The 57,671-nt window shown below is 43.2% G+C and carries 39 protein-coding genes (2 of these 39 cut by a window edge); 9 read left to right on the forward strand and 30 right to left on the reverse strand.

Going from position 1 to position 57,671, the window contains the following annotated elements:
• Positions 1 to 18, reverse strand: the beginning of a protein-coding gene (locus tag AHMF7616_RS19355) for a hypothetical protein (protein ID WP_115374375.1). It extends 1,296 nt beyond the left edge of the window; the window shows 18 of its 1,314 coding nt (coding positions 1-18); the start codon lies at positions 16 to 18; its stop codon lies off the left edge, out of view.
• A 173-nt stretch (positions 19 to 191) separates the two neighbouring features.
• Between AHMF7616_RS19355 and proS the strand changes: the two genes are divergently transcribed.
• Both proS and AHMF7616_RS19365 read left to right on the forward strand, forming a co-directional pair.
• Positions 192 to 1,667 carry a proline--tRNA ligase gene (proS, locus tag AHMF7616_RS19360; protein ID WP_115374376.1) on the forward strand — a complete coding sequence of 492 codons (1,476 nt, stop codon included), beginning with the start codon at positions 192 to 194 and terminating at the stop codon, positions 1,665 to 1,667.
• 451 nt (positions 1,668 to 2,118) lie between these two features.
• A complete protein-coding gene (locus AHMF7616_RS19365) occupies positions 2,119 to 3,180 on the forward strand; it encodes an oxidoreductase (protein ID WP_115374377.1) in 1,062 nt (353 codons plus the stop codon).
• A 300-nt stretch (positions 3,181 to 3,480) separates the two neighbouring features.
• Here AHMF7616_RS19365 and AHMF7616_RS19370 read toward each other — a convergent pair whose 3' ends face one another.
• The 4 genes from AHMF7616_RS19370 to AHMF7616_RS19385 form a co-directional block, all read right to left on the reverse strand.
• Positions 3,481 to 4,503, reverse strand: a complete 1,023-nt coding sequence (locus AHMF7616_RS19370; RefSeq protein WP_115374378.1) for a UDP-glucose--hexose-1-phosphate uridylyltransferase — start codon at positions 4,501 to 4,503, stop codon at positions 3,481 to 3,483.
• 600 nt (positions 4,504 to 5,103) lie between these two features.
• The gene (locus AHMF7616_RS19375; RefSeq protein WP_115374379.1) at positions 5,104 to 6,264 is read right to left on the reverse strand and encodes a galactokinase; all 1,161 of its coding nucleotides are present in this window, start codon (positions 6,262 to 6,264) and stop codon (positions 5,104 to 5,106) included.
• Between the two features lie 82 nt (positions 6,265 to 6,346).
• Positions 6,347 to 7,387 carry an aldose epimerase family protein gene (locus AHMF7616_RS19380; protein WP_115374380.1) on the reverse strand — a complete coding sequence of 347 codons (1,041 nt, stop codon included), beginning with the start codon at positions 7,385 to 7,387 and terminating at the stop codon, positions 6,347 to 6,349.
• A 462-nt stretch (positions 7,388 to 7,849) separates the two neighbouring features.
• Positions 7,850 to 8,245, reverse strand: a complete 396-nt coding sequence (locus AHMF7616_RS19385) for a c-type cytochrome (RefSeq protein ID WP_115374381.1) — start codon at positions 8,243 to 8,245, stop codon at positions 7,850 to 7,852.
• A 538-nt stretch (positions 8,246 to 8,783) separates the two neighbouring features.
• On the opposite strand from AHMF7616_RS19385, the gene AHMF7616_RS26480 reads away from it, so the two are divergent.
• Positions 8,784 to 11,075: an InlB B-repeat-containing protein gene (locus AHMF7616_RS26480; RefSeq protein WP_158546207.1), complete on the forward strand. Its 2,292-nt coding sequence runs from the start codon at positions 8,784 to 8,786 to the stop codon at positions 11,073 to 11,075.
• A 139-nt stretch (positions 11,076 to 11,214) separates the two neighbouring features.
• Here AHMF7616_RS26480 and AHMF7616_RS19395 read toward each other — a convergent pair whose 3' ends face one another.
• The 14 genes from AHMF7616_RS19395 to AHMF7616_RS26485 all read right to left on the reverse strand — a co-directional run bounded on the left by AHMF7616_RS19395 (position 11,215) and on the right by AHMF7616_RS26485 (position 29,290).
• Positions 11,215 to 12,270, reverse strand: a complete 1,056-nt coding sequence (locus AHMF7616_RS19395) for a family 43 glycosylhydrolase (protein ID WP_115374382.1) — start codon at positions 12,268 to 12,270, stop codon at positions 11,215 to 11,217.
• A gap of 65 nt (positions 12,271 to 12,335) precedes the next feature.
• Positions 12,336 to 12,791, reverse strand: a complete 456-nt coding sequence (locus AHMF7616_RS19400; protein WP_115374383.1) for a hypothetical protein — start codon at positions 12,789 to 12,791, stop codon at positions 12,336 to 12,338.
• A gap of 31 nt (positions 12,792 to 12,822) precedes the next feature.
• On the reverse strand, positions 12,823 to 13,845 hold the full coding sequence (locus tag AHMF7616_RS19405; RefSeq protein ID WP_115374384.1) for a glycoside hydrolase family 43 protein: 1,023 nt from the start codon (positions 13,843 to 13,845) through the stop codon (positions 12,823 to 12,825).
• A 311-nt stretch (positions 13,846 to 14,156) separates the two neighbouring features.
• The gene (locus AHMF7616_RS19410; protein WP_115374385.1) at positions 14,157 to 15,248 is read right to left on the reverse strand and encodes a DUF6807 domain-containing protein; all 1,092 of its coding nucleotides are present in this window, start codon (positions 15,246 to 15,248) and stop codon (positions 14,157 to 14,159) included.
• A 214-nt stretch (positions 15,249 to 15,462) separates the two neighbouring features.
• On the reverse strand, positions 15,463 to 16,803 hold the full coding sequence (locus AHMF7616_RS19415; RefSeq protein ID WP_115374386.1) for a Gfo/Idh/MocA family protein: 1,341 nt from the start codon (positions 16,801 to 16,803) through the stop codon (positions 15,463 to 15,465).
• 39 nt (positions 16,804 to 16,842) lie between these two features.
• Positions 16,843 to 17,613: a 3-keto-disaccharide hydrolase gene (locus AHMF7616_RS19420; protein WP_115374387.1), complete on the reverse strand. Its 771-nt coding sequence runs from the start codon at positions 17,611 to 17,613 to the stop codon at positions 16,843 to 16,845.
• 26 nt (positions 17,614 to 17,639) lie between these two features.
• Entirely contained in the window at positions 17,640 to 18,566 is a 927-nt protein-coding gene (locus AHMF7616_RS19425; protein ID WP_115374388.1) for a sugar phosphate isomerase/epimerase family protein, read from the reverse strand.
• A gap of 236 nt (positions 18,567 to 18,802) precedes the next feature.
• Complete coding sequence (locus AHMF7616_RS19430) at positions 18,803 to 20,422, reverse strand: RagB/SusD family nutrient uptake outer membrane protein (RefSeq protein WP_115374389.1); 1,620 nt, start codon at positions 20,420 to 20,422, stop codon at positions 18,803 to 18,805.
• 21 nt (positions 20,423 to 20,443) lie between these two features.
• Positions 20,444 to 23,563 carry a SusC/RagA family TonB-linked outer membrane protein gene (locus AHMF7616_RS19435; protein ID WP_115374390.1) on the reverse strand — a complete coding sequence of 1,040 codons (3,120 nt, stop codon included), beginning with the start codon at positions 23,561 to 23,563 and terminating at the stop codon, positions 20,444 to 20,446.
• A gap of 643 nt (positions 23,564 to 24,206) precedes the next feature.
• Complete coding sequence (locus tag AHMF7616_RS19440; protein WP_115374391.1) at positions 24,207 to 24,440, reverse strand: hypothetical protein; 234 nt, start codon at positions 24,438 to 24,440, stop codon at positions 24,207 to 24,209.
• 301 nt (positions 24,441 to 24,741) lie between these two features.
• A complete protein-coding gene (locus AHMF7616_RS19445) occupies positions 24,742 to 25,851 on the reverse strand; it encodes an ABC transporter permease (protein WP_115374392.1) in 1,110 nt (369 codons plus the stop codon).
• An 8-nt stretch (positions 25,852 to 25,859) separates the two neighbouring features.
• Positions 25,860 to 27,248, reverse strand: a complete 1,389-nt coding sequence (locus AHMF7616_RS19450) for an ABC transporter permease (protein WP_115374393.1) — start codon at positions 27,246 to 27,248, stop codon at positions 25,860 to 25,862.
• Positions 27,249 to 27,251: 3 nt separating this feature from the next.
• Positions 27,252 to 28,976: an ABC transporter substrate-binding protein gene (locus tag AHMF7616_RS19455; protein WP_115374394.1), complete on the reverse strand. Its 1,725-nt coding sequence runs from the start codon at positions 28,974 to 28,976 to the stop codon at positions 27,252 to 27,254.
• Between the two features lie 149 nt (positions 28,977 to 29,125).
• A complete protein-coding gene (locus tag AHMF7616_RS26485) occupies positions 29,126 to 29,290 on the reverse strand; it encodes a hypothetical protein (protein ID WP_158546208.1) in 165 nt (54 codons plus the stop codon).
• 373 nt (positions 29,291 to 29,663) lie between these two features.
• On the opposite strand from AHMF7616_RS26485, the gene AHMF7616_RS19460 reads away from it, so the two are divergent.
• Positions 29,664 to 31,088 carry a hypothetical protein gene (locus AHMF7616_RS19460; protein WP_115374395.1) on the forward strand — a complete coding sequence of 475 codons (1,425 nt, stop codon included), beginning with the start codon at positions 29,664 to 29,666 and terminating at the stop codon, positions 31,086 to 31,088.
• A gap of 80 nt (positions 31,089 to 31,168) precedes the next feature.
• On the opposite strand, the gene AHMF7616_RS19465 is transcribed toward AHMF7616_RS19460, so the two are convergent.
• The 4 genes from AHMF7616_RS19465 to AHMF7616_RS19480 form a co-directional block, all read right to left on the reverse strand.
• On the reverse strand, positions 31,169 to 32,911 hold the full coding sequence (locus tag AHMF7616_RS19465) for a S41 family peptidase (RefSeq protein ID WP_115374396.1): 1,743 nt from the start codon (positions 32,909 to 32,911) through the stop codon (positions 31,169 to 31,171).
• 317 nt (positions 32,912 to 33,228) lie between these two features.
• The gene (locus AHMF7616_RS19470) at positions 33,229 to 33,927 is read right to left on the reverse strand and encodes a response regulator transcription factor (protein WP_115374397.1); all 699 of its coding nucleotides are present in this window, start codon (positions 33,925 to 33,927) and stop codon (positions 33,229 to 33,231) included.
• A gap of 34 nt (positions 33,928 to 33,961) precedes the next feature.
• Positions 33,962 to 35,236, reverse strand: a complete 1,275-nt coding sequence (locus AHMF7616_RS19475; RefSeq protein ID WP_115374398.1) for a sensor histidine kinase — start codon at positions 35,234 to 35,236, stop codon at positions 33,962 to 33,964.
• Positions 35,237 to 35,348: 112 nt separating this feature from the next.
• Entirely contained in the window at positions 35,349 to 36,065 is a 717-nt protein-coding gene (locus AHMF7616_RS19480) for a DUF1028 domain-containing protein (RefSeq protein WP_115374399.1), read from the reverse strand.
• 164 nt (positions 36,066 to 36,229) lie between these two features.
• Between AHMF7616_RS19480 and AHMF7616_RS19485 the strand changes: the two genes are divergently transcribed.
• A complete protein-coding gene (locus AHMF7616_RS19485) occupies positions 36,230 to 39,412 on the forward strand; it encodes a protein O-mannosyl-transferase family (RefSeq protein ID WP_233507663.1) in 3,183 nt (1,060 codons plus the stop codon).
• Positions 39,413 to 39,546: 134 nt separating this feature from the next.
• Here the strand turns inward: AHMF7616_RS19485 and AHMF7616_RS19490 are convergent, their stop codons facing one another.
• The 5 genes from AHMF7616_RS19490 to AHMF7616_RS19510 form a co-directional block, all read right to left on the reverse strand.
• Entirely contained in the window at positions 39,547 to 41,535 is a 1,989-nt protein-coding gene (locus AHMF7616_RS19490; RefSeq protein ID WP_115374400.1) for an OmpA family protein, read from the reverse strand.
• Positions 41,536 to 41,567: 32 nt separating this feature from the next.
• On the reverse strand, positions 41,568 to 42,509 hold the full coding sequence (locus AHMF7616_RS19495; RefSeq protein ID WP_115374401.1) for a PorP/SprF family type IX secretion system membrane protein: 942 nt from the start codon (positions 42,507 to 42,509) through the stop codon (positions 41,568 to 41,570).
• 129 nt (positions 42,510 to 42,638) lie between these two features.
• Positions 42,639 to 47,765, reverse strand: coding sequence for an ice-binding family protein (locus tag AHMF7616_RS19500; protein ID WP_115374402.1), 5,127 nt, complete (start codon positions 47,763 to 47,765; stop codon positions 42,639 to 42,641).
• A gap of 584 nt (positions 47,766 to 48,349) precedes the next feature.
• Complete coding sequence (locus tag AHMF7616_RS19505; RefSeq protein ID WP_115374403.1) at positions 48,350 to 49,498, reverse strand: ribonuclease D; 1,149 nt, start codon at positions 49,496 to 49,498, stop codon at positions 48,350 to 48,352.
• Between the two features lie 70 nt (positions 49,499 to 49,568).
• Positions 49,569 to 50,117 (reverse strand): arylesterase, encoded by a 549-nt coding sequence (locus tag AHMF7616_RS19510; RefSeq protein WP_115375699.1) that lies wholly within the window; start codon positions 50,115 to 50,117, stop codon positions 49,569 to 49,571.
• A 369-nt stretch (positions 50,118 to 50,486) separates the two neighbouring features.
• Here AHMF7616_RS19510 and AHMF7616_RS19515 point away from each other — a divergent pair, with 369 nt between their 5' ends.
• The 3 genes from AHMF7616_RS19515 to AHMF7616_RS19525 all read left to right on the forward strand — a co-directional run bounded on the left by AHMF7616_RS19515 (position 50,487) and on the right by AHMF7616_RS19525 (position 54,153).
• Positions 50,487 to 51,185, forward strand: coding sequence for an ABC transporter ATP-binding protein (locus AHMF7616_RS19515; RefSeq protein WP_115374404.1), 699 nt, complete (start codon positions 50,487 to 50,489; stop codon positions 51,183 to 51,185).
• A gap of 38 nt (positions 51,186 to 51,223) precedes the next feature.
• The gene (locus AHMF7616_RS19520; protein WP_115374405.1) at positions 51,224 to 51,529 is read left to right on the forward strand and encodes a hypothetical protein; all 306 of its coding nucleotides are present in this window, start codon (positions 51,224 to 51,226) and stop codon (positions 51,527 to 51,529) included.
• 65 nt (positions 51,530 to 51,594) lie between these two features.
• A complete protein-coding gene (locus tag AHMF7616_RS19525) occupies positions 51,595 to 54,153 on the forward strand; it encodes an ABC transporter permease (RefSeq protein WP_233507664.1) in 2,559 nt (852 codons plus the stop codon).
• Positions 54,154 to 54,167: 14 nt separating this feature from the next.
• Here the strand turns inward: AHMF7616_RS19525 and AHMF7616_RS19530 are convergent, their stop codons facing one another.
• On the reverse strand, positions 54,168 to 54,557 hold the full coding sequence (locus AHMF7616_RS19530) for a response regulator (RefSeq protein ID WP_115374407.1): 390 nt from the start codon (positions 54,555 to 54,557) through the stop codon (positions 54,168 to 54,170).
• 303 nt (positions 54,558 to 54,860) lie between these two features.
• Between AHMF7616_RS19530 and AHMF7616_RS19535 the strand changes: the two genes are divergently transcribed.
• Positions 54,861 to 55,703, forward strand: coding sequence for a sugar phosphate isomerase/epimerase family protein (locus AHMF7616_RS19535; RefSeq protein ID WP_115374408.1), 843 nt, complete (start codon positions 54,861 to 54,863; stop codon positions 55,701 to 55,703).
• A gap of 911 nt (positions 55,704 to 56,614) precedes the next feature.
• Here the strand turns inward: AHMF7616_RS19535 and ilvA are convergent.
• Positions 56,615 to 57,671: the 3' portion of a threonine ammonia-lyase IlvA gene (ilvA, locus tag AHMF7616_RS19545; protein WP_115374410.1), read on the reverse strand. 218 nt of this gene lie beyond the right edge of the window; only the last 1,057 of its 1,275 coding nucleotides appear in the window; its start codon lies beyond the right edge, outside the window; its stop codon occupies positions 56,615 to 56,617.

The following is a 57,671-nucleotide window of genomic DNA, read 5'->3' on the forward strand; positions in this document are numbered from 1 at the left end:
TTTATGTAAGTATTTCATGGTGTATGGGCTATAACGCTACGAGATAAAATTTAAGCAGCCTTCCGGTAAAGGTTGGCTTTATTATAATTTAACGTAATTTTGAACAGATTTGATATATTATTTTAATAGTCAAATCTTGTACCAAATAACTACGAATTTTCCAATACAAATATACAAAAAATAATAAAAAAATGAGCAAAAGCTTACCGAAAAGAAGCGAAGATTACTCCCTGTGGTACAATGAGTTAGTAAAGCGGGCCGGACTGGCCGAGAACTCGCCCGTGCGGGGCTGCATGGTAATTAAACCATACGGTTATGCCATTTGGGAAAAGATGCAACGTATCCTGGACGATATGTTTAAAAAAACCGGTCATAGCAATGCTTATTTTCCTTTGTTTATTCCTAAATCTTTCTTTAGCAAGGAAGCCAGCCACGTAGAAGGTTTTGCCAAAGAATGCGCCGTAGTAACGCACTACCGCCTTAAAAATGCCGAAGATGGCAGCGGCATTGTGGTGGATCCGGATGCTAAACTGGAAGAAGAACTGATCGTACGGCCTACTTCTGAAACGGTAATCTGGAATACGTACAAAAACTGGATTCAATCGTACCGCGATTTACCGCTGCTGCTCAACCAATGGGCGAACGTAGTGCGCTGGGAGATGCGCACCCGCTTATTTTTACGGACATCGGAGTTTTTGTGGCAGGAAGGCCATACGGCCCACGCTACGGCTCAGGAAGCTATTGCCGAAACGGAGCAAATGTTGGGCGTATACGCCGAGTTTGCGGAGAAATTTATGGCTGTGCCCGTAGTACGCGGCGTTAAGAGCCCGAACGAACGTTTTGCCGGGGCCCTGGAAACGTATTGCATTGAGGCCATGATGCAAGATGGTAAAGCCTTGCAAGCTGGTACTTCGCATTTTTTGGGTCAGAATTTTGCGAAAGCTTTTGATGTAAAATTTGCTACCCGGGAAGGTGGTTTAGAGTACGTTTGGGGAACTTCGTGGGGCGTGAGCACCCGTTTAATGGGTGCTTTAATCATGGCCCACTCCGATGACGATGGTTTGGTATTGCCTCCCATGCTGGCTCCTACGCAGGTGGTTATTATTCCGGTATTTTTCAACGAAACGCAATTGGCGCAAATCTCGGAAAAAGCCAAACAGATAAAACAAGCTTTAGAAGCCCGCAACATTTCGGTGAAGTTCGATGACCGCGATACCCAGAAGCCCGGCTGGAAATTTGCCGAGTACGAGTTGCAGGGCGTACCCGTCCGGATTGCTATTGGCATGCGCGATTTAGAAAATGGCACTGCCGAAGTAGCTCGCCGCGATACCAAAGCAAAAACTACTTACCCCTTCGAAAACCTGGAAACGCAAGTAGTAAATCTCTTAACCGAAATCCAGGAAAATATTTATCAGAAAGCTTACCAGTTCCGGGAAGTGCATATTACCAAAGTAGATTCGTACGACGAATTTAAAAATGTGCTGGATACGAAAGGTGGTTTTGTTTTAGCCCATTGGGACGGCACGCCCGAAACGGAAGAACGCATAAAAGAAGAAACCAAAGCTACTATCCGGTGCATTGCCCTGGACGCGGAGGCGGAAGAAGGCACTTGTATTTTAACCGGAAAACCATCGACTCGGCGCGTACATTTTGCCCGGGCTTATTAGACACTAATATCAAGACGCTAGTAGTAAGATTTTTTAAATTTTTAACTAGACCCGGTAAGTTGTAAAACTTATCGGGTTTCTTTTTTATGTTCCTATAAGCGACTCGTTATTGCTTGCTCGTGCCAGATTTTTTGAAATTTAAAAAAGATGATTAAAAAGCTGAACAGGATGTGCGATATCATTTTATGAAATTTTAGAATTTGTAAACCGGATGGTTTCTACAAATCAGAATGAACAAGTTAGATTGAACTAGTAATGGTTCATAAGGGATTATTACAAATTATCAAAAATTTAAAAATTCTTACTTCCACCATCCTTACTCTCTCTTCTGCGAATTTACCGGATTTAATAAATTTAAAAACACAACCTTCAAGAAACTAATACAAATGATTGCTTCCTCTGGCATTGCTTGTATATTTGGATTTTCCGGTAAAACAATTTGCAGCAAAATATGACTTCTTCTCAAAATGCGCCGATTACGGTAGGGTTAGCTTCTTACGGCATGTCTGGTCTGGTTTTTCACGCTCCTTTGCTGGCCGCCAATCCGCAATTCAAGATCACCAAAGTACTGGAACGAAGCAGCGAAAAGTCAAAATTGCGCTACCCGGAAGTGGAAGTAGTTAAAGATTTTCAGGCGTTGATTCAGGACGATGCCTTGGAACTAATAGTGATTAATACGCCTAACGCGCTGCATTTCGAGATGGGCCAACAAGCTTTGCGCGCCGGTAAACACGTAGTAATGGAAAAACCATTTACCGTTACCGCCCAGGAAGCAAACGAATTAATTACCCTGGCCAAAGAACAGCACCGCATTTTAACTGTTTTTCAGAACCGGCGCTGGGATGGCGATTTCCGGACCATTCAGCAGGTGGTAGCGCAAAAGCTTTTGGGCAAACTGGTGTATTACGAAGCCCATTATGATCGTTTCCGGAACTACGTAGAAGCTAACACCTGGAAAGAAGAAACCGGCCCTGGTTCGGGCTTATTATACAACTTAGGCTCCCACATGCTTGATCAGGCCCTGGTATTATTTGGAAAACCCCAAGCCATTACCGCCCACTTGGGTACGCAGCGCCCCGGCGGTAGAATTGATGATTACTACGCTATTACTCTGCATTACCCGGAATTAATGGCGAGTATAAAATCCAGTTACCTGGTGCGTGAACCCGGTCCGCGTTACATATTAAATGGGACCGAAGGCTCATTTCATAAATATGGCATCGATCCGCAGGAAGAAGCCTTAAAAGTGGGCCAAATACCTACCGGACCAAACTGGGGACAAGAACCTACTGCGGATTGGGGCAAACTAAATACCCAACTAAACGGCCTGCACTTTACCGGCACCATCGAAACATTGCCCGGCGACTACCCTGCTTTTTACCAAAACGTATACGAGGCCATTCGCTTAGGCAAAGAACTGCAAGTGAAACCCGAAGAAGCAGCCTTAGGCATTCAACTCATCCAACTAGCCCAGCTAAGTAGCACCGAAAAGCGGACAATTTTAGTTGATTAGAGTTGAAAGGTTGGAAGGTTAGAAAGTTGCAGGTTACAGGTTGCAAGTTACTAATTGGTAGATGGTACTTGGTAAATGGTACTTGGTAGATGTAAAAAGCTCCCCGCCTTGGATAAGGAGGGGTTGGGGGTGGTTGATTGTTGAGAGTGGTAAATTTTTAAAATTATAACTACTAATCAGGAGACCTTATGCCTCTTCTTTTAAATGCTGTAACAACTTATTTTCTAAAAAAGAACAGCCGGAAGATACACGAAATAGCTTTGTATCTCCCGGCTGTTCTTTTTTGATAATTTATACTAACTACACCAAACTGCGTAAGCGATCGGCAGCAGTTTCGGGGGTAATATCGCGTTGCGGATTGCCCAGCATTTCGTAGCCCACCATAAACTTTTTAACGGTAGCGGAGCGAAGCAGCGGCGGATAAAAATGCATGTGAAAATGCCAAGCCGGATGCTCTTGTCCATCGGTTGGCGTTTGGTGAATACCAGCTGAGTACGGAAACGACACGTTAAAAACTTTATCGTAAACTACAGTCAATCTTTTTATACAATCAGCATAAGCATCTTTTTCTTCCTCGCTCATCTGGCTCAAATTACCAAAGTGGCGCTTGCTCACAATCATGGTCTCAAAAGGCCACACGGCCCAGAAAGGTACCAACGCCACAAAATGCTCGTTTTCTACTACAATACGTTTTTTTTCTTCGAGTTCAATGGCCAGGTAATCGTTGAGTAAACTGCGGTTATTCGCCTCAAAGTAGTTTTGCTGCTGCATTAATTCTTTGGCGGGCTCTACCGGAATAGAGCTTTGCGCCCAGATCTGGCCGTGCGGGTGCGGGTTGCTGCAACCCATAATAATGCCTTTATTTTCAAAAATCTGGACGTAGTTGATAAAGTCGAGCTTACCCAATTCTTCGTATTCGTGCTGCCATAGATCTACTACTTTGCGAATATCAGCTACTTCCATGTCGGGTAAAGTAAGATCGTGCCGGGGCGAGAAACAGATTACTTTGCAGACTCCCCGTTCACTTTCAGCTTTCAGCAAACCACTTTTCTCAAAGCTGCCGGTGGGTGTACTCTCCTGTAGAGCGCCAAAGTCGTTATTAAAAACAAAGGTTTGGGAATACGGTGGGTTCTTTTCGCCACCAGCGCGTTCGTTGCCGGGGCATAAATAGCAGGTTGGGTCGTAAGCCGGCCGCGTTTCTTTTTCTACTTCTTCCTGCTGGCCTTGCCATGGGCGTTTAGCCCGGTGCGGCGATACCAATACCCACTCGCCAGTAAGCGCATTGTATCTGCGGTGCGGATGTTCTGCTAAATCAAGTGCCATATTTTTTAGTCAATAGTCCATGGTCCGCAGTCGATGGCCTACGGAGTTTTAGTTGTTAGTTATTCGTTGCTCGTTGTATACTTCAATTGTATGAGATATAGAAAGCTCCCCGCCTGATTTAGGAGGGGTTGGGGGTGGTAAATTTCACTTTAATTTTCTCCAATCCCCTTTCAAATACATCCTTATTCTCAAACCTTGGCGTTTTAATATTAGTTTTTTAAATTTTATGTCTTATTCTTTGCTAAACTATTATCAGCGAAGGGGTTATTTTCTATCTAACTCAATCCCAAGCTTCTCCCGGGGCAATTGCAATCCAAAATATTCGTCTCCACAATGGGTTGCTTTCTTAATTTTCTTCTTGGTTGATTATTCTTTAAATGTTTCCATAATGCAGCTTCAGGAGGAGTTAAGTTGCTGCAATTTTGTTGTTGCAGATTTTTAAATTTTGTTATTTGTGAATACGTTCTGGCATCTTCCAGTGTCGTGGTCAACCACCCCTTACCCCTCCTTAGCCAAGGAGAGGAGCTTTAATTCCTGTTAACTTGCAACCTTGCAACTTTCCAACCTTTCAACCTTGCAACTTTTTAAACCTGTAACCTTCTAACCTTCCAACTGTCCAACCAACCCGGTTCCGTCTACAATCTCGGCTACGTAGGTTTTCAGAGTAACAGCAAATTCTTGCTGGTAGGCAGTAGTCATTTTTTGGGTAAAAGCATCTAAGCCGCTTAGTTTTACCAAGTTAATGGTACAACCGCCAAATCCGCCCCCCATCATGCGGGCACCCAGAACAGAATCATCTTGTCGGGCTAAATCTGCTAGAAAATCGAGTTCCCGGCAGCTTACTTCGTAATCGTGTTGCAAGCCTTGGTGCGAGGCAAACATTTTTTGCCCGAAAGCGGCTAAGTCGTTGTTTTCTAAATCCTGGCAGGCGGCTTCTACCCGGTTGTTTTCCTGCACCACGTAGCGGCAACGCTTGTAAATGACGGGCTCAAATTCGCTTTCATGGGCGGTCAGCATGGCTTCGGTAACATCGCGTAAGCTTTGTACTTGGGCATTATGCTTTTGCAGCAGCGCAACGCCGGCTTCGCATTCTTTGCGGCGAGTATTATACTCCGAAGAAGCCAGCGAGTGTTTTACCTGCGTATCGCAAAGCACAATACGGTAATCGGTAATATCAAAAGGATAATACTGGTATTCCAGAGAGCGGCAATCGAGCTTTACCACGTGGTTTTTCTGCCCGAAGGTATTGGCAAATTGGTCCATGATGCCGCTCATAACGCCCGCAAATTCGTGTTCGGCTTTTTGCCCCATTTTAACTAAATCAAACTTTTCGATATGAAGCTGAAAAATATAATTCAGGGCAAAGCCTAGCCCACACTCAATGGCCGCCGACGAAGATAAGCCCGCCCCAAGCGGAATATTGCCGCCAAAAACCACATCAAACCCGGGTAATTGGTACCCGGCTTTTTGCATTTGGGCTATAACGCCTAGTAAGTAATTAGCCCAGGAAATATCTGATTTTTTAACCTCCGATAAACGAAACTCCGCCTGTTCGTGCAAATCAAAAGCATAGGCCCGAAAACTGTTCGTGTTGTTAGGCGCTACGGCAAAGTAAACTTCTTTATTAATGGCAGCCGGCAACACAAAGCCATTGTTGTAATCGGTATGTTCGCCGATCAGGTTTACCCGGCCCGGTGAGCGCACTAACACGGGTTCTTGCTCGTAGAGTTCTTTAAATTTAGAAACAATATCGTTAATCATAGTGTATAGGTTTAGCAGCCTAAATACCAGGCCAATAGTAGCTTATATTTATGAAGCAACAGCAATTCTGCCTTTGGCGATTTTACGCCTCATTCCGTACCGCAAAGCGATACACCGTTGACTCTTTATACGTGTTGCCGGGGTTAAGGATGGTAGATGGAAAGCTGGGCTGGTTTGGAGAATCCGGGAAATGTTGGGTCTCGAGGCAAAAACCGTAATGTTTTTTAAAAATTTTGTTATCCGATCCTGTTAAGGTTCCATCGAGGAAATTACCGGAGTAAAACTGCATGCCGGGTTGGGTAGTATAGGTTTCGAGTACCCGGCCGGTAAGCGGTTCATAAACGCGGGCCGCTAACTTTAGCTGCTTGTCCTGTCCGTTAATAAGCACATAATTATGATCGTAACCACCTTCTACCTGCGTTAAGCGCGAACCAATGGTATGCGGCGTGGCAAAATCCATCGGCGTACCAGCCACGGGCCGTAGCTCCCCGGTAGGAATTAAATTTTCGTCAATCACGGTGTACCGGTCCGCCTGAACCATGACTTCGTGGTTCAGAGCATCTTCGGCTTGGCCGGCGGCCAGGTTAAAATAACTATGGTTGGTTAAATTAATGGGGGTAGCTTTATCGGTCGTAGCTTCGTAGTCTATTTTTAATTCATTGGCCTCCGTAAGGGTATAAATAACCGTAGAGGTTAAAGTACCCGGGTATCCCTCTTCGCCATCTTTACTGATATAGGTTAATTTTAACGCATTTTGCTCCGGCAGCATTTCCGGGGTCCAGACTTGCTTGTCGAAGCCTTGCAAGCCACCGTGTAAATGGTTAGGACCGTTATTGATTGCTAAGGTATATTCCTGGCCGTTCAGCGTAAATTTACCTTTGGCAATCCGGTTGGCGCAACGGCCGGCAATGGCCCCAAAGTAAGGATGACCGGCTAAATACGTATCCAGATTATCAAAACCTAACACGATATTACCTGCTTCACCATTTTTATCTGGAGTAATAATGTGGGTAATAATGCCGCCGTAATTCGTAATTTTTATAGAAGTACCTTGCTGGTTGATGAGGGTATACCGTTTTACTGCGGTACCATCCGGGGTTTTACCAAAATTTTCTTCTTGCATATAATGGTTATGGGTAGAACTATTTTTCTGCTTTGGTAGCCGCTGCAGTATTCGATTTTATTTCTTTAACAGAATTGATTCTTAAAAGCCCTTACGCTAGAACAGGAACACTAAGCCCGAAACTACCTGTAATTTTTTTAAATTTTTCCTTTTCCTTAAGAGCTATCCGCATTAGCAATATAAAATCGGCATAACCTACTAAAAAAACAGCAATTAAACCAAGTTCCTCTTTATTGTTTAGGCTAATAGCCGTAACTAAAACAGCATGATCAGGCTAATTTATTTAAGTAGCATAAAATTAAATAAATACTGTAGCTACTGAAGAATCTTTAAAGAAAACTGGTTACTGCGGAAATAGTTTGTTTGATTTTCTGGTACTTACACGCTGAAATTTAAAAATATAAAAACAAAAAGGCCGGTAACTAGCAGTTACCGGCCTTTGCGTATAAGAATTTAAATCTCTTAGCTTTTCTTGGCGGCAGGCTTAGCACCACCAGCCGGAGCTAACGATAAAATGTATTTTACCATTTCAGAAGCATCGGCTTTAGAAACTTGCGGGTGCGGCGCCATCGGGATATCACCCCAGCTACCAGCTCCACCTTTAATAATTTTATCAGAAAGCTTATTAACAGCGGTTTTATCGGCACTATATTTTTTAGCAATATCTTTAAAAGCCGGACCTACCACTTTTACTTCCAACTGGTGGCAAGCACTACAATCGCTTTTATCCATCAGCGCCTTCCCTTTTAAATTTGCCGATCCTTGCACCGGTACACCAGTAGTGGCATAAGCCGCCGACGAAGCCAAGAGTACCGCAGCTAGAGCGGCAGTTTTAAAATAATTAATTACTTTTTTCATTTTTAAATTTACGTGTATGGAGCTATTAAGTTAAATTCTATTTCTGCTGGTTTATTCTGGCTTAATAGTTATGAGTCATCACCATTAATCTGAACCCTGGCAAACACAATAAACCCGCTATTTATATTAAAAAAATTGTAACCGTTTATTAGGTGTATACCGCTTAAGCTGTATGTGGTTACATTAAATACTAAGCAAAGCTCTAAGTAACAATTTTTATACCTTTTTTTCAAATTTTGTTCTTATTGCTTTTTTGTTGCTGCTATATTGTACCCACTATCGCATATAAATACGGCTTAACCGCTGCCGGTAACAACAGCATTCTAAAAAGTATTTATAAATGCCCTTAAACGTTGAAATTATAAAGAGTAAGGATGGAACCCTGGCCTAAGCTACCCTCAAATAAATGTATCTTTGCAGCTGCCATATATTTTTAAATTTTTTTAATTATATAGCTGAAAAATGCCTAAAAACGTATGTTCCGTTAAGCTGACAAAATCAAACCTACTCGCCTCTATTCCAGAATTCTATAACACCTATGAAAGCTAAATTTATTCTGTTTCTGGCGAGTAGTTTATCGTGGGCAACCAGCTGGGCGCAAGTAGAGGTAGATCATGCCTTTAGCCACGCCCAAACCCAAACTGCGCGCTTGCTTCAGGAAATAGACGCGGCAAAAACAACTGACCGGCCAGATTTACTTTTACCGCACTCTCTAACCCCCACTGGCTTGGTAAAGCTTATTTCTTCGAAAGAATGGACGAGTGGCTTTTTCCCGGGTACTTTGTGGTTCTTATACGAACATACCAAGGATACTTATTGGCTCACGCAAGCCCAGGCTTATACCGCCAAACTAAACACAGAACAGTTTGATACCAGCACGCACGATGTGGGTTTTAAAATTTACGGCAGCTTTGGTACTGGTTACCGGCTCGCCCCCACGGCAGCTTACCGCCAGGCAATCATTCAGGCCGCTCAATCGCTGGTAACCCGATTTAATGCTAAAACTGGTTGTATTCGCTCCTGGGACCATAGCACCAATTTGTATAGCTACCCGGTTATTATTGATAATATGATGAATTTGGAATTGCTCTTTGCCGCTACCCGGTTAACCGGCGATTTCTCTTATTATAATATTGCGGTGTCACATGCCAATACTACCTTAAAAAACCATTTCCGAACGGATTACAGCTCCTGGCACGTGGTTGATTACGATGCAACTACCGGAGCCGTAATTAAAAAAGTAACCGCGCAAGGTTACAGCAATGCGTCGGCTTGGGCCCGGGGGCAAGCCTGGGGTTTGTACGGCTATACCATGTGTTACCGCGAAACCAAAAACCCGGTGTACTTGCAGCATGCCGAAAACATTGCGTCCTTCTTGTTCAATCATCCGAACTTACCGGCAGATGGGGTTCCTTACTGGGATTATAATGCTCCGCTTATTCCCAATGAGCCCCGCGATGCTTCGGCGGCCGCCATTATGGCTTCGGCCTTGTACGAATTAAGCACTTACAGTACGCAGGCCAGTAATTACCGGACTATGGCCGATAAAATAATGACCAGCCTTGCTACCCAGTACATTTCTCCGGTGGGCGAGAACCGGGGCTTTATTTTATTACACAGCACGGGTAATAAACCCCGGAATGCAGAAGTAGATGTTCCCTTAAATTACGCGGATTATTACTACCTGGAAGCATTGATTCGCCGGAAACAAACTAACCTCGCTCCTGTACTTAACACTATTGAAAATAAAACCCTAACGCTGGGTCAAACTTTAAACTTTACTGCTTCGGCCACGGATGTTAATGCGAATCAAACCAAAACTTATTCTTTGGTAAAAGCCCCGGCCGGAGCCTCCATCCATAACACTACCGGCACCTTTAGCTGGAAACCGACTCAAGCAGGTACGTTTACCTTTTCTGTGCAAGTAACTGATAATGGTTCTCCGGTATTAACCGGCCAAAAACCAGTAACTGTTACTGTAAATCCGACTCCAACTTATACTTTACAGGTAGCTATTACGGGCAGCGGCTCCGTAACTAAAAACCCGAACCAAACCAACTACACGGATGGTACTACGGTTAAATTAACCGCAACTCCCGCAGCTGGTTACCGCTTTAGTAGTTGGAGTGGGGCAGCCACGGGCACCACTAATCCCCTGTCGGTAAGTATGACGGCAAATAAAAGCATTACCGCTAATTTTACGCCAGCCGGGCCGCAGGTGGTAAGTTTTACCTTAATAAATGCCTCTACCGATCAGCCTATCCGGAATTTAGTACCGAACGACGTTATTAACCTGGCAACTGTAAAAAATTTAAATATTCGGGCTAATACCAACCCGGCTACTACCGGCCGGGTAGTATTTAACTTAAGCGGAACCCAAACCAGAAACATTACGGAAAGTACTGCTCCTTATGCTTTATTTGGTGATACTAACAGCAACTATACTGGCTGGACACCGGCTACGGGCAGTTATAGTTTAAAAGCTACGGCTTACTCTTCGGCCAGTGGGGGCACGGCTGGTCCGCCCTTAACTTTGAATTTCAGAGTAGAGAATCGCGCTACTACTGCGCCTGTTTCTTTGGTGGTTTATCCTACTCCTACCTTCTCGGGGTACATACAGGTAAAATCAGAAATTGCTTGGCACGGGAAAATTACTTATAAGTTGCTGTCGGAGATGGGAACAACTATAGCAACCGGTGAACTTCGTATAGCCGAGCCAACCAGTTTGTTAGAATTTAACTTTGCCCCACAAATGCTTACCGGCGGCATTTATTATCTACACCTAAATACTAAGGAACAACAGGAAGTGCTAAAATTATTGCGGCAATAAAAGAACAGTACTACTAAATAATTGGTGTTATACAGAGTTTACATTGATTTCTTAAGCCAAAACGGTTCTCCAGCAGGAAACTACAACCTGATATTTTTTATTTTGACGTAACAACAGTAAATAGCTTGCCGCTGTGTTTTTAAAAAACCGGGCCTTCCTGTGGAGTAATGGACGGTTGCGCGGTTTCGATTACCGGCCATTTACGCTTCCAGCTAATTTTGTCGAGCAACATTACCCTGCCGGTTCCCGGACTATCTTTCCGGAAACCATGATAGAGCATCCAGGTTTGGCCGGCTTTGTCTTGGATCAGGTCGCCGTTGTGCCCGGGGCCGACAAAGCCCGCAGGGCCCGTATTTTTACTTAGTAATGGGGTACCGCCATTGTCGAGTAAAGGTTTGCCGTCTTTATCCAGGTAAGGGCCTTTAAACTTTTTAGAACGGCCTACTTTTACTTCATACGTACTTTTTTCACCTTCGCAGCAAGTACCGGTAGAACCCAGGTAGTAGTAGTATTTTCCTTTTTTGTGAATGTACGAACCTTCGTAAGCTGTGCCAGCTAACCTAAATTTTTCGCCTTTTAGCTGCATACCGTTTTCGGAAAGTTCTACGCCATAAATACCATGAAAGCTGCCCCAGATTAAATACGGAACGCCTTTATCCTCGAAGAAGAAAGCATCAATCGAATTATCTACGCCAATTTCTTTGCTTAAAAACAGCTTGCCATGGTCGGTAAAAGGGCCTTCGGGTTTATCGGATGTAGCTACGCCAATACCCGGGTTTGGGTCGCCCCAGGTAGAAAAAGAATAATAGAGAAAGTATTTACCTTTATAGAAAACCGCATCAGGAGCCCAAATGCCGCCATCTTGCTTCCAGTCGGGTTTTTTACTTAGCGCGTCGCCTACTTTTTCCCAGTTTACCAGATCTTTCGAGCGCAGAATGGGCGTAACAAACGGTCCGCCGAAATTATCCTTTGCCCAATTAACTTGAGTAGAATAACTGTAAAAATAACCATCGGGCGCCTGTACCAGGTTCGGGTCCGGGAAATCGTGATTGAACACCGGGTTTTGGTAAGTTAGTTTTTGCTGGTCGTTAAGGGTTGTACCGGATTGCGCATCAGCTATTTCGGGCTTTGCCAAAAAGCTAAAAACCAGAACAAGCTGTAAAATCAGAAACTTAGAAGCGGAAGAATGCTGCATCGGATTAAGAATTTTTAAAATTTTTGTTTTGCCAATATGTTAAAGTAGCTGCTGTATATGTGTGACTATCTACCATCATATTTAAAAACAAACTCATTGATAACTTTATCAAACTCGTTTTTTCTTTGTTCAGGTATGTTCTGGTAACCTATCCAATACGATCCCTTTACTTCTTCTTTTCTCCAATAGCCATTTGCTTCTTTGCCTGAATTCGAATTGATTTCATCCCTTTTTGGCCCACCAATTAAAAACTTTCCAGATTTTGCAATTTCTTCGTAGTTCCAACCAAAGTCTTCCATAGAAAAGTAAAACAACCCACCGTTTTCATATATAAATTGATATGACCTACCATGCGCTTCTAATAAAAGTTGCTCTAAGTACCCATCGGGTGGATTCAATTTGTAAGTGACACGTTTATTATCCTTTGTTAAGTAGCCTTTTTGTTTAATAATGTAAGACTGGCAAGAGGTAAATGAAATAACTATGATCAAACTCATATAAGCTACTAAAACCCTTTTCATTAATCCTTAAGGAACATCATTATTATATTTACTACTCACCCGAAGGTTTTACAATAGCGGTTTCAATGGCTAAAGGTTTCCCGAAATCCGGGGTGCCATTGGGGTTCCAGGTAAATTTCTGAATGCGGGTGCTACGGCCACTGCATTCGCCGTTGGCTTCGGATTTGGCATGGTACACAATCCAATCTTCTTGGCCGTCCGGCGATTTGGTAAAACTGTTATGCCCCGGGCCGTACACGTTGTTTTCTTTAGAAGCTTTAAAAACTGGATTAGGTGATTTTTGCCAAGAGGCGGGGTGGAGTATATCGCTTTTGGCCGAAGCCGTAAGCATGCCCAAAGCGTAGTTATCATCCCAGCAAGCACTGGCCGAGTAGATGATGTGCAACGTACCTTTCTTCCCTTCCAAAAATTGGGGTCCCTCCAGGATTTCGCGGTCTTTAAACTTTTCCCAGTCATAAGTTGGCTTGGCAATTTCTACCTGCTTTTCGCTGATGGTCCAGGGGTTTTTCATTTCCGCGATAAACAAGCGGCTTTGCGGACCAACGTACGCCGAATACACAAAATAACGTTTCTTCTGGTGCTCAAATACCGACCCATCCAGCCCGGAATAATTGGTGTTTACTTTACCTTTATCCACCCAGTTACCGGTTAACGGGTCTTGGCTGGCGTTCTCTAACACAAACACGTAGCGGGTTTTATCGCCGGGGTTGGCTTTGTCGGTGGCGGTGTAGTAGATGTACCATTTGCCGTCCAGAAAGTGAATTTCGGGGGCCCAGATATCTTTGCTGTTTGGGCCGGAAGCGGGGGGCGTCCAAACCACTTGAGGTTTGGCTTGTTTAATGCCGCTTAAAGTTTTTGATTTATAAATGGCTAGTTTGTTACCGCTCGTCGACATAAAGTAATAATTGCCGTCGGTATGCCGGTAAGCCCAGGGGTCCGGGCCGTTGGGCACCAGCGGGTTGGTAAAGGTTTTATCCTGCGCCTGCGCGGTTAGCATGCTCCAAAATATCACCAGCAAGAAGAAAGAAAATCCTGTTTTTTTAAATTTTTTCATTTTGGAACGCTACAAACCTTCTGATAGCCGCTGTTTACGACTGGTTGTCGCAGTAAAAACGCGTTAGTCTAATGCAAATAACAGCCGTTTTTACAACAGGCATTAAGTTTATTCATTTTAGGAAAGGCTACCAAATCTTCCATTCGATTTCCGGTTAACTTTTGCAAAAGAATCTATTAACTCAGAACTGAATTTTTAAAAAACTACTTCAGCCAAAATTTTTACCTGGCCGAAAAGAAGAAACCCGGCAGCTAGCAACCACCGGATTTAACCCACTTTATGAAGCAATGAAAAATATTTTGATCAGCGGTTTACAGCTTGCTGTTTTTACCGGCAAACTTCTGGTATTCGGCGTTTACCTGGTCGTCGGTTAAACTGCTGCCGGAGTGCACAATCAGGCGGTGCCGGAACGTTACGGATTTACCGGGAGCCAGTTTAAAGTTTAATTCTTCTTTGCCATCGCTCAGGGCTTTTTGACCCAGCGGGTTAGCCGCAAATAAACCGTATCCGCGCGCGTGCCAGTAAGTAGGGTAACCCACGTTCTGCGGATTATCGAGCATTACCAGCGAAATTGGTTCGGCTTTAATGGTACCGGTTAAGTTTACCCATTTGCCGCGGGTTCCCCAAACGGCATCGCCTTCTTTGCCTTCGGAACTCCGATATTTACCGGTAACGCCTTCGTTATTTAATTTAGCAACCGGGGTAGCTTTGCCACTAGCATCGGTAAATACTTCGGGCTTATCCGAAGGGTGTTCCAGTTCCCGGGCCAGCCGGAGGCCAATAACGCCTTCTTTGTTGTCTTTAAAGACTACTTCTTCTTTTAAGGCAGTGAGGGTGGTAATCCGGTCGATGTAGCGGTTGTCGCCGGAGCCACTAAAAACAAAGCGGGTGTCTTCGCGAAGTAAGTTGGTACCGTCGGGTTTTTGCCAATCCATGGTAACGGCAAGTTCGGCCTGGTTATCGCCGTTCGTCATTTTTAAAATTTTATTGTGTTTAATGGTTCCGTAGCCGCTTTTCTTGCTGGCTTCAATGGCCGTAGAGTTATTCCAGAAATCGAGGCCATTTACATCGCCGTAGTTAAACCATAAACCCACGTGGTGCGGATGATCGACGCGTTCGCCCGGCCGCGGATCGTAAGGCCAGCCCCGGGTGATGAGGGTACCTTTACTGGTGCGAATGGGATATAAAACCGGTTTCATTAAATCGTTGGGGTAGAAGTACGAAGTAAAGGGCTGGCCATCTACCAATACATCTACCCGCTTGTTTTTGGCATCGGCTACCAGCGTAAATTTTTGAGTTTTCGTTTGAACCGGACTTGGTTTTTTTAAAATAAATCCGGCGCTGATTAGTAAGGTTGTCACCAGCAAAGCTGTTACCCAGAAAATGTGTTTATGCCTTTTCATAGTTATTCCAATAGACTGTTATATTCCTGGTCATTCAGGAGGAACCTATTTAGCTACGTAGCCGAATAGGTTCCTCCTGAATGACGAAAAATTTTAAAAAATTTTAAATTTTTGATGCAAGTGACGTAGCGTGCGGCTGCACTTGAAGTAAAGAGGGGTGATAAACTTGCGTGTTATCACCCCCCTTTCTTTTCATGGATGTACTAAGCAAAAACTAGCTAACTATTAAATCCTGCTTGGTATCGTCGAAGGTAATTTTTTTGCCGGTAGTTAAAGCCGCGTAGGTCATTTGGTTGGCTACGGAGTGGTTGTAACCAGCTCTTACGGAAGCATTCGGCGTTTTGCGACTCCGTACGCATTCCATCCAGTTGCGCATGTGCAAGGAGGTCATCGGGTCGCCGCCGGTGTTGGCAGCGGTTTCCATTTTGGTAGCGTTAGGCAAAGTAAACTCTTGCAGCAAGTTGGCTTTCAGGCCCATTTCGTCGGCCATTTTCTGGGTTAAACCGCCTTCCGAAGTTATTTTGTTGGTGTCCAGGTTCATCATACCGCCGTTGGAGTAATACAACTCTTTGGTACCGCCCGCGCCGTTGTGGAACCGCGATGAGAATACAACCTGAAAGCCTTTGCTCATGTCGTCTTTCGGACCGTAATCAAACACGGCCGTCATGGTGTCGGCGTTTTTACGACCGTCTTTCCACATGTAGACTCCGCCGTTGGCCGAAACGCTGCGCGGATGCTCCAGACCGGTAAACCAATGCACGGTATCAATCTGGTGCGACATCCATTGGCCCGGTATACCGGTGGAGTATGGATAAAACAAGCGGAATTCTAAATATTTACGCGGGTCCCAAGCTTCTTTGGGCCGGTTCATTAAAAAGCGATCCCAGTCGGTATCTTCTTTGCGGATTTCTTTGGTAAGCGGCACCCGCCAGCGGCCCGGTTGGTTTACGTTCCAGCACATTTCCACCATGGTAATATCGCCGAATTTACCCGACCGGATAAACTCATTGGCGGCAATATAATTCGGGGCACTGCGGCGCTGCGAACCAATCTGCACAATCCGATCAGATTCTTCTACCGCTTTTAAAATAGCCCGGGCATCGTCCATGCTTTCGGCCATGGGTTTTTCAATGTAGGCATCCCGGCCCGCTTTTACGGCTTCTACGCCCATTAAAGCATGCTGAAAATCAGCGGTAGAAATTATAACGGCATCAATATCTTTGTTTCCGTAGAGCTCATCGTTGTTCCGGTATTTTTTAATTTTCATGCCGGCTTTTTCTTTAATATAGGCTTCTGCTTCGTCGCGGCGGCGGTTCCAAATGTCGGATACCCCCACAAAAGCAAAATTCAACTCTTTCTGGTGGTCCAAGAAAGAAGGCACCAGGGAGCTTTTAAACCGATTGGAGAAACCAATGATGCCCACATTCACGCGATCGTTGGCGCCTAGAATGCGGCCGTAGCTTTTCGCGCTTATACCCATGGCGGCTACCCCAATAGTGCCTAAAGTAGCTTTTTTGATAAATTCTCTCCGGGAGTTTTCTTTAGAATTTTCCATTATTAATTAAGTTTAAAAGCGTTGCTTGTTTGCTGCCAATTAAATTTTTCTGATTTTAATGTTCCGGTAATACACGGTATTTCCGTGGTCCTGCAAGAGGATGTGCCCCGTGGCGGCCTCGCCAAAGTTGGGGTAGTTTTTATATTTACTTTCGGCCACCAAGGCCCGGTATTCCGGACTGGCGCGGGTAAATTCTACTACTTTGGTGCCGTTCAGCCAATGTTCCACATGGTTGTTTTTCGATACAATACGCACCTGGTTCCACTCGCCAATGGGTTTAGCTTTTTTGTTTTTAGCCGGAATTAAGTCGTATAACGAGCTAATGGTGCGGTTGCCGTTTTTACCCATTTTAGCATCGGGGTGGCGATCGTCGTCGAGGATCTGATATTCCAGGCCAATAGCCGAGCCGGGATGCGGGGGTTCTTTTTCGGTAACAAAATATTTTACGCCGCTGTTGGCGCCTTTGGTCAATTTAGCTTCGAGGGTTAATTCAAAGTTGCCGTATTCTGCTTGGGTTACAATATCGCCGCCGTTCTGCGATTCTGCACCGTCGGCCGGCAGCACCATTAACTCGTTGTTTTTTACCTGCCAGCCTTGCGTCGGGAAAGTTTCGCGATGCGCGCCGCGCCAGCCGTTGGTAGTTTTACCATCGAAGAGTAACTGCCAGCCTTGCTTTTTTTCGGTGGCAGATAAGGTATTTACGGTGCCGGCAGTGGCTGCACTTTTACTTGCGCTTGGCTGGGCGAAACCAGTACCCCATAAGCTGAAAACAACTGAACCAGTAAGAATACATAATTTTAAATTTATCATAATTAGTTATACTATACTTCTGAAAATCAGATACTAAACTTTAAATTATTTTTTAAATAATCGCGCCCGATCTGGCCGCTTTCCAAAGGCGTACGGCCTTTTTCGGGTACGGCGTCCAGTTCCACAATGGCGTAACCGTTAAATTTAACTTCTTTTAAGGCGGCAAAAACCTGCGGCAGGTTTACTTTTCCTTGCCCTAGCTCCACGAACTGGTACGACCGGCTGGGATCCATGGCGTTTTTATCGCGCACGTCTTTTATGTGCAAGGCTTTGAGTTGGCTTTTGTACTGCCGGATCGCTTTGGCCGGATCGCCCCCACCTTGCTGGTAATGGCCAATATCCAACAATAAACGCACGTATTTGGGATCGGCGGTTTGCATAATCACGTCCACTTCCTCGGGCGTTTCGCCGAGCTGGTGCATGTGGTTGTGGTAAGTGGTTTGTACCCCTAAAGGTTGGGTACGCTTGCCTACTTCGGTGAGTAGTTTACCGTATTTTATTAAGTCTTCTTTGGCGGGAGTACCGGATTTGGGCCGCGAAGAATTAGTTACCTGAATGTATTTACCACCCAGGGCTTTCACGAACTTAGCGTGCGCTACGTGCCTGCTGATTTCGGCTTCGTCGTTACCGGTATTAATATTGGCGTTGCCGCTCGAAAGCATGGCTAATTCCAACTTTGCGTCGTCCAGAATCTTTTTAAGTATTTCTGGCTTTTGGCCGTACTCCTGGTAAGCATTGGCCCGCAACTGGATACCCGTAAAACCCAGCGACGAAATTTCTTTAATAGCTTGCAGATCGTTACCGCCCCAGGTAATGGCCGAGTAGCCTAGCTTGATGCCACTTTGGGCTAAAGCAGTTGCTAAAGCGTGGGACGAGAAAGCCGCCAATGGCAAAGCCGCAGCGGCAAGACCCATTTGCGTGAGAAAGTTTCGGCGGGATATTTCTTTAGACATTATTTTGAATTTTACTTCTGGTATTTATTTAAAACAAACCGGTAAAATACAGCGCAAACCAGTTTTAATGAGTAAAACGAGTTTTTCAGCTCCATAAATTTATATTTATTTACCGTTCTATCATAGTAAAAAACCAAGATATTTTCCGGTAACGTTATCGTGAACGTTCTCAAACGAAAAATACCGTTGCTTAAAAAGATTAAACAACGGTATTTTTTAAATTTTTTATCATAAACCTAGTAACCGGGATTTTGCGGGAAAGAAGCGACGCCGCCTTCGGTCCGGTCAATCTGGTCGTTGGGTATTGGGCGTAGCACATGGAACGGTTGAATATTAGGCGCTCCATCTGGGTTATACTTTTTAACCCGCTCTACCAGGGTACCGGTTCTTACCAAATCAAACCAACGGTCCATCTCGCCTAGTAACTCGCGCGCCCGCTCATCCAGGATAAAGTCCATGTTTAACTGATCAGCGGTTATTTCCATTTCTAGTTCTTTGCCCGGCATGGCGGCCCGGCGCCGCACCGCATTAATGTGTTGCACGGCTTCGTCTATGTTACCTACTTTGTACAACGCTTCGGCGGCAATCAGGTAAGTTTCCGCTAAACGGGCTACCATAAAGTCGCGGGAGCCGGGTTCGTGCTGCACGGAAGGCCGCAATGGATCCAGAAATTTACTTAAAGAAGGAAAATACCGGTAATTCCCCGGAGTTAATACGGCCGCTCGGTCAATAATCTCATAATTTTTAGTGGCTTTAAATTCCGCCGAAATATTAGTGGGGGCTACCCAAATGGCGGTATCGCCTAGCTTCATGCCCGGGGCTAAAGTAGCCGGATTGTTGGCGTAAAATACTTGCTTAAAAGAACCATTGTAGCGGGAGTCTTTGGTACGATCAAACAAATCGAGGGTGTACAAGGTAGGTTTGAAACGTTTAAACGGACGACCATTAGCAATATCGCGCTGCGTTCCTTTGTGGCCGGCATCGTACTCCATTAAAAAATAAAGGTGGCCGCTGTTACCGGTTCCATTCGTTATTAAATCCTGGGTGTATTGTACAGCCCATACTACTTCGGAGTGCTGCTGGTTTCCCTGATCAAATACGGCGGCAAAATTGGGCAACAAAGCTAAACCATAATTGGCAATTACGCCTTTGGCTAAATCGGCGGTCCGTTGGTTATCGTCGGGCTTGGCGGCTTCTGGTATACTGGCTCGGGTTAAAAGCACTTTGGCCAGTAAGTGTTCCGCGGCTGGCTTGCTAGCGCGGCCGTAATCATTTGGTTTTACCGGTAATACTGCAATGGCACTTTCCAGATCCGATACAATTACATCGTACACATCTTTTACCGGCGACCGGCTGGCCGTTGTTTGTACTTCGGTGGTTTCTTTCAGAGCCAGGTGCAAGGGTCCGTACGTTTGCACGAGCACAAAATAATAATGTGCCCGCAAGAACCGAGCTTCTCCTACCCGAATTGCTTTCAGAGCCTCATCTAATGGAATGCTGGGTGCCCGATCGATTACCGTGTTGGTGGTATTAATGGCCCGGTAAAAATCATTCCAGAGGTCGCGGATATAATCTACCTGCGAATTTAAATTGGGAGTATAATCGTTTACGTACTTATAGTCGCCATCGGCACCTTTGGTATACGTATCAGTACCAAAAACGGTGAGGGTAAAACCGCGTTGCGTGCCGTACCAGGTACGCAAGGGCTCGTACGATGCTTTTACCGCATCCTCAAAACCGGTAGTGGTTTGATAATATTCCGGGGTAACACTAGATACTACTTCTTCGTCCAGAACACCATTACAGGCTTGACTAAAAATAGCCAGGCTGCAGGCGAATAATATTATTTTTTTCATAAAGTAAATGCTTTCTAAAATTTAAAATTTAGCGTTTAACCCAAACATAATCAATCGGGCAGATGGCGTACCAATGCTGATCAGGTTGGATTGTTCCCGGTCGTTGCTGCGCCCCCGGGCTTGTTCCGGATCCAGGTTATTGCCGTAATTAGAGAAAATAAAAGGGTTTTGTGCACTGGCATACACCCGCAGTGAAGACATTTTTAATTTTTCACTGATCGCGGCAGGAATATTATAGCCCAAACTTATGTTCCGTATTTTGGTGAAAGAACCATCATAGTAAGACATAGTGGTATTATATAAAGGGCGTTCCTGGTTCTGATTAGGCCGTGGGAAGGCATTAGTTGGGTTGTTCGGCGTCCAGTAGTCTACGTCCATGTTATTGTAACGACCCGCTAAAAAGTTCAGGTTATTGTATAAATCGCTCTGAATCAAACTACCCTGGCGGGTAAAAATAAAGAAAGAGAAATCAATGCCTTTGTAACTAAACCGGTTGGTAATACCGCCGGACCAATCCGGAATATCGGAGCCTAGTATTACCCGGTCTAAAGCATTAATAGCACCATCGTTATTTTGGTCTTTTACTTTTATTTCCCCGGGTGCTTGCTTATACAGTAAAGCCTGATCTTTTTCACTGGTTTGCCAGATGCCTAATTTTTCATAATCATAGTAAACGGTTAAGGGTTGGCCAATAAAGTACAAGCTGCCTACATCGTCTTTTTTCCCGTTATAAATTTCGACAATTTGTTCTTTGTTGGAGTTGAAATTAATATCAGTAGTCCATTTAAAACCATTTCCGCCCATATCCACGTTTACAGTAGAAACTGCTATTTCTAAACCAGAATTTTTGCTTTTACCTACGTTCTGCAAAACGCTGCCGTAACCACTGGTAAAGGGCAGGTTACGCGGCATCAGCAAATCAAAGGTATTTTGCTGGTACACTTCTACGGAACCCGACACCCGGTTATTGATAAAGCCAAAATCTAAGCCCACGTTGGTGGTAGCGGTAGTTTCCCAGCGTAAATCCGGATTTACTAAGGCTCGAGGAGAGTAACCAAACGCGCCAGAAGTGCCAAAAGCATAGGTGGTGCGGTTTAACGCGCCTTGGGTAGCATAAGCGCCTATCCCCTGGTTCCCGGTTAAGCCGTAGCTCGCTCTTAATTTTAAATTATCGATAAACGAGATATTTTTTATAAATGATTCCTCGCTAATCCGCCAGCCAATAGCTGCGGAAGGGAAGAAACCGTATTTCTTCGTATCCCCAAATAAGCCCGTTTCGCCGGCAAATTTAGAAGAACCATCAATCCGGGTAGTTAACGTTAACAGGTATTTATCCCGGAAGCCGTAGTTTACCCGGCCCATGTAAGATAATAAACCACTTTCGTTCAGGTCGCTGTCAATGCCTTCAATATTAGGGGCATGCGATAGTTTGTAAAATAACTGTCGGGCGGAAGTTAAACCACTGGCCCGGATCTGGTAAAACTCGCGGCGCTCTTTCTGAACGGAAAATAATCCGGTAACATTTAAATCATGAACCTCATTAAACTTTCTAGAGTAATTCAGGATATTTTCCAGAGTATAAGAGAACAAATAATTATTATCGTTCTGAGCAAACGGGGTACCGCCGGACCGCGCATTAGTAAGACTGGCTTGAAACTGACCACTTCTGCGAGCGGAATAATCCGGACCAAAGTTTAAGCGATAAGACAGGCCTTTTGCAATTTGGTATTCGGCGAATAAACTGGCAAAAATACGGCCCCGGCGGTTTTCGTTGATAACGGCATTGGGCACTACTTCCAACAAAGGATTAGTCTGAGCGCCATCCGACGTATTCCGGAAAAGCAAGTTACCATTAATATCATAAGGCGAACCCAATGGATTTTCGCGCAACGAAACACCAAATGGGTTAGGCCCAATGTTTAACTTACCTAAACTGCCCATCATGGTTACCCCAAACTTAAGCTTATCGCTGATTTGCTGATCCAGAGAAATTCGGATATTGTCGCGGGTAAAATCCTGCCCGATGGTTACGCCTTTTTCAAAAAAATGATTAAAAGAAACAGAATACCGCGTTTTTTCGGAACCACCCGAAATGCCTAACTGGTGACTTTGCTGGGTACCCGTACGGGTAATATAATCTTGGTAGTTAGTAGAACGGCCCTGCGCAATGCCTTGTAACTCCACCGCATCAAAAATAGCTTTATCGGAGGCTACCGGATCGGCATCGTTGTATTTACCAGTTGTCCGGCGCGATTCCCGTTTGTATTCGGCAAATTCCGCCCCGTTCATAACATCATACTGGTTGATGATTTTATTGATACCAAAATAGCCATCGTAAGAAATACTCACTTTGCCGGGCACACCTCTTTTGGTAGTTATAATTACTACCCCATTCGCCCCTCTGGACCCGTAAATAGCCGTAGAAGAAGCATCTTTTAATACTTCCATGGATTCAATATCCTGGGGATTAATGTCGTTAATGTCGCCAGAAAGCGGAATACCGTCTACTACATACAGCGGGTCGTTACCGGCATTAAAAGAACGCCGCCCCCGGATACGCACGTTTACGCCGCCCCCCGGGCTATTCCCCTGGCTTAAAACCTCTACCCCCGCCGCTCGGCCTTGCAAAGCTTGCTGCGGATTAGTAATGGGCAATTCCGAAATTTCTTTTGCCGAAACCGAAGAGATAGCGCCGGTTACCTGGCTCTTCTTTTGCGTACCATAGCCCACTACTACTACTTCCTGTAAAGCTTTAGTATCGTCGGCGAGGGTCATGTTCACGGTTCCCGGGCCCGTTATTTCTTTCTCCTGGGTAGCATAACCAATAAAAGAAAATACTAAGGTAGCTGCTTTTTCCGGCACATTCAAGGAATAAGTTCCGTCAGGAGCAGTAGTAGCTCCAATAGTAGTTCCCTTTACTAATACGGTTACTCCCGGCAAAGCTTCTCCGTTAGCTGCAGATACTTTACCTGTTATTTGCCAGTCCGGAAGCGTTGATTTTGAAACTACCACCGCAGCACTACCTTTTGCAGAAAGGTTTGCATTGGCGATTACAGCAGATGGCGATGTGCTAGCCAATGCAGGACCACCTATTAACAAAATGCAAATAAATGGACAATGTTTAAGAGTAAAATTTTTCATACATGCAGCATAATTATTATAACTTTATTAAAATAAACTAAATACAAAAAATTAAAGCAAACAAAGTAAAAATTTAAAAATTTTAAATTTCACAAGCCTTTTCAAAACATATTTATATTAATAATACTATTTAACAAAGATTTTATTTATATTAAACAGTTAATAAATTTTAAATATTTAAGAAAATGGGAATTTATTCGTAGGCGTTAAGTCGAGTTAAGCGTTGGCGTATATTGGGTTTTTAAAGACTGAGGATAACAATCATACAAAATTCAGAACTAAATATCAAGTAATTAAATAACGAAAAAATAATATTTTCTTCGCAAACGTTCTCGGAAACGTTTGCGAAGAAAATAAATTTGCGGCGGCAATAGAACCAGCAAACCGTAGTACTTAAATGAACTTACCTATTGCAAGCTTGCTAAAGAAAGTAAACACAAGATCAGGTTAAAAAAAGATTTTATGGAACAAAACAAAGTTTGTTAACCGCCTTTATCTAACAGAGTATCCTACCAATTATGAACAAGCAAGCTTTATAATCCATTACCAGCATTGTTATAATAAAAGATGGTACAAAGGTTATGTAAGATTTGAAGGAGGAAGTAAGCTATTAAAAAGGGGTTATTATTTTAAATAACAGCTCTTAATAACGTATCTGTGGCTCATCTGGCCCATCAGCACCTGCTTCCCAGATTATATAGCCGCCAATTATAATTCCGGTATCGGGCTTATTCGTAAAGCAATTACCGGCTAAATCCATATACGCGGCATTTTTGCCAGATGTACTTGCCTTATTTTCTTTTTTTGATGGCGGTACATATCGGAGCGTAAGCGTTTTTATTGCTGCCGGAACTTTTAAGCAGTAAACTTTTGCCATATGGTATTACGATTATGCTTTCAGTAATTATAGCAAGTGGATCAGGGTAGTTTTAACTTTCCAATAATAGCTTCTTTGTGAGGATTCAAAAAAGACATTAACCTGCTATAAGTAACATCTCTTATTAGCAAAAGCGCAGCTTAATTTTTATTTTTTTTGCATTAACTAAAAATTAGCACTAAGTCAGCATCTAGCTTATTACTAGTCAGTTACAAACGATTTTATTATCTAGTTACAGTGTTTATAAATATTAAAATCCCGACAAAAACTTAGCTTTTAGGGCTAATTAGTAACATCCTGTTTAAAATTGCTGCTGCCGGGGAGAAAGTTTTTTCAGGAGGCGTTCTGCCATTATTTGCAGCGACAAAATGGTAAAGCACAAGGTTAAAGCCGGAAAAACCACTAACCACCAAGCTTTGGGGTTTTGCAAAATACCCTTTATTAATTTCCCCCAACTGGCTTCATAAGCAGGTATGCCAATGCCTAAATAAGATAAAGTAGCTTCCAGGCTTATTAAGTTTCCTAAGCCAAAAGCGATAGCTACAATTACCGGCGGCAACGCGTTAGGTAAAGCTTGTTTTAAAAGAATGCGCCAATTAGCTATACCGGCTACTTGGGCTGCTTCAATATAAGGAAGTTCTTTTACCTGCAGTAATTCTCCGCGTACTAATCGGGCAATGCTGGTCCAGTAGGTTAAAGCAGCCAAAACTACCACATTAACTAAGGCGGGTTTTGCAAAAGCAATCAGGCACATAATCAGCAATAAACGCGGAATAGCTCCCGTAATTTCGATAGCTCGGAGAACGAAATGATCAATAGGCAAAGTGATTGTTTTTTTTAACCCAATTTTAATTGCTACCGTTGTCAGCAACCACCCTATTATACCAAACCCGGTAAAAATAGTAAAAGCTATACCCAACTCCTGTAGTATTGAAAATGTACCTGATTGAAAGGCATTTAACCAATGTACCTGCCGGACACAGAAAGCATAATAACCGGCGGCCAATAACCCGCTTAACCCCAAGACACATGCAGCTACGGATACCCGTATTCCCGAATTGCCCCAAAAGCCCGCTAAACTACCCAACACTACCCCCATGATAGTTGCTAAAAGCATAGCCGGTAAGCTTACTACTAAAGCCGTTCGGGCACCAAAAATTAAAATTGCCAGCACATCCTGCCCTACCCTATCCGTACCTAACCAGTAAATATTGGTGCTATTACCAGACGTACTGAATGAAAAAATGTAAGGAGGCTGATAAGAGGGTCCGGATTGGGTGTTTTCGTACGGATGCTGAATAAGACCGGTAGCCGGAACAACCACCGCCATCAGTAAAAATAATAGCAAATAGCCTCCGGCTAACCGTTCCGGCCATCGCCATTTGCCTGTTTTATTTTGCTGAGGGCTCATTATCTGGTTCAGGGTTGTATTCTGATACGGGGATCAGCTAAAAAATACAGAATATCGGCTATAATATGGGCTACTACTTTTATTAACCCTAAATACAGCACAATACCCGTTAAAACGGGAAAATCGCGCGTTTGTACGGTTTGGTGCAGCAAATTGCCCATTCCCGGAATGGCAAAAATAATTTCGATAATAACTGCTCCGGTTATTAAAGCCGGCAAAAAACCGGTAAACAAAGTAATAACCGGTAATAAAGCATTCCGCCACACGTGCCGCCTTAAAACTACCCGTTCGGATAAACCTTTTGCTTTAGCCGTTAGTACAAAGTCGCGTTGCTGTAATTGCTGAATGGCTTGGTATATCTGGCCAGTAACATGGGGCAAACTGGCCAAGGTTAAACTAATAATTGGCAAGGCTAAATAAGGCAGTTGATACAGCCAAGTTACATAAGTGGGTTCATCTGGTATGGCAGCTGGCCCCAAACCAAAAACGGGAAAAAGATTTAAATAACTCGTACTGGCCAGTAAAGTAATCAGCGTTAAAGCAATTATAAAAAGCGGCACACTATCCAGACTGTACAAAACAGCTAAAACAATTTGGCGCGAATGAAACTGTGCGGCTTTGCTTAACCAGATACTTAGCTCCACAGCGAGAAAAAAAATCAACCCTAAACTTAAAACAGAAATAAAAAAAGTATTCGCAAAAGATTCGGCTATAACCTGGTTAACGGGTAACTGATTTCGACAAGAGATGCCTAAGTTACCCCGGATAAAGTTTTTAAACCACAAATGGTATTCGTTATCGAAACCGTGCCAAGCCACCACTGGAATCAGAACCCCCGATACCGTAACTTGAGCGGTGATATTTTTAAATTGCTGCTGCCCGACCTTTATTTTTTGAATATAAGCTTTGGGATAATGCCGGGCAATTGCCTGATTTTCGATCCGGAGCAAAGCTTGTTGTATTACATGTTTATTCGATAAACTAAAAACAGATTCCAGTTGATAGCTAAGCACTTGTTTATCAGCGGTTGTAACTACGGGCAGTTGGACCAGACTATTTTGCAGCAGTGTTAGGGTTTGGTAAAAAGCAGCTACGGAAGGCCAGTTAGCGTTTAATAAAGCTAATCTTTTTAAAAAAGCCCGGTGGGTTACTGGCTGCATCCGGTACAACGTATCAGGCTCGGCCTTGGATCGTACGGAAAAGTAGAAAAGCGGCTTAATTGGTTGGATAGTACGACTATTGTTCACTAGCCCCCTGCTCATGGATTGTCCAAACTCCCCCCGTTGCCAATCAAGACAAGTACCCGGAACAGCTTTACTCAGGAAAAAAACGAGAGAACAGATCAGCCACAGTGTTGGTATTAGCCACAGCAAACGTTTCAGGGCGTACTGCACCATAGGCTAATCGCTTTTTAATTGAAAGGAACTGATATCGTAGCCTGGCTTAGCCGCTGATATTTTAAAATTAGTAAAGCGTTTATGAATGGCAATGCGATCGGTGTTAAAATATAAGAAAAGCAAATTACTCTCTTCCTGCATTACTTTTTGAAGTTTGCGGAGTAAAGCAACCCTTTTTTTCTGATCGGTAGTTTCACTGATATTTTCAATCAACCTGTCGCTTTCAGGAGTACCAAAACCAGTAAAGTTTTGTTCCTGGAGATCAGCATTTTCGGTGTGAAGAATTGGTCGGAAATTAAAAATTCCCGGATTACCGGAGAGGTACCGGACAGCAACTTCAAAATCTTGCGCCTGAATTCTTTTATTTAGCAAGCCAGCCTCTACCGGCTGCACATTTACCGGTATGTTTAACTTGGCCGCAGCCTGCCGGAAAATAAAAGCAATATTTTCAAATTCAGAATTACCCTCTTTATAATTAAAAGTAATGGTTAATGGAATGATCTGGCCATTTATCAGTTTTTGCCAACCCTTGTTTTTTTCTGTCCAACCAGCGGCATGTAACAATCGACGGGCTTCGGCTAAGTTTAAAGTATACGGCCGGAGACTATCGTTATAGTAAATCTTATCCGCCGGATTTACAATACCTACGGTAGGTACGGCAAAACTCCCCATCGATACCTGAATCATTCTGGGAATATCTAATAAATAGCCAATCGCCTGGCGGGTACGCTTATCCGCAAACTTTTCGTGGCGGCCGTTTATGCCGATAAAAGTAAAATCGTAGGTACTGGGCGTATAAAGGGCGTATTTTTTTTGAAAGGAGGCTTCGGATTGCAGTTGCACAAAACTAGTAGCCGGTATGCCGGCATACACATCTAACTGCTCATTATTCAAGGCCAGTAGCGCCGTTGTATTATCCGGAACAATCTGGAAATTAATCTGGGCGGGATAAGCTGTGATATAGGCCAGGGAAGGCGATAGGCGCTCGGCCCACCAGTGCTGCTTCTTTTTTAATTTTACATACTGTCCGGTTTTCCAATCGCTTAATCTATACCCGCCGCTTCCTTTTAGATAAGCCGTGTCGCGGGTAAAGCGGGCACTGTTAAACCACGCGGCGAAAGCTTTTATTTTAGGATGGCTCTTTAACGAATCGTATTGGTTCTCTAATTCTGGCAGCGTAAACTTCTCTAATAATTGCTGCGGATCTACTACGTAAGCCGGCAGAATGGCAAAATCACCAATTTCCCAACTCATATTGGGCGTGTAACTGTCGCACTCAATCGTAAATTTTTTGGGATCCGTAGCATCTAACTTTATGTCGTGCACATATTCCAAAGCAGCTCGCATTGTTTCATTGTTTACCAGCGGAGCTTTAATTACCTTTAAAGTAAAAGCTACATCCTGCGCCGTAATGGGCTTGTTGTTATCCCAAACAGCTTCGTTACGCAAACGGTACGTTATAAACGATTTATCTTTTGCCTGCACTACCGTTGGGAGCTGTTCGGCCAACAACGGCTTTAATTGCTGATCCTGCAAATCAATCGTCAGCAGCGATTGGTATAATAAAGCCACTATCTGGGCTGTATTGGCAGTAGTAAAGGAAATAGGATTTAAAGATTCCGGATCGGCGGCGGTCCGCACTACTACCTCTTCTTTGTTTCCCGCAGGCCGACAAGCTTGTATGAAAAAATGCAGTATTAGAAAGTAGAAAAAAAGTCTTACTCTCATTGCTGGTTGCTATTAACTTAAAACATAGTTTAACAAAACTAAAATAAGTTAACAACAAAACTAATACTCTGCGAAAAATATAACTTGCTAACTATTTTACCAGCTTGCTTTACCACAAGCCCGTGCAAACACCGGGCAACTATAAATTACTAGTTTCTATCGTCCCAGCCAGAAGTACCAATGTTGGTAGTAGAAGTGGGAGCAGTGGCTGACTGAACAGTAGTATTGGTTGGAGAAGTAGTAGTTTTAACAGGAGTAGAACCAGAAGTTAAAACAGATACTTGAAGAAGAGCGGCTACGATTAATTCTAACATGATTTTAGTGCTTTAAATTGTTTTCGGTTGGGTTATTTTGTTGAAACAAATTTGGCACATAAAATAGGACTTAGAAAGGAAAAAGTGCCATTAAAGGTAACCATTAAAATTCCAAGGAGGCATAGCAATAAACACATATAATTATCTATATATCTTTGATTAGATTCATCAGCAAGGGGTTGCTTTTCAAAGATATTGCTAATATTTTTACTAATAGTAACAAAAACATAAAAATATACCTTACAAATATCTTAATATCTGCTTACTTTAGAAAGGAAAATTTAGCATTAAAAGTAACGCCACTTTTTTTAAGTTTATCAATCATTTCCTATTACAGTTCTTTATTTAAACACAACATTGAGCATTTTTCTGAATGAACGATCTGCGCGAATTAGTTAAAATAGTAACAAACAGGGGTCAAAAAAACTTCCCTTTGCTCGAATTAAAAAATAAGACGCCAAACAAGGAAGTAGACTTATTTCATTTAATCCGGACGGGCCAATGCGAAAATGATCACCAGGCAGCTGCTCTTATGTACAAAGCGCAACCCAACGATCCGCGCATTAAAATGCTTAAATCCAGGTTACGTAAAAAGTTATTAAACCACTTGTTCTTTCTTGATTTTTCAGATCAGAGTCTTAAATCCTCGCACCGGTACGAGCAGAAAAGCCTTGCTTTATTATTTCAGGCGCGCACTTTAATGAACGAAGGAGAAAGTGATACTTCGGCCAGCTTGTTACGAACCGCCCTCGCCATGGCCGAAGAAGCAGAATTTACCCAGATTATTATTGATTGTTATCAGCTGTTACTGGAAAATTATTCGCTTAGTATCTCTTCTACAAACTTTTATAAAACCAAGAACACGCTAAACAAGTATCGTGCCTTGGCTGTATTGGAGCAAGAAGCCGCCGACTTATACTATACTTCCCGACTTGAACTAAATAAATCGGTTTTTGCGAAAAACAAATATTTAGAAAAATTAAAAACCGTAGTTCAGAAACTAGAAGACCTTTGGAAAAAAACGCATTCAGCTAATATTTTTGATTTTTATTACAAGCTTAGCATATTGCTACACGAGCTTACCGGCAACTTTGCGGAGATTCTGAAAACAACGGCTACTTCCGAAAATCTTTTACAAAAAGGCAAAATCAATAAAAAACGTTTTGACGACCGTTATAATAAGTTTATTAATGTGTATGCCTATTTACGCGTAAAAGAGTACGAGAAGGGTTTAATTGCCGCCGCCGCTTACGTGCCATACTTTAACCGGTCTACGAACAACTGGTTTGCTTTCATGGAGAATTACTTTTTGTTAGCGATGCACGCCGGCGAGTATAACCAAGCCTCTAAATTGTACGCCGAAGTAATGCGGAATACCTCGTATAAGAAAATATCCCGTACGGCTCAGGAACGATGGTCTTTGTACGGCACTTATCTTTATTTTGTCAACCCTTCGGATGAGTTATTAAAACAATCTAATTACCGGAAATTAATTTTATCGGTGCCGGAGCACAGCAAAGATAAACAAGGCTTTAACGTGGCTATTTTAATTTTGCAGTTTATGTATTTTGTGCGATCGCAGGATACGGATGCTTTAAACTACCGGATAGATTCGCTTAAAAAATACGCTGGCCGGCATTTAACACACCAACTAAGCAAGCGCAACCTCTTATTTTTTAAAATGCTGGTGTTGCTGGTAAAAGAAGACTTAGATTATAACCACGCCAAAAAGAAAGCGGAGCCTTTACTGCAACGTTTAAAAACACCCCTATTCCCGGGGATGCTTACGCCGAAATAGAAATTATGCCCTACGAGCATCTTTGGAGTTTAATTTTAAAAATGCTGCAGGAACAATAACGCAGGCGTGGGAACCAGTGATTAATTATTATTAATTGGTCGCGAACCGGCATTTACCAGAGCATCCATTTTGGGTTTGCCAATTATTTTATAAGAGCCCTGGCCTTTTAATATTGCGGTGTATAAATTTTTATCGGCCAGGGTTTTAATTGCTTCTCTTATATCCGCGTCTGTCCGAAAGGAAGCTTCCAAACGCCCTTTCTGGAAATAATACCGCGATACAATCTCGCTTTCCAGTATCTCCTTTATCTCGTCCTGGCAGCGGCTTAAATCTTCTTTTTTGTTTTGCGCCAGCTTGTTTTTTAAAGCGCTGTATTCTTCTTTAATCTCATCAAAGTATTTTTCTTTCTCGGCAATGGTTTTTAACTCTTCCAAGTTCTTTTCGCTCTTGGTAGAATAACTGTATTCTTTATCGGCCAGGTATTTTATAAATTCCTGGTAATCGGCATTGCTTAAACTAAACGTACGAGCACTCGGTATAGAAGCGTGCGCAGCCCGGTAACGCGTGGCATAATCAAAATGCAACGATTTACTAATTAAACTATAGGCTACGTTATGGTAAGTTTTTTCTTTAGTAATTAAATCCGGGTAAATGCCGCTTCCATCGTAAACCGAACGGCCATTAGCGGTTTTGTATTCCGCCATAAGCGAATCCGATATTTTCCGGACACTGCCATCTTGGTTGCGATGGGTGTAATCCAGGGCCTGAATACAACGTCCACTGGGCGTGTAATACTTGGCTACAGTAACCTTTAGTAAAGAATTATAAGGCAAATTAATGGTTTGCTGCACCAAACCTTTCCCAAAAGTACGGCTGCCAATAATCGTTCCCCGGTCTAAATCCTGAATGGCCCCGGCTACAATTTCGGAAGCCGATGCCGAACCCCGGTCTACGAGAATAACCAAGGGAATCAATGGGTCTACTGGCCGCTGGGTAGCCGTATACTCCATATCCTTATCTTTTATTTTGGCTTTCTGCGTGACAATTTTTTTACCTTTTTCTACAAATAAATTTACGATATCCACGGATTCCTGCACAATGCCCCCCCCGTTGCCGCGCAGGTCCAGCACTAAAGCATTGATATGGTGCTGCTGTTTTAAGGCAAGTAAAGATTGTTTTACCTCTAAGGCCGAATTTTCTAAAAATTTATCGAGCTTGATGTACCCGATGTTATCTTGTAAAAGGCCGGCATACGAAACGTTTTTAAACGTAATTGTTTCGCGCAGAATGGTTTTTTCTAAAAGCTGGTTTTCTCCTAGTCGTTTGATGATTATTTTAACGGGAGTATTTTTTTGCCCTTTTAGCATATCGCTTACCTGGCTGCTGCTGCGTCCGTTAACCGGAATGTTATTGATAGATACTAGCTCATCTCCGGCCCGAATATCTGCCCGTTGCGCCGAAAAGTTATCATACGACTCCGAAACAATAATTTTATCTTTACGGGTAAATACCGAAATACCAATGCCGGCGTATTGCTTGCTCACGTAATTCATTCTAAAATCCTCCATATCCGATTCGGGAATGTATTCGGTGTAGGGATCCAGGGAAGCAAGCATGGCTTGTATGCCTTCCTGGATTAAGCCCGAAGGATTTACCTCGTCAACGTAATTGCTGTTTAATTGCCGGTAAATAGTAGCGAACGTATCCAGGTTTTTAGCTATCTCAAAATACCGGTCTGTGAAACCAAAAGAAACCCCAATAACCAACAGCACCAAGCAACTATAAATAAATTTGCGGTACAATGACGATGTATATTTTTTCATAACCCGATACACGCCGAAGCATTTAGTAAACAGCCTAAGTATGAAGCAAAACAAATTAGTAAAGTAACCAACTTTCTGAGTAGGTATAGCTCATGCAATATTAAATTAAATCCATTTAAAAGTGTCAATTGCACCTTTATTTAATCGTTAAAGCATTTCTTGTATAGACGCTACCAACCAGATTTTATACTCTGTTTGCGGCACATTTTTTAAAAAATTGCTGTGAATTATAATTACGGAACGGTAAGATTTAGGAAAAACCGGAGACCCGCTGAATCGCCAGGAAGCAGGGTTTACCAAATAAACTTGCTTGTTATTTAAGAAACAGGTATTTCTTCGAGCTTGTAGCCTACGCCGTGAATGGTAGAAATTTTAAGTGTAGAATCTGGTCGCAGGTACTTGCGGAGTTTGGAGATAAAGACATCCATGCTTCGGGCTACAAAATACCCATTATCCTGCCAAACCGTTTTTAAAATAACGTCGCGTTTAACAATGGTGTTTAGCTGCAAGCCCAGCATCCGGAGTACATCGGCTTCTTTTTGAGTAAGTTGCAGTTTTTGATCTTGCACCCACAGTAATAAATTGGCATAATCGAGCCGGCATTCGCCAAAATAAACAAAAGAATCGTTTTGCGGTTTGGCGGGAGTTGAAACAGCAGTTCGCTTGAGAATAGCCTTTAGGCGGAGGTTTAGTTCTTCGAGCCGGAAGGGTTTGGTTACATAATCGTCGGCGCCCAGCCGTAAACCCTGAATCCGGTCTTCGGGCTGGGCTTTAGCCGTTAAAAATAGAATGGGCACGCGGGTGTTTATTTTCCGGATTTCCTGGGCCAGCGTAAATCCATCGAGCACGGGCAACATCACATCCAAAATACAAAGATCAAAAGTTTGCCGGGCAAAGGCTTGTAAAGCAGTAGCGCCATCGCGGCATAATTGCACAGTATACCCTTGTTGTTCCAGGTTATCTTGGATCAAAAAACTTAAATTTTCGTCGTCTTCCACGAGTAATAAATGCGCCATTGTGCTAGTTCGAGAATGCTCTGATCAGAAGCCTTTAAGCGCTGAAAGGCAAGTACAATTCAAAACAACTGCCTTGGTTTTCCTGGCTTTTTATTTGAATTGTGCCTTGATGGGCCTGAATAACTGTTTTAACGTAACTTAACCCTAACCCAAAGCCCCGTACATTGTGGATGTTGCCGGTAGGTACGCGGTAAAAAGTATCGAAAATACGGGACTGTACTTCTTGCCGGATGCCTGAGCCTTTATCGGCAATCGAAATAAGAATGCCCTGGTGGTAATTACGGGTCGAAATTTTAATTTCCGGTACTTGCGGCGAGTATTTTTCGGCATTGTCGAGTAGGTTAAACAAAGCATTGGTCAGATGTAAGTTGTCGGCCTGAATAACAGCTTGAGTTGCTTGTAAATGACAGGTAACCTGACCGGCCCGTTTTTGCAACCGCAAACTAAGGCGTCGCAAACTTTCTTCGAGTAATTGGTGCACGTTGGTTTTGGTTTTGGTAAGCGCCATTTTCTTTTTTTCCAGTTCGGCTATTTGCAGTACCCGTTCTACTTGTTCTTTTAAACGCTCATTTTCCTGAAAAATAATGTCGTGGTAACGTTTGGTTTTAGCCAGTGGCAAAGGAGTATCCGCATTTTTAAGTATTTCGCTGGCAATAGCTATGTTGGTTATAGGGGTTTGTAACTCGTGGGTCATGTTATTAATAAAATCGGCTTTTAATTCCGTTAGCCGTTTCTCCTGCAGGATAGAATACAGCGTATACCCAAAAAATACCACTACCACGAGTAAAGCTACCGTGGAGAAAACCCAAAGCTGCATTTCGCTAAAGATGTACGTAGTTTTAGAGGGAAAAACTACCACAAAGTTATAATGGCCCGCAGGGACATTTGGGGTGAGCACTGCTTGGTCTGGATGTAGCTTTTTTTCTTTAATAGTGGCTGGCACGTAATTACCAAACACCAGCGTATCGTCTTCGGCTTTTAAGATTCCGTACTCGTACGGAATGGTAATATGCCGCCGGGCAAATTCGTATTTCAATAAAGTATCCAGTTCCTGCGCTCTAACCGGAGCATTTACTTCGGCCAGAAAAGAACTGGAAGCTATTTGCCGGATAGGTTTAGACGGAGCTGCGCCCTGGGCTTTTCCCAGCAATTGCTGCACGGCATTGCTTAAAGCTACCTGCACCGACAGATTAAATTCTTTTTCTTCAGATTTAAAAGCTTTGTTTAACCACAAGAGCTGAACGGTTAATAAACCACCCAACGCTACAATGGCCATTACAATAATTATTCTTATTTTCTTTCGGCTCATAATTTTAAAAATCTTGGAGGTACAGCCCTTTTGGCCAGGTATAAAGTACAACGTTGGGAAATCGGTTACAAGAGCGCTCGGCGACTCTCTTTTTTAAATTTTACTCCGGCAATTACTCTTTTATCCACTGCTCATATTTCGCGCGAAGCAGCTTTACGGCATTTTCCTTACCGGGTGTTAATCCGTAAATTGTTAAATTTAAGTAAGGATCATTTAAATAATCATCTGGTTTGGTAACCATGATAAAAGCACTGGTCGCTTTTTGCGCCCCGCAACGCTTGTCGCCACCCGCCGCCGAACCCGCTTCTAAAGCGATCATTAAAACATCCGAAATACTACGTCGCTCTTTTTGAGCTTTTAATACAGCTTCCAGAATAATTTTAAGCTGGTTTTCGTGGGCTAAGGTATTGCCTTGTACCGATACACCGCTGGCCGTTAAAGCTCCGTTATAAGCAGCAGTAGCTTGGCCCGTGTAAGTTTTCGGATGCGCCATGTTGCGGATACTTATCACGGCATACTGCTGCTGCTCCGGATTATATTTAGGATTTCGCATTTCCGCTATTATTTGCTCGGGAGTAGCATTGGCTTCCAGCATTTTCAATCCTTTTTTTCGGGCACTGTTGCTGCTCCTGGCTTGCACGATAACCGCTCCCTTGCCCGGAATAATTGCACCGATGCCGTAACAATTATAGCTGCACGAAGCTCCGGCAATGCCAATTTCCTTGGTAACCGGATCAATAACAATAATAGACCAGGTAGCAAACAAAGGCAGATGCCCCAGGAACACCAGCCCAGCCGTTAAGCTAAACTTTAGCAGGAAACTTACCATTCTAAAAAAACTATAGCCTAGAGAACCATTGGCTCATTTCTTATCAAAAATACCTGATTATTCTACTTTTCAGCATTTTTTAACATTTCATTAACATCTTTTTACAAATCATTAACCAGGTAGCGTGCATTTGCCCGGTATGTTTGCCCAAACAGAAAAGTTATATGCAAAAACAACCGGTTCATTTATTTTCAAAATTAAATTACCTGATTTTACTAGCCGGCTTAAGTATTTTAATCCTGGGCTTTAGCATAATGTGCCTGGATGATCAGCCTTATGGTTTTGGATGGCTGGGCTTAACCGTTGGTCCGGGATTAGTGATGGTTGGGTTACTAGTGCCTTTTGGTTCTATTCTGACGGGCTTTGCCGGTAAAAATTTAAAAAAAGTGCCCGATGCTTACCGCCGCTTTAACCGGTATACGGGTTGGCTGGTATTTACGGTAGCTTTAGGGGTTTACCTGCTAACGCTGGAACCCACGGCGAGTTTCTGGGATTGCGGCGAATTTATTGCAGCGGCTTACAAATTGCAGGTGCCGCATGCCCCGGGCGCGCCTTTGTTTTTATTATTGGGCCGGTTGTTTTCTTTACTGGCTTTGGGTAACGGTACTCAGGTTGCGTTCTGGATAAATAGTATTTCGGCGCTAGCCAGTGCTTTTACCGTACTTTTCTTGTTCTGGACAATTACGATCCTGGCCCGGCGCCTGGTAGTAGAACCCGGAATTACCCCCACAAAGCAGCAAATAGGATTAATTATGGGCAGTGGTTTGGTGGGGGCGTTAAGCTTTGCTTTTTCCGATTCGTTTTGGTTTTCGGCAGTAGAGGCCGAAGTTTATGCCTTATCGTCGTTTTTTACAGCGTTTGTGGTTTGGGCGATGCTGCAGTGGGAAGGTAGCCCTACGCCGGCTACCGGTTACCGGTGGCTGTTACTCATTGCCTACATGATGGGCCTTTCCATTGGGGTACACTTGCTTAACTTACTGGCTATTCCGGCTATGGCTTTTATTTATTACTATCGCCATTATTCATTCCGCTGGCGGGGCGCTTTGTTTACTTTTATTCTGAGTTTACTGCTTATTGGCGTAATGATGGTGGGCATTATTACGGGTCTGCCCAGTTTAGCCGGCGCTCTTGAATTATTTTTAGTAAATGTTATGGGTTTGCCTTTCCGGAGTGGCTTGCTGCTTTTTGCGGTATTGTTTGTGGGTTTACTGGCGTACGGTTTACGACAAGCACACCAGAAGCAAAAAACAACCCTGCAACTTTATTTACTTAGCTTTATTTTTATTTTGATAGGTTATGCAGCTTACCTGATAATTCCGATACGGTCTAATTACAACCCCTTGCTCGACGAAAATAACCCGGAAGATGTACTTAGCTTTATTTCTTACCTGAAACGGGAGCAATACGAGCAGCGCCCTTTACTCTACGGCCCACAATATGCGACGGAACTGATCGACCAGGAACAAGGCCAACCCGAGTACGTGCCCGGCAAAGAAAAATACGAAGTAGCCGATTACAAAATAGTACCCGTCTACGATCCTAAAGGTCTGCGCCTTTTGCCGCGACTGTATAGCAACGATCCCAATCACTTAACCGAATACCAGAAATGGGTAACCATCGACCCTAATAAATTACCTAGCTTCGGGCAGAATTTGCTTTACCTGCTGCGTTATCAGTTAGGCCACATGTACGGACGGTATTTTCTCTGGAATTTTGTGGGCCGCGACAGCGATGTGCAGCACGCTGGGGTAAACTGGCCTTGGAAAAGTAATCAGGCTTTACCCCACACCATAGCTACCAACAAAGCCCGTAATGCTTACTTTGCCTTACCCTTGCTACTAGGTTTAGCGGGCTTGTTTTACCAATACCGCGTCCGGCGAAAAGATGCCGCTGTAGTTGGTTTGTTGTTTGTATTTACCGGAGTAGCCATTGCTTTTTACCTGAATCAACCGCCAGTAGAACCCCGCGAGCGGGATTATGCTTTTGTGGGTTCGTTTTATGCCTTCGCGATTTGGCTGGGTTTGGGAATACCTGCCCTAACCTCAGCCTTACAAAAGATTTTTAAAAATTTGTGGTTACCAGTTGTATCGGCAACCAGCCTGGGCTTACTGGTAACCTTGCTGATGCTGCAACAAAACTGGAACGACCATGACCGGTCGAACCGTTACTTTGCGGTGGATATGGCCCATAATATTCTGGCGGCATGTGCCCCTAATGCCATATTGTTTACCAACGGCGATAACGATACCTTCCCGTTGTGGTACGCCCAGGAAGTAGAAGGCTTCCGGACGGATGTGCGCGTGATTGTATCTACTTATTTAAACACCGATTGGTACATTGATCAGATGAAGCGACCAGCTTACCGGTCGGCACCCTTGCCTATCTCGTTGCCGCAAGAGCAATACCGGTTTAGCACGAATAGCTATTTACCCTACGTTGCGCAGCCGCAGGTAGCCGCGGGCATAGACGTTACGCAATTTATTGCCTTGGTAAAGCAAAACCACCCGGCGCTTCAGGTGCAAGCGCAGGATGGCCGCATGTTTTTATCTTTCCCCACTAAAAAATTCTTTTTACCCGTAAACAAAGCCGCGGTTTTAAGCAGCAATAGCGTACCGGCCAGTCGGCAAAACTTAATCGTAGACCAGATGAACTGGGAAATTTCGCCGAAAGGCTTGGAGAAAAAGCAGCTTATTTTGTTTGATATTCTGGCTACTAATAACTGGCAACGACCAGTTTACTTTTCCTCCACGCTCAATCAAAACGATTTTATGTATCTTAAACCATACCTGCAAAACGAAGGCATGGTATACCGGTTATTGCCCGTAAAAGAACCCACGGTTGGTCCGGAGCCCTACGTAGCGAAGGAAATTATGTACCACAACCTGATGCAGCAATTCCGCTGGCGCAACTTACAGGACGCCTCTATTTATTACGACGAAACCTACCTCAACACGCTTGTTTCTAATTACCGGCAACAGTTTTATGAATTAGCCGAAGCTTACTTCCAAAGCGGCCATCCGGAGAAAGCACGGGTCATCATAAACCATTGTTTAACGGTATTGCCGGATCAATCATTGCCGTTCGATTTTCAAACGGTTCCCTTGGCGGAATTATTGGCCAAAACCGGGGATCAGAAAAAGAGCGAAGCAATCCGGGATAAGATGACGAAACGGACAACGCAGGCTTTGCGCTACTACCTGAATGGGAACAATGCGTTATTTACCCGCGAAATTCAATTGAATTTAATTACGTTGCAGCAACTAACTGTAACCGCTCAAAATTTAAACCAACCGCAGCAAGCCGCCAAACTAGAGCAGGTATTTTTAAATTATTACAACCGGTTGTAAAGTAAACAGCTAAGTAACAGGACAAAATTAAGTTGATAAAACCTGAATTTAAGTAATTGATTATTAATTCATTAACGATCTAACAACGAACAACTAAAAACGACCAACTACTTACTTTGTTTGGGATGAAGTTGCTACCTGCTTAAAATTTTAACTACCGTGCGGCGGTTAATTTGGTGCTCTAGTTCCGAACAAGTCACTCCATCTTTGCAGTCGTTTAATAACTGCGATTCGCCGTATCCTTTGGCTATTAAGCGGTCCCGGGACACTCCCTTGGAGATCATGTACTCCACAGCGGCTTCCGCCCGTGACTGGGATAATCGTTGGTTATAAGTCACTGTTTGGCGACTATCGGTATGCGAACCTAATTCAATCCGAATGGTGGGGTTATCTTGTAAAATCCGGACCAGTTTATCTAATTCCGGCATAGCCTCCGGGCGGATATTAGCCTTATCAAAATCGTAATAAATATTTTCGAGAACAATGGTGTTATTAAGCGTATTCCGGTTTAAAGTAATGTTAAACGTAATTAAGTTTACCTCTGCTCCGCAGTCCGGAGTGAGCTCCGCCGAATTAAACAAGTAACCTTCTTTACTGGTTCTAATGGTGTAAGCCGCTCCGGATTTAACCGGAAACGAAAAATTACCCTGCGCATCGGAGTAAGTACGTAAAGCCGTAGTATCGCCGGCGACATAAGCCCGAATTAACACTTGTGAAACCGGGCTTTCGGTATAAGTTCCCCGGGGGCCGATGATCCGTTCAATTACTTTACCAGCCAAGGTGCACGGGGTTTGAATAAGGTTAAACGCGTAAACATCGTCGGTACCGTCAGCATTGTTCCGGTTAGAAGATAAAAATCCTCCGTTTTGGGTTTCATCGAAAGTTATTCCAAAATCATCGGCAGGAGAATTCAGCGGAAATTTTAAATTTTTTAAATTTTTCCAATTTTCCCGGGCTCCCTCGGCTTCAAATATATCCAGGCCGCCCATACCGGGGTGCCTTTCGGAAGAAAAGTATAATTTACCCGCGGCGCTTACTGTTGGAAAAGATTCTTTACCACTGGTATTAATTAATTTACCGGCATTTACCGGCTTGCTCCAGTTTCCGTTAGCTTCCCGGGTGCAATAATAAATATCGGTTTGGCCCAAGCCGCCCGGCATATCCGAAACCAGATAAAGAGTTTGCTCATCCGGGGAAAGCGCCGGGTGCCCCACCGAGTACACTTCCGGGTTATTGTACGGAAAAGGTTCTGGTTCGCCCCAGGTTTGGTCTTTTTTGCGGGAGACAAAAATTTCGAGCCGGTTTATATACGCCTCTTCGTTAGCGTTGAACTTTACCCAGCTAAACGGATCGGTATTGGTTTTGATAGCTGCCCCTTTTTGCTGATTAATGCGGGTAAAATATATGGTCTGTCCATCGGCGGAAAAAGTAGCGGAACCATTGTGGTATTTATTATTGATATTTTTATCAAAGGCCTGGGGCGCTCCGTATTGTCCGTTGGCTTGTTTGGTAGCCGAGTATAATTTCGGAAAAGGTTTACCCGTCCAGCCAGACGTATTTTTCTTTTTGGTATTGCCAATGGGCCGGTCGGAAGTAAAAACTAAATTATTTTGAAAAACAACCGGGCTAAAATCCGAATTGCTGGAATTAATACCTCTAGGCTTTTGCAGTTCGTAAGGCTGTGGTTGAATTAACCATTGTTGCGCGCTGTCGCAGGCGGCCGCTAATTGATTCGCCACCACGGCTTGTTCCGGCACCCGCTGCCCATACTGAAGATAATGTTGCTTAGCTTGTTCGTAATGGCTATTTTTACGCGCAGCATCGGCAGCGTGTTTTAAGGCTTCCGGCGCTGCCTCCGGAAACTGAAGCACCCGGTTATACCAAGTCTCTGTTTCTTTAGCTTTGTTTAGCTGGCGGTAACATTCGGCAATTTGCTGGGTAAGGTATAAGGTAGGCTTTTGCCCTTTTGTTAATTGCTGATACGCAGGTAAAGCTAGGGCGTATTGGAACCGCTTAAACAAAGCATCGGCTTCTTTCAAAGTTATTTTTTGCGCCATTACCGGTTTGCTGGCCCAAACCAGCAAGATAAAAGCAAATACAAAAAACCTGAACTCTAACCTCATGAAACATAGCAGGTACCAATACTGGACCCCAATTAAAAATAACGGATACTTAAGGTGCGGCTTTCTTCTTTCCGGAAGAAGTAAAAGCCTAAAGATAGTTCATGCCCGGCATATTCGCGCAAGCTGGTTAAGGTAAAATCGTGGGCATAGCCCACCTTTACTTTCTCACTCAGGTAAATCTCGGTCGCCAGTGCCCAAGCGTTTGATACATTCAGCTCTTGCCCATTACCTTTAAACGATTTCGTACCGGTCCGATAAGAGCCCCCTAACCAGATGCGGTCGCCAATTAACATAAAAGCGTTTAAATCAATATTAGTTGGGCTTTTAAAATCTTCTTTAATTAAAAAACTGGGTTTAAAAGTTAACCAGTCGTTTAACGGAATAATGTAGCCGGAAGTCAGATAAAAATGCCGGGCTGGGGTAGCCACAAACTTATTTTTAAATTTTATAAGGTTAGATGCTGATAGTCCCACGTAAAGACGTTGATTATTAAAAAACAAACCGGCTTTGGTATCAGGTAATGAAGTACTTATTTTGGTAGTTGGGATGGTAGGATCAAAGTTCGGGTTGTTAGTTTGCAACAAAGTACCATCGGTATAATACTGCGAAATCCCGGCTGCGATGCCTAAAGCAATCCGGGCATTTTCGGCTACTTTTACCCGGAAAGCAGTATTGGTTAGCACGCTTTTTTGCCCTTGCGCGCCAATTTGGTCGTTAATGAGCAGCAATCCTAATCCTACTTTTTGTTTGGCTATGGCCCCATCTACACTAATGGTTTGCGTAGTGGGCGCACCTTCTAAACCTACCCATTGCGTGCGGTAAATACCGTTTACATTAACAATACCCTTACTGCCCGCATAAGCCGGGTTAATGCCTAACCCATTAAATATATATTGCGTGTACTGCGCATTCTGCTGAGCCCAACTGTTTAAGCTCAGCAATCCCCCTATTACCAACAGTAAAAATTTTTGCATATTCTACGGATGATGTTTTAACAGCTTTATGGCTATTGGTTTATTTATTTTTAAAATTTTAATTAACAACCTTGTTGATCGGGGCTGGTTATACTGCTGTTGAATAGCAGAGCCAGACACCTACTTATTTTACCGCATAATCATCACATAGCCCTTCTGGGTTTTGTAAGTACCGTCGCAAACTTTTACCCGGAGCACGTAGTAATACGTTCCGTCCGTCAGGTTGCTACCGTTCCAGTTATTCTGGTAGGCTTTCGCTTTGTATACTTCACTGCCCCAACGATTAATTAAAACCACCTCATTATCGGGGTAATTCTGAATATTGGTAACTGTCCAGGTATCATTTACGCCGTCGCCGTTAGGAGAGAAAACGTTCGCTACTTGTAAGTTACTGAAGCCAACAGTAGGATCAACGGTTAACGAGGTAGCGGCACTGCTACAAGTACCTGTTTGCGTGGTTACCCGAATGATGCCTTCTTTACTGTTTTCCGGTGCAGTTACGCGTATCAAGGTTGATCCCTGGCCATCTACAATCTGCCAGCCTTCGGGTACCATCCAGTTATAACTGGTAGCCCCGGCTACTGCATCTACGGTGTACACCAAGCCAATGCAAGCCGTGCTTTCATCTTTAATTTGCAAAGGAGCCACGGGCGATGCGTTTATGGTTACTGCCAAAGTACCCGGATTACTGCTCACACAATTATTAAAAGCTACTACCGAGATTTCACCGGGTTCTGAGCCAGCGGTGACGGTAATCTTGTTGGTGTTCTCGCCGGCTGTAATTTTCCAGGTAGGGGGCAAGCTCCATTTGTAACCGGTGGCTCCTCCTACGGGAGCAATCGCATAAGTTAATTCGGTTTGATTGGAGCAAGTAACCGCCGGCCCCACCATAGAACTAATACTAATATCGGAAGCACTCCCCGGCGTTACTAACACACTGGAAAAATCGCTTATCCCACAACCGCTAATAGCTTGCACCGAAACGGTAGCCGCCTGCGTACCGGCAGTTACCTGAATCTGGGTAGTACCCTGCCCGGCGGTAATAATCCAACCCGTAGCCGGACTTATTTCCCAACGATAAGTTGTAGCTCCCGGTACGGGATCAATCTTATAGGTAATATTACTTTGGTTACTGCAAATTAAAGAATTGCTGTCGCCGCCAATAGCACCCGGAGTAGCAATGGCCTGAACCGATGAAACTACGGCCAAGCTACCGGTAACACTCGCGGTACAAGCCGCGGTAGCCGTTACTTCTACCGTACCAGATGCTTCACCAGCTATTACCTGAATCGAAGTAGTACCTTGCCCTGATTCTATTACCCAATCCTGAGGTACTTTCCAGGTATAATTAATGGCTCCTTTAACGGCGGCAATCTGGTATACTTGCTCGGTACTGCCGGCACATTGTTCCTGCGCGCCAATAACTTGAATGGGTTCTGCAGCTAAAGTAGATATGTTCACGGCAAGCGTACTCGCAGGACCAGGTCCGCAGCCACTAATGGCTTTTACCGAAATAGTACCATTTTGCTCACCTGCCCGCACTTTAATGGAGTTGGTGCCTTGACCCGATATAATCTGCCAGCCATTTGTTTCGGGAACTTCCCACAAATACCCGGAAGCTCCGCTCACTTCAGCAATAGTGTACGTTAAATTTATTTCATCAGCACAAGCTTGATTACTTCCGGTAATAGCACCTGCGGTTAAAGCAACTTCTTCGGTAACACTTACGGGCAAGCTACTGGGAGTAACCGCCACACCACAGCCATTTTTAGCCAATACCGAAATGATACCGACATTTTTAGCCGCCATTACTTTAATACTAGCCGTACCTTGCCCTGTCGTAATTTGCCAACCGGGTGGTACCGTCCAGATGTAGTCCGAAACATTATTATCCGGAGTGACCTGATACGTTAATTCTGACGCATTACCGCATACCAAATTACTACCCGTAATAGCGCCTAAGATTGTTGGTTCGGTAGTACTGGTTTTAACAGTCAGCGTAGTAGCGTCACTTTCAAAACAAGCATTTTTAGCTCTTACTAAGATAGTGCCTTCGGTATCAGTAGCGGAAACGGTGATTTCGGAAGTTCCTGCGCCGGATGTAATAACCCAGCCGGAAGGTAAACTCCAAATGTAACTGGTAGCACCTGGTACTTCGGCGGCTTTATATTTATTACCCGTACTGCTACTACAGGCCACGGTTTCGCCGGTGATAGTTGCGGGAGCATTAGGTTTCGTGTTAACCGTAACTGCTAAGGGAGTACTGCTTTTACCAGGTCCGCAGTTGTTATAAGCTACCACGTAAACAGATCCGCCGGCAGTTCCGGCAGTAACCGTAATGCTGTTAGTAGTTTGTCCGGAAGTGATCGTCCAGCCTTGTGGCACTGTCCAGACGTATAAGGAAATGCCGGGTATTGCGGCTACGGAGTAAGTTAAATTTTGCTCGTTAACGCAAGCCGTTGGTTTACTAGCGACAATAGCGCCAGGAGTAGGTGGCTTGGTTGTAGAAGGTGTTATTTTCTTCTGACTAGCTTCTCCACTTTCGCCGCAAATGTTTTTTGTTTTTACAGTGATAAAACCCTCCGTTGCTCCCGCTTTTACTACAATTTGCGTAGTTCCTTGGCCCGAGATAATTGCCCAGCCTTCGCCGCTTGGTATGGACCAAGTATAAGAACTAGCTCCCGGTACAGCCTTAATAGAATACCGCAGGTTGGTATTACCGGCACAGATACTGGCGTTTCCGGTAATGGCACCAGGAGTTGGCGGCGGCGACTTAACCGGAGTAACAGTTACTGTTTGCGCAGCGCTGGCCCCACACGCATTTACTGCCGCTACGGATATAATTGCTGGTTCGCTGCCAGCAGTTACGGTAATGGTTTTTTGGTCGGGGCTGGTAGCTGTAATTTGCCAACCCGCTACTGGTTTACCATCTGCACCCGTTATTTGCCAGGTATAACCACGGGCTCCGCTTACTCCGGCTACGGAGTATATTAACCCGCTAGTTCCTGCGCAAAGAGCAGTTGTACTAGCCAGAATACTTGCAGGGGTACTTACTACCGCCTGTGGCGTAATGGTTACCGATTGCTCCTGACTAGAACCACATTCGTTTTTTAAAATAATTTTTAAAATTCCTCCGCCCGGCTTGATTAATACGGCCACCGAATCCAAAGTAGTGTTGCCAACTAATTCCAGATTACCGGATGCTTGCCAGGTAAAAGAGGTAGCCCCCAAAGCCTGTGCCCGGTAAATAACCGTGTTGTTGGCACAAGGAGCAGCCGATCCGGTAACAGACACCGAAGAAATATTATTAATAGCCGTAACGGGAATGGCTGTTGCTTCAGAAGTACCACAATTATTAATTGCCGCTACCGTAATGGTTCCGGTGGTATTAGCAGCTGCTACCGGCGGAGTAACACTGATTTGGTTCGTTCCCTGGCCTGTTAAAGACCAACCCGCGGGTACTGTCCAGAAGTAACGAATACCTGGTTCGCCGGTTACGGTAAACAACCCACTTGGGGATCCTACGCATACAGCTGAAGGTCCCGTAATAGCTGATGGTTTAGGCGGATCAGCTAGCGACGGCGTAATCCGGATAGTACTGGCAGGACTTGGTCCACAGTTATTTTTAGCTCTTACCGTAATTAGTACTTCTTTCTGCCCGGCCTTTACCTTTATTTCGGTTGTATTCTGCCCCGAAACAATTTGCCAGCCGCCTTTATCTGTTGAGTCGTTGGGTGTACCAATTACCCATTCGTATCCGTTAGCATTAGCTACGGCATCTATGCGGTAAGTAAAAAAAGTTTCGTTATTACGGATACAAGGGTTTAAGCCATTAGGGTCCGGTGTAGTAATTGGTCCGGGAGGAGCAATTAGTGCAGTAGATGCCACAACTTCCAGTACCGCGGGGTCGCTGTCGCCACAACCATTATTTACCGTAACCGCAATAATACCTTCTGCCGCTACAGGTTCGTCCGGCGTACTAACGGGTAACTCAACCGTAATGGTATTAGTTGGTGATTCGCCATTTTCCGGAGGAACAATTTTCCAGCCGCTCGGCACAATCCAGGTATACGACTGTACGCCCGGAATAGCAGTTACGCTAAAAACATTGGTTTTACTGCCGATACAAACCGAAGTGGGGCCGGTAAGCCTGCCCGGATCAGGAATCTTGGCGCAAATTGCCGGAACGATACTAGCTGAGTTATTATCAAAATTATCATCTGTAACAGTACCCAGAATAGTGGCCGTATTTCCAATTCCACCCGGATTTTTAATTCTGACTTTAACATTAAGCGTTATAGTTTCACCGTTTCTGAATTCGGTGCCCAACCATTGAAAAACCCGGGAATCCCGGTTATACGAAAATGCATTGACCTGTTTTCCCGGAATAGAGCTTTGCGCACTGGCATCTATGTACTCCAAGTCAATATCTAACTGATCTACTATTTTAACGTTGTAATCATTGATAGGACCGTAATTGCGGGCTACAATTGTAAATGTAACTTCCTCGCCTACTGAATAAGGATTAATTCCATTAGCGCCTAAACTTTTAGTTATAGTAATTCCTAAATCGGTGGAAGTGGTAACCGGATTATTTTTGTTTAAAACCACTTTATCGCTTAACGACAATAAACGCCCCCCATTTACCACCGCTTCTTTTCCGAGCCTAATCGAATTTTTTGCCAGAATATTACCAGCCATATTGGCGCGGGCACCGATATTCACCGTATCGGTAACTTGCCAGAAAATATTCATGCGCCGGGCATTATTTAACAACCGGATGGTTGTATTGGCCGCCGTAATCAATCCGCCCTTCACCTGAAAAATAAAAACGGCATTTGGGTCGTTGGCGGCATCCAGGTTAATAGTACCGCTTAAAGTAGCAGTGCTATTAAAAGTATATACTCCCGGCCCCAAAATTTGCCCGTTGATAGAAGTACCCGTTACATCTTTACCCGGAGTAGTAGTTAAATTGTTTATGAAATTAAAAGCCGTCTCTAAATCGGCTTGGGCTTTTTGAGCGGTGGCATTTCCCAGGTAAGTAGTTCCATTAATCATACTGGCTGTAAAGCCTTGCAAAACATTACCCGGCCAAACTCCAAGATTACCACTTACTTTGGTAACATCTTTATTATATATGCCAGTAGCTGCTAATATGGTAAAATCCCCGGCAACCCCTAATGTTGGTTTAGATTGGGAATAACTATAAAATACCACATTAATAAATACAAAAACAATAAGTATAATTTTTTTCATTTAATCCATTTGGCAATATAATCTAACTCGCATTGTTCATCAGCTTTTAAATTAATGTTAAATGCAATTTTTTATTTAGCAAATTTATTTAATTAGTTGATTTTATACTAATAAGTTTTAAAATAAAAAACTGTATTATAATAAAATAAGCTTAATAATCAATTAAATATCAGGATAAACGATAAATTAAAGCCTTAACCTTAGACAATCTACTTTACTTGCATAATACAACCAACAATATTAAAATATAGTTAACATCTACAAGTATTTTTTATATAACTATTTCATTATTTATCTTAACAAAATCTATAAATATATCAATGCACGCTGGCTGCTAAGCTTATGTTTGCCTTGTATTAATACTATATTGTAGCTGTTGTATTTTAAGAAAGTGTAAAACACTTTCTTAATGGTTGTAGCAATTTGGAGGAAATTAAAGATTTCGATGGGGAATAGAGAATAAGTGCTATTCTCACAGTAAGTCCTTTAGAAATTAAAAAAGCAGTAAGTATCTTTATAAAGAAGAAAATGTTAGTGCATCTCCCGCCTTTTAAGCCAGAAGGATAGTGTTGTAATTAAAAGATTTACAAAGAGATATGCAATGCAGCTGCTGTTTGCGCAACTACTTGGCGGGCATACTCTTTTTTAAATTCCAATGACTTTCCATCCGCATATTCGTTAATCATACCAGCGGGTAAAATTATATTCACTACGTTCTCCCCTATTTCTTGAGCAATACGCGCTTGCACCGCCTGAATTTTCTGCCGCCGTTCGGCCGCTTCGTCGCTGCTAATCAAAAGTTCCGGGCGACGCGTCCGAAAAGGACGTTGGTGCGTAAGTTGTAGGTCTTCAGCTTCCTGCCCGGCCGTATTTAGCACATGCTGGTACTCCCGGAACGTATGGTTGTCTTTTAACTGTCCCATTAATCCTTTGGTAAACTGCCAGCTTTTAAAATCGGAAGCTGGTTGCAAAGCCAACGCCACTAAAGTTTCGTTGGCAATTACCATAGCGGGCGGCCGGTTATATTGCTGGGCCAATTGGTTGCGAAAACGGAAAAGCTGCTTTAGCAAATGCTGTTGAAAGTACGTTAAACGTTCGGATCCTTTTAATTTTAAGTGGCGGTCTGATTGTTCTTTAATTTCTAAATCTTCTAACAGCCGGCATTCTTCTACGAGCCACTCCGTACGACCTAAGTTTAATAAATCTTGCCAAAGTACATCTTTTAATTCGTGCAGGTGCAATACATCGGTAGCCGCATAGGCCAATTGGTCCTCCGAAAGCGGCCGGGTATTCCAGTTACTTACCTGGTTAGTTTTATCTACTTCAATATTAAAAATGACTTGTAAAATATTGGCGTAAGAGGTGCGCAGGAAATTTAGTAAACGCGCTGCTATTTCGGTATCGAAAACACCCTTCGGTTTACATCCTAATTTTTTTAAAAGTAAAATATCATTCGTAGAAGAATGAATAATTTTGATAATTGCCGGATTTTCAATTAACTCCCAAAGCGGCTCCAGATTTTTTATAGTAAATGGGTCGATGAGGAAACACGCTTCTCGGGTAGCAATTTGCACCAGGCACAAGTTTAAACCATACGTGTACCGGTTATCGTCGAATTCTAAGTCTAAAGCTAATTCCGGAGAGTGAGCTAATTGGGTTAAAGCCCCTATAAACTCGGTTTCGGTAGTGATATACGAAAAAAAACGGCCAGTCTGCCGCAACCCTTGACCCATACTTACGTGTTTAGCGCAACAGGCAGCAATTTACAATTATAAAGCTTAAAGCAAATAGCTTAGCCGCTTTTTACAATACATCCTTTAAAACTTCCCAGGTATTTTTAGCTAATATCTCCTGCCCTTTAGCCGTAGGGTGTACCCCATCGCCTTGATTTAAACTCCGCTCTCCGGCCACTCCTTCCAGCAAAAACGGAATAAAAGCCAGATTGTTTTTTTCAGCCAGTTGCCGGAAAACTACCCGGAACTGCGCGGCGTACGAGCCCCCCATACTGGGTGGTATTTCCATACCCGCCAGTACAATTTTCACCTCCGGATACTTGGCTTTTACTTTATCTATAATGGCCTGCAAATTATCTTTGGTGGATGGTGGTGGTATACCGCGCAAGCCATCGTTTGCCCCTAATTCCAGCACAAGTACATCTACGGGTTGTTTTAAAAGCCAATCAATCCGGCTTTTGCCACCCGCCGAAGTTTCGCCGCTTAATCCGGCATTTATAACTTTGTAAGGCAGATTTAATGAATCTATTTTTTTCTGAATTAAAGCCGGGAAAGCTTCGGAAGGTTGCAGGCCGTAGCCTGCCGTTAAACTATTACCAAAAAATAAGATACTCTTCATAACTACAGGTTTCTTCTCTTCCGCAGGAACTGATTGTTGCACTGCGGCACTCTTCTCTTCGGGGCTGCCATTATTACAGCCAGAAGCCAGTAGTACGAAAAAAGAGATAAAAAAAAAGTTTAAATAAGTGCGCACCGTGTTTTTTTTAAATTTTTATTCTAATTAATACTTAAACATGTAGTAGACTTACTGGTTTTCTTTGCGATAGGTTTAACATTTAGATTTTACCTATTACACTCAGAAGCAACTTATAAACTAGCTGTATTGCCAAAGTATGCGTAAGTACCAGTTTAAATATTTTTTACAAACTATAAGTAAACCAGTATTCAATCGTTCCAGAAATAATTACTTAACCAGAAATTCAGCATTGTGGCTATACTACGCGTGGAGCAGCTCGGCAAATCGTACCGAAGCGGCGGCAGAGAACTTCCAGTTCTACAAAATATTTCCTTTACCCTTAACGCTGGCGATACTTTCGCTATTGTGGGACCATCGGGCAGTGGTAAAACCACTTTATTGGGTTTATGCGCCGGTTTAGATGCCGCTACTACCGGTTCCGTAGAATTAAACGGCATCCGGTTGGAACGGCTCTCCGAAGACGAACGGGCGCAGGTCCGCAACCAGCATGTGGGGTTTATTTTTCAAAATTTTCAATTAATTCCCACCCTTACCGCTTTAGAAAATGTGATGGTACCGCTGGAACTACGCGGCGAAAAGCAAGCGGACAAGCGCGCTTTGGAATTACTGGAACGGGTAGGATTACATAACCGCCATCATCATTACCCTACCCAACTTTCTGGTGGCGAACAACAACGAGTGGCTTTAGCCCGGGCTTTTTCGAATCAGCCCAAAATTTTATTTGCCGACGAACCCACCGGGAACCTGGATGCGGAAACCAGCGAAAAAGTAGTGAACCTGCTATTTGAGTTAAACCGGGAACAAGGTACTACCCTGGTTCTAGTTACGCATGATCTGGAACTGGCGGGTAAAACGCAACGGCTCATTCGGGTAAAAGGCGGCCAGGTAATTTCGGATTCGGTAATGGCTGAAAGTGGCAGCAGGTTGTAAGTGTCAGGCTGTAAGATTTTTAAAATTTAGTATATCACATGGCTCTTGACTTTTATCAACAGAATAATAAAGAGCCTTTCTTTGCACTTGAAGATAAGCAGTTTCAAGATTTAGCGGGAATATTCAATGAATTTCAATGCCGGACAGGCCTTGTTATAGACCAATTTAGTGATGCTAAGCTGACTATAGAAAATCAAGCAACCATCATCAAGATTATTGATGATTATATTAAAAAAGCAGATTTAAATAAAAATAAACTTAAAACCGTAACAATTATAGAGTTTAGAACTCACCTGAAATACTCTCACAAAAAGAAGAATGATTTGCTTTTAAAAGGTGATTAAGCAAATCCAATTGAAATTAATAAACCAATCTTAATACTTGCTACCTAATACCTGATACTCCCAACATGGATAGAACTCTTATAAAACCAACGTTACAACCAAAGTGGCTGCTAAACATGGCTTGGCGCGATAGTCGCCGGAATCGTTCGCGGCTGCTATTGTTTGTATCGTCTATTATTCTGGGTATTGCGGCCTTGGTGGCGATTCAGTCGTTCAGTGATAATTTACGCGATGACATTGATGCCCAGGCTAAAACTTTGCTGGGAGCGGATTTAGGCATTTATACGAATCAGCCGGTGCAAAAAACCATGCAGCAAACCCTGCGCAACTTAGGCGGAAAGCAGGCCCAGGAAAGTTATTTTGCCTCTATGATTTTGTTTCCGAAAAATGGGGGTACTCGGCTCGTTCAGATTCGAGCTTTGCAAGGCAGTTATCCTTTTTACGGAGCCATCGAAACCACGCCTGCTGCTGCTAGCCAGAATTTCCGGAACGGACAAAATGCTTTAGTTGATAAAACGGTGCTGTTGCAGTTTAATGCCCGACCAGGAGATTCCGTGAAAATTGGCGATCTTACTTTTAAAATTGTTGGCGAATTAAACAAAATTCCGGGTCAGGCGGGTATTGCGGCTAGTATGGCTCCAGCCGTTTACATCCCGATGGAATATTTAAATCGAACGGGTTTAATGCAAAAAGGCAGCCGTATTAATTACCGTTTTTACTACCAATTCCCACCAAAAACCGATGTAGAGAAACTAGTAAAACGCATTGAGCCCAAACTGGAAAAAGACGGGCTTAATTACGAAACGGTAGAATCCAAAAAAGAAAATACCGGCGAAGCATTTGGCGATTTAACGCGCTTTTTAACCTTGGTAGGTTTCATTGCCTTGTTGCTAGGTTGCGTAGGCGTAGCCAGTTCCGTTCATATTTACATTAAAGAAAAAATTCAAACCATTGCTATTTTGCGCTGCTTAGGTACGCAAAGTAAACAAGCCTTTTATATTTATTTAATTCAGATCCTGGTAATGGGGCTTTTGGGCTCAATCATCGGTGCGGCTCTAGGCACCTTAGTACAGCGGGTTTTACCGGTAGTACTGGCTGACTTTTTACCGGTGGCTATTACGGTAAGTGTTTCCTGGAAAGCTATTTTGCTGGGCATCAGCACGGGGCTTTTTATTTCTTTCCTGTTCGCTTTGCTACCCTTAATTTCCATCCGGAATATATCGCCCCTTAACACTTTACGGGCTTCTTTCGAAACAGAGACTCTACGTCCGGATGCCTGGCGTTGGGTAGTTTATGGCTTCATCATTCTTTTTGTATTGGGCTTTGCTGCTTTGCAAATGAATACACTATTACAGGCAGTTTATTTTACCGGAGCACTAGCTCTAGCTTTTTTGGTATTAGCCGGCATGGCCACTTTACTAATTTGGCTGGTTCGCAAATTTTTTCCGGTATCCTGGAGTTACTTGTGGCGGCAAAGCATTGCCAACCTATACCGCCCCAATAATCAAACGCTTATTTTAATTGTAGCTATTGGTTTGGGTACCGGTTTAATTGCTACCTTATTTTTCATTCAAAGCTTACTCATTGGCCGAGTAACTTTATCGGCGAGCGGTAACCAGCCCAATATGGTGTTGTTTGATATTCAGACTGCCCAAAAAGACGAGGTAGCTTCTTTGGCCCGCCAGTATAAATTACCTTTAATGCAGCAAGTGCCTATTGTAACCATGCGCCTGGAAAAAATAAATGGCCTTACCGATGCGGAATATAGCAAAGACAGCACATTGGAGGTTCCTAAATGGGCATTTACCCGCGAGTACCGCGTTACCTACCGCGATACGCTAATTGGTTCAGAAAAAATTACCAAAGGGAGATGGCACGGTACGGCAACTGGTCTAGATGACACCATTTTTGTATCGCTGGATGAAAATTTTGCCGAACGGGTAAAAGTAAAGTTGGGAGATACCTTACTATTTAACGTACAAGGTGCTCCGGTGCAAACCATTGTGGGCAGTTTGCGCAAAGTAGATTGGAATAGAATTCAGAGTAATTTTCTGGTACTTTTTCCGAAAGGAATTCTGGAAGAAGCGCCCCAGTTTCACGTAATTGCCACGCAGGTAAGCTCCAATAAAAACTCCGCCGATTTTCAGCGGGCCTTAGTTACACGATTCCCGAATGTGTCGGTTATTGATCTAGCCCTTATTTTAACTACCCTGGACGAAATTTTAAGTAAAATTGCTTTTGTAATCCGGTTTATGGCTGGCTTTAGTATTGCTACCGGCATATTAGTATTAATCGGATCGGTACTGATTAGTAAGTTTCAGCGCGTACAGGAAAGTGTGTTGCTGCGAACCTTAGGAGCCAGTCGTCGGCAAATCTTAGTAATTACCGCGCTGGAATACTTTTTTCTGGGAGCCTTAGCGGCAGCTACCGGTTTAATTTTGGCTCTGGGAGGAAGTTGGGCACTCGCTCATTTTTCTTTTGAGATACCATTTACTCCTAATTGGGCACCGATATTAGTTTTGTTTTTAATTGTAACACTACTAACTGTATTAATCGGCTTATTTAACAGCCGCAGCATATTAAATCGCCCGCCTTTAGAAGTACTACGAAGCGAGGTAGCTTAATTATAAAGCTATCCTCAATTCCAAACCGTATTCTTTATTACCAACGTAGTAATTTCTGTAAATAACTCTTCCGGATCTATTGGTTTAGAGATAAACGTATTGGCACCTAATAACAAAGATTGAATATGTTCTTTGCGATCACTGGGGCTGGTTACCACAATTATAGGAATATTACTTTTTTTTCCCATATTTTCCCGGATGTATTTGGTAGCCGTATACCCATCCATTTCCGGCATGTGAACATCCATTAATATCAGATCATAATGTTGCTTAGCGAGTTTATCAACGGCTTCTCTACCGGTCTCCACTATATCTAAAGCAAAACCAAAATCTTCTACTACTTTCCTGATCATCAATTGATTAAGCTTATTGTCTTCGGCCAATAGAATTTGTAACTCGCCCATTAGTACTGCTATTATGTATGCTGCTTTTAATTGATTGTAAAGATAACTAATTAACTAATTGTTGATTTTAGATTAAATAATTATAAAAATTTAAAAAAAACGTATCCAATTATTATCTGAATAATGTACAAAATTCTTAAAAACAGTCCGTTTAATTATTTAAAAGAATAAAAAGCGCTTCTGCTTTTGGCAACGTTACCGGTAATATTTGCCCTCTAATGGCTTGCAACTACAAGAACAACCGCTTACTTTAGACATTTTAGCACCACATATAATCACTTAAAAATTTTGTAATTGTATACTATGAAATATACCCGCAATGATTTCCTGAAAACCGCTGGTTTAGGCTTAGCGGCCAGCTTAGCACCCGTTTCAATTAAAAATTTAGCCGCGCAAACTCCGGTTAAATCAAAAACAGACCGTCTAAAACTAGGTTTAGCCTCTTACACCTTACACAAATTTAGTCTGGATGAAACTATTAAGATTCTGCAACGCCTGGAACTGAAAGAAGTATCGCTGAAAGAAATGCATTTACCCATGAGTGCTACACCCGCAGAGTTAAAAGAAATGACGGATAAAGTGCGGAACGCCGGCATTAACCTTTATGGAGTAGGTGTAATCTACATGAAATCGGAGCAGGAAGTAGACCGGGCTTTTGCTTACGCTAAAAATGCCGGCGTAAAGATGATTGTGGGCGTACCCAATCATGAATTATTACCATATACCGAGAAAAAAGTAAAAGAATACGACATCCGGATAGCTATTCATAACCATGGCCCGGGTGATAAAGTGTATCCGAGCCCGGAAACGGTTTATGAAAAAATTAAAAATTTAGATAAACGGATTGGTTTATGCATTGACATCGGGCACACCCAACGCATTGGTTTAGATCCCATTAAAGATACGCTGCGTTTTGCCGACCGACTGTACGATGTACATATTAAAGACGTAACCGGCAATACCGAAAAAGATACGCCCACCGAAATTGGGCGCGGAGTAATTGATATTCCGGGCTTTTTGAAAGCTTTACTAAAAATTAAATACACGGGCAGCGTTTCTATGGAGTACGAGAAAAATGCCGATGACCCTGTACCGGGTTTAGCTGAATCGGTAGGTTATACCAGAGGCGTAATGCGATTAATATAGAAATTTTAAATTTCCTTAATCAACTAGGGGCCTTCTTACAATTTGAGAAGGCTCTTTTATTTACGCCATTTTGCATGAAGCTAACTTTCTTTGTTTGACTAAGTAAATATCTACTTTATACAAAAATATTGTAAGAGCAAGCAAAATCTTACCGGTTGAAAGTAATGTTATTACGGAAACAACTATTTTTACTGAGGAATGAAAACACACTTACAAGTGTGAACCGGAATATAATAAAAGACTAGGTAGAGGTGCTGTCTACCGGGTGAAAACAATGAAAAAGATTTGTGTGTAAGAAAAATAAGGCTGCAAGACTAAGCTAATCGCCAGAATGATGCTTTTTACGTCTTGCATAATTGAAACTGCAAAAGAACACTGGTGTATATTGAAATACCGATAAAATCATCATTATTTCAAAAGTTGGCCCGTTCTTATAGCCGGATAATAATAGACCCACAATAAGGTTACTTATTATTGAAAATAACAGAAATGCTCCTATAAACTTAAGCATTGACAAGTGGACATCTTTTCTGTCTAAGATAGCGGCTAGAAGAAGACCACAAGGAAATGCGAGCCAAATTGAATACATAAAAACCATGAGACTCGCACCTAAAAATTCCATAGCAAATTAATGATATAACCTTACTATCATAATATAACAACTATTGTGACTATATATAATTCATTTAATACTGATACATTTAACTTATTGCTTTTATTGCTTCTCACGTAAAGTTACGGTGGCGTTTATAAGTATTACCCAATAAGTGGTCATAACGACTTAGGTAGGTACTCCTAGTATTAACTTGCTATGCAGGACATTTTAAAATAAAAATAGCTTTAGCGCTACCTGCACCAAAGCTATTTTTTAAATTTTTAATTTTCTACTTGGTAGTTTTTACATAGTATTATTAAATAATAAAGTGATAAAACTCTGGCCGGTTGTTAATGTACTCGCAATTAAAGTTACGTTCCGTCATTCGCTGCACTAAAGCATCAAAATCTGACCGGCTTTTTAATTCGATACCAACCAACGCCGGCCCTTTTTCCCGGCTGTTTTTCTTGGTATACTCAAAGTGGGTTATATCGTCGGTAGGCCCTAAAATATAATTTACAAATTCCTTTAATGCGCCGGCACGTTGCGGAAAATTAACGATAAAATAATGCTTCAGGCCCTCATAGAGCAAGGAGCGTTCCTTTATTTCTTCCGTACGGGTAATATCATTATTGCCGCCACTTACAACGCACACAACCGTCTTACCAACAATTTGGTCTTGTACAAAGTCTAAAGCAGCAATACTTAGCGCCCCGGCCGGTTCTACCACCATGGCTTCTTCGTTGTAAAGCTGCAGAATAGTAGAGCAAACTTTCCCTTCGGGTACCGTAATTACTTCATCCAGGTTTTCCTGGCAAATCTGTAAAGTTAATTCACCTACTGATTTTACCGCCGCCCCATCCACAAATTTATCAATATGTTCCAGCGTTATTTTTCGGCCGGCTTCAATAGATTTTTTCATGGCTGGCGCCCCTTCGGGTTCAATACCAATTAAAGTAGTTTCGGGGCTTTCCTCTTTAAAATAACTCGATACGCCTGCGGCCAGGCCTCCACCACCAATCGGCATTAGCAAAAAATCGATTGGCTTAGTAGCAGCTTCCAGTATTTCCAAGCCTACGGTGCCTTGGCCCGCAATAACTTGTAAATCATCAAAAGGGTGAATAAAGACAGTTTTATTTTGATTGGAGTAGGCTAACGCTTGTAAGTACGAATCATCGAAGGTGTCGCCGGTAAGTACTATTTCTACGTGCTCTTTCCCGAATAATTGTACTTGCTTTAATTTTTGCTGCGGGGTAGTTACGGGCATAAAAATATGGCCTTTTATCCCGAGTTTATGGCAGGAATAAGCTACCCCTTGCGCATGATTGCCTGCGCTGGCGCATACAATACCGTTTACTAATTGTTCCGGCGTT

The organism is Adhaeribacter pallidiroseus (genome assembly GCF_003340495.1).
Classification (GTDB): domain Bacteria; phylum Bacteroidota; class Bacteroidia; order Cytophagales; family Hymenobacteraceae; genus Adhaeribacter; species Adhaeribacter pallidiroseus.

What these genes read in the sequence shown, in the direction of transcription:
- AHMF7616_RS19365 (WP_115374377.1), top strand. Translation starts at nt 2,119, where the DNA reads ATGACTTCTTCTCAAAATGCGCCGATTACGGTAGGGTTAGCTTCTTAC.
- AHMF7616_RS19420 (WP_115374387.1), bottom strand. Translation starts at nt 17,613, where the DNA reads ATGATAAATTTAAAATTATGTATTCTTACTGGTTCAGTTGTTTTCAGC.
- AHMF7616_RS19505 (WP_115374403.1), bottom strand. Translation starts at nt 49,498, where the DNA reads ATGGGTCAAGGGTTGCGGCAGACTGGCCGTTTTTTTTCGTATATCACT.
- AHMF7616_RS19395 (WP_115374382.1), bottom strand. Translation starts at nt 12,270, where the DNA reads ATGCAGCATTCTTCCGCTTCTAAGTTTCTGATTTTACAGCTTGTTCTG.
- AHMF7616_RS19370 (WP_115374378.1), bottom strand. Translation starts at nt 4,503, where the DNA reads ATGGCACTTGATTTAGCAGAACATCCGCACCGCAGATACAATGCGCTT.
- AHMF7616_RS19445 (WP_115374392.1), bottom strand. Translation starts at nt 25,851, where the DNA reads ATGAGCCCTCAGCAAAATAAAACAGGCAAATGGCGATGGCCGGAACGG.
- AHMF7616_RS19510 (WP_115375699.1), bottom strand. Translation starts at nt 50,117, where the DNA reads ATGAAGAGTATCTTATTTTTTGGTAATAGTTTAACGGCAGGCTACGGC.
- AHMF7616_RS19450 (WP_115374393.1), bottom strand. Translation starts at nt 27,248, where the DNA reads ATGGTGCAGTACGCCCTGAAACGTTTGCTGTGGCTAATACCAACACTG.
- AHMF7616_RS19440 (WP_115374391.1), bottom strand. Translation starts at nt 24,440, where the DNA reads ATGGCAAAAGTTTACTGCTTAAAAGTTCCGGCAGCAATAAAAACGCTT.
- AHMF7616_RS19480 (WP_115374399.1), bottom strand. Translation starts at nt 36,065, where the DNA reads ATGGTAAGTTTCCTGCTAAAGTTTAGCTTAACGGCTGGGCTGGTGTTC.
- AHMF7616_RS19525 (WP_233507664.1), top strand. Translation starts at nt 51,595, where the DNA reads ATGGATAGAACTCTTATAAAACCAACGTTACAACCAAAGTGGCTGCTA.
- AHMF7616_RS19380 (WP_115374380.1), bottom strand. Translation starts at nt 7,387, where the DNA reads ATGCAAGAAGAAAATTTTGGTAAAACCCCGGATGGTACCGCAGTAAAA.
- AHMF7616_RS19485 (WP_233507663.1), top strand. Translation starts at nt 36,230, where the DNA reads ATGCAAAAACAACCGGTTCATTTATTTTCAAAATTAAATTACCTGATT.
- AHMF7616_RS19470 (WP_115374397.1), bottom strand. Translation starts at nt 33,927, where the DNA reads ATGGCGCATTTATTACTCGTGGAAGACGACGAAAATTTAAGTTTTTTG.
- AHMF7616_RS19430 (WP_115374389.1), bottom strand. Translation starts at nt 20,422, where the DNA reads ATGAAAAAAATAATATTATTCGCCTGCAGCCTGGCTATTTTTAGTCAA.
- AHMF7616_RS19400 (WP_115374383.1), bottom strand. Translation starts at nt 12,791, where the DNA reads ATGAAAAGGGTTTTAGTAGCTTATATGAGTTTGATCATAGTTATTTCA.
- AHMF7616_RS19435 (WP_115374390.1), bottom strand. Translation starts at nt 23,563, where the DNA reads ATGAAAAATTTTACTCTTAAACATTGTCCATTTATTTGCATTTTGTTA.
- AHMF7616_RS19490 (WP_115374400.1), bottom strand. Translation starts at nt 41,535, where the DNA reads ATGAGGTTAGAGTTCAGGTTTTTTGTATTTGCTTTTATCTTGCTGGTT.
- AHMF7616_RS19475 (WP_115374398.1), bottom strand. Translation starts at nt 35,236, where the DNA reads ATGAGCCGAAAGAAAATAAGAATAATTATTGTAATGGCCATTGTAGCG.
- AHMF7616_RS19410 (WP_115374385.1), bottom strand. Translation starts at nt 15,248, where the DNA reads ATGAAAAGGCATAAACACATTTTCTGGGTAACAGCTTTGCTGGTGACA.
- AHMF7616_RS19535 (WP_115374408.1), top strand. Translation starts at nt 54,861, where the DNA reads ATGAAATATACCCGCAATGATTTCCTGAAAACCGCTGGTTTAGGCTTA.
- AHMF7616_RS26485 (WP_158546208.1), bottom strand. Translation starts at nt 29,290, where the DNA reads ATGTTAGAATTAATCGTAGCCGCTCTTCTTCAAGTATCTGTTTTAACT.
- AHMF7616_RS19415 (WP_115374386.1), bottom strand. Translation starts at nt 16,803, where the DNA reads ATGGAAAATTCTAAAGAAAACTCCCGGAGAGAATTTATCAAAAAAGCT.
- AHMF7616_RS19465 (WP_115374396.1), bottom strand. Translation starts at nt 32,911, where the DNA reads ATGAAAAAATATACATCGTCATTGTACCGCAAATTTATTTATAGTTGC.
- AHMF7616_RS19375 (WP_115374379.1), bottom strand. Translation starts at nt 6,264, where the DNA reads ATGATTAACGATATTGTTTCTAAATTTAAAGAACTCTACGAGCAAGAA.
- AHMF7616_RS19460 (WP_115374395.1), top strand. Translation starts at nt 29,664, where the DNA reads ATGAACGATCTGCGCGAATTAGTTAAAATAGTAACAAACAGGGGTCAA.
- AHMF7616_RS19385 (WP_115374381.1), bottom strand. Translation starts at nt 8,245, where the DNA reads ATGAAAAAAGTAATTAATTATTTTAAAACTGCCGCTCTAGCTGCGGTA.
- AHMF7616_RS19405 (WP_115374384.1), bottom strand. Translation starts at nt 13,845, where the DNA reads ATGAAAAAATTTAAAAAAACAGGATTTTCTTTCTTCTTGCTGGTGATA.
- AHMF7616_RS19500 (WP_115374402.1), bottom strand. Translation starts at nt 47,765, where the DNA reads ATGAAAAAAATTATACTTATTGTTTTTGTATTTATTAATGTGGTATTT.
- AHMF7616_RS19495 (WP_115374401.1), bottom strand. Translation starts at nt 42,509, where the DNA reads ATGCAAAAATTTTTACTGTTGGTAATAGGGGGATTGCTGAGCTTAAAC.
- AHMF7616_RS19425 (WP_115374388.1), bottom strand. Translation starts at nt 18,566, where the DNA reads ATGTCTAAAGAAATATCCCGCCGAAACTTTCTCACGCAAATGGGTCTT.
- proS (WP_115374376.1), top strand. Translation starts at nt 192, where the DNA reads ATGAGCAAAAGCTTACCGAAAAGAAGCGAAGATTACTCCCTGTGGTAC.
- AHMF7616_RS19520 (WP_115374405.1), top strand. Translation starts at nt 51,224, where the DNA reads ATGGCTCTTGACTTTTATCAACAGAATAATAAAGAGCCTTTCTTTGCA.
- AHMF7616_RS26480 (WP_158546207.1), top strand. Translation starts at nt 8,784, where the DNA reads ATGAAAGCTAAATTTATTCTGTTTCTGGCGAGTAGTTTATCGTGGGCA.
- AHMF7616_RS19455 (WP_115374394.1), bottom strand. Translation starts at nt 28,976, where the DNA reads ATGAGAGTAAGACTTTTTTTCTACTTTCTAATACTGCATTTTTTCATA.
- AHMF7616_RS19530 (WP_115374407.1), bottom strand. Translation starts at nt 54,557, where the DNA reads ATGGGCGAGTTACAAATTCTATTGGCCGAAGACAATAAGCTTAATCAA.